We start from the raw sequence: 57,087 nt of genomic DNA, 5'->3' as shown, positions 1-57,087 counted from the left end.
CCGCTTGCGTCGTCACGACCAGACCGCCGTCCACGAGCGCGGTCAAATGCCTGCGCAATGCGCTCATCGGCACGCCGGCCTGCTTCGAGAGCTTCGCTAGCGACCACGCGCGCCACTGACGCTCAGGCTGCCCCTGCTTCTCGCACTCCGCGCGCCACAACTGTTCGAGCACGGCAACCAGCGCCGGATCGATGCCGGCCTCGTCGTCGTTATCGTCGCGCTCTTCATCTGCGTTCATCGTCTGTCTCCTCACGCCATTTTCGCGACCATTTCGCCGAGCGTCTTCAGCGCGGCCTCGGTCTGCGCGGTCCATGGGTAGCTGTAATTCAGCCGGATGTAGTGGTGATACTCGTTGCGCATCGAGAACATATAGCCTGGCCCGATGGTGATGCCTTGTGCGAGCGCCGCCTGGTAGAGCCGCATCGAATCCACGCGCGGCGGCAGTTCCACCCACAGCACGTAGCCGCCTTGCGGCTCCGAAGTGCGCGTGCCCGCCGGAAAGAAACGCTCGACCATGGCCCGCATGAGCCGCGCCTGTTGACGGTAGAAACGCCGCACGCGGCGCAGGTGCCGGTCGTAGCCGTCGTGGCGCAGGTAATCCGCCAGCGCGACCTGGGGCACCGAAGGCGTGGTGAGCGTGTTGAGGAACTTGAGCTTCTCGACCTGCGCGCGGTAGCGCCCAGGCAGCGCCCAGCCGATGCGGTACGAGGCCGAAAGACTCTTGGAAAACGAGGCGCAATGCAGCACGAGCCCGCGCGTGTCGAACTGCTTGAGCGTGGAAGGCCGCGTTTGCCCGAAATACAGCTCCTGGTAGACATCGTTTTCGATCACGGGCAGGTCGTGCGCCTCGGCCAGCGCCACGAGCCGCGCCTTGTGCGCGTCGGGCATGCGAAAGCCCAGCGGATTCTGGAAGTTCGGCATCACCATGCACGCGGCCACCTTCTGGCGCGCGAGCACGCGCTCCAGCGCGTCGAGGTCGATGCCGGTGTCAGCGTGCGTGCTCACTTCGATTGCGCGCATGCCCAGACGCTCGATGGCGTGCAGCATCGCGTAGTAGGTGGGCGACTCCACGGCCACCGTGTCGCCCGGCTTCGCCACCGCTTGCAGGCTCAGATTGATCGCTTCCGTCGCGCCCACTGTGATGACGATTTCCTCGGGATCGACGCTCACGCCGTTTTCCGCGTAGCGCCGCGCGATCTGCCGGATCAGTTCGGGATTGCCGGGCGGCAGGTCGTCGATCAGATTCCAGCTTGCATGGCGGCGCGCGATGGCATTGGCGTACTGGTTGATGCGCCGCCAGGGGAACAGCGCCGGGTCGGGGTACGGCGAGCCGAGCGGCACCGCGTCCTGCGCGCCGATGCTGCGCAAGGTGGACAGCACGAGGCGGCTCACGTCCACGTTGGCGGGCACCGGTTGCCTCGGCGCGCTCGGGCGGCGCAGCCTCGCCAGGGAGGCCGCGGGGGCGGCCGGCGGCCGTTGTCCGTTGGTCGCTGCGCTCGCCGCGTTCACGCCGCCCGCGTGGGACGCGCCCACACGCGAGCGCACGAAATAACCCGACTGCGGACGCGACTCGATCACGCTGCGGCTCTCCAGCAGCGCGTACGCATGCAGCACAGTCTTGATGCTCACGCCGTATTGCTGGCTCGCGCGCCGCACCGAAAGAATGCGCTCGCCGGGGCCAAACACGCCCCGCCGCACAGCGGCTTCGATATCGTCGGCGAGTTGCTCGTAGCGGGTCACGTTCAAAAGGGCAAAGGGGATGAGGCACAGACGCCATGCGGGCGCGGTCGTTCCCGCCCAGTCTATGACAAAACGCCGCAACTGTATCCCTTGCTTTTCGGTTTTTCTGTGATCTCCGGGAGCACAGGAACACAGTAGCCTTGGGTCATCGGGCAGACCGCCCTGGAAAACGAAAGCCAACCGCATCATGAAGAAGCCGCAAGGTCGCATCGAGCCGTACCACCACCCCGCCGCAGGCTGGGGCGCGCTCAAGCAGGTCGCCATCAACCTGATCAAGGAAAAGGTGACGGGCGGCAATTACCGCACGCTGCTCAAGCAGAACCAGCCCGACGGCTTCGACTGCCCCGGCTGCGCGTGGCCCGACCGCGAGCACGCCTCGACCTTCGAATTCTGCGAGAACGGCGTGAAGGCCGTAGCGGCGGAGGCGACCAGCAAGCGCGTGACGCCCCGGTTCTTCCAGGAGCACACCGTGAGCGAGCTGATGGCGCAAACGGACTACGAGCTGGAGCAACATGGCCGCCTGACCGATCCGCTCGTGTACGACGCGTTGCAGGACCGCTACGTGCCGATCGAATGGAGCGATGCGTTCAAGCTGATCGGCAAGCACCTCAAGGCGCTCGACAACCCCAACCGCGCCGCGTTCTACACCTCGGGCCGCGCGAGCAACGAGGCCGCGTTCCTCTACCAGCTTTTCGTGCGCATGTACGGCACGAACAACTTCCCCGACTGCTCGAACATGTGCCACGAGGCCACGAGCCGCGGCCTGCCGGGCACGGTTGGCATCGGCAAGGGCACGGTCACGCTCGACGACTTCGAGCACGCCGACACCCTCCTCATCTTCGGCCAGAACCCGGCCACGAACCATCCACGCATGCTCGGCGAACTGCGCGAATGCGCGAAGCGCGGCGCGACCATCGTGTCGATCAATCCGTTGAAGGAACGCGGACTGGAGCGCTTCGCGAGCCCGCAGCACACGCTCGACATGCTTTCGCCCAAGGGCGTGCAGATCAGCTCCGTGTTTATCCGCCCGCGCGTGGGCGGCGACTTCGCGCTCATCAAGGGCGTGGCCAAGCGCGTGATCGAACTCGACGATCAGGCGCTCGCGCAAGGCGCCGAGCGCATTCTCGACGTCGATTTTATCGCGGAACATACCGTGGGCTTCGACGCCTTCGCCGCCGATCTGCGCGCCGAATCGTGGGACACCATCGTGGCCGAAGCGGGCGTGCCGGTCGAAGAAGTGCTCAAGCTCGCCGACATCTACGTGAACGGCAAAGCCGTGATCTCGACGTGGGGCATGGGCCTCACGCAGCACAAGAATTCGGTGGCGACGATCCAGTTGCTCTCGAATCTCATGATGATGCGCGGGAACATCGGCCGCCGCGGCGCGGGTCTATGCCCCGTGCGCGGCCATTCGAACGTGCAGGGCGACCGCACGGTGGGCATCGAGGAAAAGCCCACCCAGGCGTTCCTCGACCGTCTCGGCAAGGCCTACGATTTCGAGCCGCCGCGCGAACACGGCTACGACGTGGTGGAAACCATCCACGCCATGCTTGAAGGCCAGGTGAAGGTATTCATCGGTCTGGGCGGCAACTTCTCGATCGCCACGCCCGACACGCCGCGCACGTGGGAAGCCATGCGCGCGTGCGCGCTCACGGTGCACGTGACCACGAAGCTCAACCGCAGCCACCTGGTGCACGGCCACGACGCGCTGATCCTGCCCACGCTCGGGCGCACCGAAATCGACCTGCAAAACGGCGTGCCGCAAGGCGTGAGCGTCGAAGACTCGATGAGCATGGTGCACATCTCGTACGGCATGAACCGTCCGGCTTCCACGAACCTGCTTTCGGAAATCGCGATCGTCGCGCACATGGCGCACGCCACGCTCGGCAGCGACAAGGTGGACTGGCTCGACCTCGCCGCCGATTATTCGAAGATCCGCGACGGCATCGAAAAGGTGTTCGACGGCTTCGAGAACTACAACGAGCGTCTGAAGCACCCCGGCGGCTTCCACCTGGGCGTGGCCTCGCGCGACCGCGTGTGGAAAACGCCCAGCGGCAAGGCGCAGTTCGTGGTGCACGGCATCGCGCTCGACACGCCCATTCACCGCGCGCGCGCCGAGCACGGTGCGCGCCTCATGACGCTCATGACCACGCGCTCGCACGATCAGTACAACACCACGATCTACGGTCTCGACGACCGCTATCGCGGCGTGTACGGCCTGCGCCGCGTGCTGTTCGCGAACCGCGAGGACATGACGGTGCTCGGCTTCGAGCCGGGCCAGCACGTGGACATCACGAGCGTGTGGGACGACGGCGTGGAGCGGCACGTCGAGGACTTCATGCTCGTGGAGTACGACATTCCGCGCGGTTGCCTCGGCGCGTACTATCCCGAGACGAATCCGCTCGTGCCGCTCTCCTCCGTCGCCGACGGCGCGGGCACGCCGACCTCGAAGTCGATTCCCGTGCTGTTGAGCCCGTCGAAGGTCAACGCTCAGGAAGACCCTCAGGCAAACGCTCAGGCCATCGCGGCCTGAAGTTCGAGCCCCCGGTTCGGGCACGCGGTTCGGCCACACGAAAGCCCCGGCACTTGCGCCGGGGCTTTTTTGCATGCGCTGCGCGCCGCTTAGCTCGCGAGCTTGCGGAACGTTTCCAGCACCGCTTCGCCCTTGAACGGCTTCACGATCCAGCCGCGCACGCCCGCCGCCTTGCCGCGCTCCTTCATGGCCGGGCTGCTTTCCGTGGTGAGCATCACGACGTTGACGGCCGTATTCGCCAGTTCGCCGCGGATCTTCTCGACCATCGTGAGGCCGTCCATGTTCGGCATGTTCACGTCGCTCACCACGAGCTTCACGCCCGGGTTCGAGCGCAGCTTAGCGAGGCCGTCCTTGCCGTCCACCGCCGTGTCCACATCCAGCCCGTTCTTGCGCAGAAAGCCCGCCACTTCGTCGCGCACCGTGCTCGAATCGTCCACCACCAGAATCTTTGCCATGTCGTCCTTCTCCTTCGCGCCTCTTGCGGCGCGTACTTGATCAAAATAGTTCGAGCTCGCCGCTGGCCTGCTCTTCAACGGCGGCGGCCGCGGCCTGCGCGGCGGTCTCGTCGAATCCTTCGCGCGACCAGCCGAGGCTGAACACGAAGCGCTGATCGATCACCACCTCACGGCCCGTTTTCGGGCACGTGAGGCGATACTTGATGCACAACTGCGGGTTGTCGGAGCCAAACGACAAGTAGCGCCGCCGATGATTGATGAGCAGCGGCACCTGCACCTGTGCGCGCCCCCAGCCCGCTTCGCCCGCGGCGCGCGCGTCGCCCAGATAACGGTTGCGGAACGCTCCCCACACGAGATTCGTGAGTTCGGCGAGCACGCCGTTCACGTCGCGGAAGTCGCTCGCCTCGTCGCGGCCCGCGCGCGGCGGCAGCAGTTCGATGAGCGGCATCTCCTCGGTCTGCATGAGCAGCCAGCCCCGGCACCACGCGGTCTCGATCGGAATGAGCGTGAGCACTTCACCGAAGATGATGCGGTCGCGCACGATGCCCGGCGTATCCCAGTTCACTTCGAGATCGGGAAAGAGGCCGCGCAGGCGCCCGAGCGTCATGTCGGTGATGCCGTCCACGAGCGGGTCCGGGTAGTCGTGCGAAAACACGTTTGCTTGCAGCGCCGCGACCAGCGTTTGCGCGTCGCTTTCGAACCAGTTCGCGCACGGCAAGCGGCGCAGCGGTTCGGGCAGATCGTCGTCGCTCTCCTGCGAGGCGAGGCGCAACACGACCGGCAATTCGGGCCGCTCGGCATCGAGCGCCACCGCCACCGCCGCCGCGGCTTCGCGCGAGCCGCCGAAGTCCTCGCCCAGCAACACGCCGCCCAGGTCGTAGTGCGTCTTGAGCGCCGCCGCGAGCGCCTCGCGCCGCACGCTCACGCAGGTGCAGTTGTGCGCCGCCCCGATTTGCGCGATCGCCTCAGCGCGCGCGGTGTCGCTTTCCAGCAGCAGCAACTTGCTGACTGGCTTGTTCGCGTTCATGTTTCCCTTCTCTGCTTTCGCCTGCTTCAGTTCATTGCCGCGCGCGGTGCGCGCTCAAAACAATTCAAGTTCGCCCGCACTGTCATGCGCTTCGACGGCGGCCGCGCTCACCACGAAATCGAGCGAGGTTTGCGTGCAGACGCACAACGTCGCGCCGAGCCGCACTTCGTGATCGATCGTGAGCGCATACGACTGCGTGTAATCCGGCTTCAGTTCGCGCAGATACGGCAGGCATTCGCTGCTGAGCGCATAGGGCGTCGACATGCCGAGGTCGGGGAAATGCTCGACCAGTTGCTGGTTCATCGCCCCGCAGCACAGGTTGCCGAACTCCATAAAGCACTCGGTGAGCGAGCGCGCGGCGTCGCCTACGTAGTAGCGCTGCGTGCGCTCGTCGTCCTCGAAATGCAGGAGCATCAAAAGGCGAAACTGCATCGACGAAATCGTCAGTATGACCAGGTGTGTGCCCTGGGGCGCTTCGCCCACGCGCGGCACGATCTCGCAGCCATGCTGCGGATCGGTCACGAGCCGCGAGCGCGCCGCCGCGAGAAAAATGCGCTCGATACTGTCCTTCCCATGCGGCCCGATCATGCATGCGCCCCGGCGCGCGTCGCTTCAAGCTGGGCGTGCAACTGGCTCGACGAAGCCTCGACGCTCGCAAGCGACGCGGCGATCATCTTGCCGCCCGCCTGGATGTCCTGGAACGTCGCGGCGGTAATGAGGTCATTGCGGTTCAGGCTGTCGCGGTAGCTCTTCGACAGCTCCTGCGAGCGCGTGGCGAGCGCGCGAACCTCGCCCGCCACGATCGAAAAGCCGCGCCCCGCCGGGCCCGCGCGCGCCGCCTCGATCGAGGCGTTGAGCGAAACGATCAGCACGTGGCTCACGATCGCCGACAGCTCCTGATTCTTGTTGTGCATGTCGTGGTTCTGCGCCATGAGCGAGATCATCTGCTCGTGCCAGCGCTCGAACGTCGACGACATCAACTTCAGGCGCGCGGCCTCGCTCGCAATGCGCGCCGTGTGCTGCATGGCGTCGTCGCGATGGGCACGCTCGCTCGCAAGCGCCGCTTCGAGCGCGTCCGCCACGGACTTGCGCTGCCCAAGCTCCGCGCGCAGCGAGTCGATCTGCGCGGCGAGCGTCTCGCGCTCGCGTGCGTCCTCTTCCTGCTGCGCGACGTGACGCGCCTCGGCCTGCGCAAGTGCGGCGGCGTGCGCCGCCTCCTGCGCGTGCGCCGCTGCGCGCGACGCTTTGCGCGCGCGCGCTTGCCACGTCGCGGCCGCGCCGGCCGCCAGCGCCAGCAGCGCCGCGCCTTCGATCAAATACGGTAAGACCACTGCAACCCCCGCCATGCGCTAGCTCGCCAGCGCGTCTTCTTGCTTTGCTGCCTGGTTTGCTTGCGCGGCATCGGCCGTCTGCACCGCCCACTGCAACGGCAAACGCACGATGGTCTGGAAATGCCGGTAATCGGCGCCACGGCGATCGTCGGTGAAACGCAGCTCGATGGCGCCGCCCTCGCGTTCGAGGAAGTCGCGCACCGCGTCCATGCCCACGCCGCGGCCCGACACTTCGGTCACGTTCGCCGCGGTCGAGAAGCCGGGACGGAAGATGAACGAGGCGATCGTCTCGTCGCTCACGGCTTCATACGCGTCGATCCAGCCGCGCTCCACCGCGATGCCGCGAATGCGCGCGAGCGCGAGGCCCCGGCCGTCGTCGGCGAGCGTCAATTTCAGCGCGCCGTTGTGCACGTTCACGTCGATGTCGATGTGCCCGGCCTCGTCCTTGCCCAGCGCGCGGCGTTGCGGCGGCATTTCGATGCCGTGATCGAGCGAGTTGCGCAGCAAGTGCATGAACACGTTCTTCACGGTGCCGGCCGCTTCACTGCGCAGGCGATAGCCGTTGTCCTCGACCTGCACGACCGGCGCGACCTTGCCAAGCTCCTCCGCCAGCGAAGGCAGCGAGCCAGTCACGCCCGCGAGCGCATCGGCCACGCGCTCGGTGCCAATCGCACGCAGCGTGCTGCGCAGCTCGGCGCGCATCGCGCGCAGCGCGGGCAGATCGCTTTCGTCGGTTGCGTCGATGATGCGCAAGGTCTTTTCGATCGCTTCGCGCCCGATGCTCATGTTCGCGTCGCCGTTCTGCGCAACGCGCGGGCCGCGCCCGAGGCTCACTTCGTTGATGCTCGAATAGTTCTCCAGCGCCGACTTCACGCGCTCCAGATCGGCGATCAGCGCCTGCTGGTCCCACGCGTGATCGGTGTCTTCGCGGCGCAGCGCGTCGTAGCGCTGCTCGACTTCGTGCACCACGCCCGTGAGATGCTGAAGGCTGTACGTGCGCGCATTGCCCTTGATCGTGTGCATGTTGCGGAACAGCGCGGCAATCGCGCCCATGTCCGCGCAATCGTGCTGGCGAATGATGTGCTCGTTCTCGTGGATGAAGCCCGTCGAGCTATCCACGAAGTGCTGGAACTTCTCTTCGCTCACCGCGAGAATCTCGCCGATCATCTCCAGGCGGCGCTTCTGCTCGCCCGCTTCGGCGGCCAGTTCGCGCAGCTCCGTCACGTCGCGCACGCACAGCATGAGGCGCACGACCACGTCGTTTTCGTCGGTGATCGCCGACCAGCTCAAATCGAGCACCTTCGCGCGGCCGTCCGGCAGCGTGCGCGTGATTTCGTTCACGAGCAGATGCTGGTTGAACGCGAAGTTCACGTCGTCTTCGCCAAGGCATGCATGCACGGCGGCGTCGATCTGCGCGAGCGTGTCGGCGTCGAGGTTCGTGTGCGAGAACACGAGGTCCATGAGCGGCGCGCCTGCGATCGCGTTCGTTTCGAAGATCGCTTCGAGGTAGGCCGAGTATTCGTTGTGGATCGTCGCGCCTTCGACCACCGTGAGAATGCCCTGCTGCATGTTCTGCAACATGGCCTGAATGTCGGCGGTCTTGCGCTTGAGCTGAGCGGAGCTGTGCTGGATCTTCTCGATCATGCCGTTGAAGGCGACGATCGAATGGCCGATCTCGTCCATGCGCCCCACGGGCACGCGGCGCGTGAAGTCCTGGCTCGACGCGATCTCGCTCATCATGGCTTGCATGCGCGAGAGCGGACGCGTGATCTGGCGGTAGAGCAGCGCGCCGATCAGCGTGAGCAGCAGCACCGCGCCGCCCGTCACGCCGGCAATGGCGCTCGTGGTGGTGTCGAGCGTGCCGTTGAGCGTGCGGATCGCCTCATCCTTCTGGCGGTTCTTCTCCACGCGCATCGTCGTGACGATGCCTTCGAGTTCGTCGCGGTACTGCGCGACGTTCGCGAAAAGATAGGCCTGGGCAAGCTCGTTCTTGCCGCTCTCCTTCATCTTCGCGGTGTCGTCGATCGCGGAGAAGTAGTTCGCGAGGCTTTCCTGCGCCTGCGCGACGAGGCCTTCCTGGGCGTGGCTCGCGGCGGCCTTGCGCTGCACGTCGAGCGCGGCGCGCAGCGCGGCTTCCTTTTCCTTGAGCTCGTTTTGCGCGAGCGACGCAACGGTGGCGTCGGGTGCGTAGACGAGCGTCATGGTGGCGAGCTGCACGTCCTTCACGAGCGAAACGAGGTCGGACGATGCGAGTGCGCTTGGCACGACGCCTTGTGTGACCTGGCGGACGTCGGTGGCGCTGCGGCGGGCCTGATAAGCCGCGTAGCCGCCAATGGCGGACAACGCAACGAACATCAGGACGATGAGTAGCGTGATGCGGTGACGAATGGTCATGTCGAAATCCCCCGAGCCTTCGATGCGCCGGCCTCGCTATGGCTGCGAGACTCGGGAAACGTCGGCCAATTTATTCGCGATGGATTATCGACGCTCAGGTATGACGAAATGATGAAGGGACATGATTCAGTCGCATGTGCTGTTCGTTAGCGCACATTGTTGTGCGATTCATGCGTAATTCGTGCGGAATCAGTGCGCAATTCACACGCGCTCGTGAAACGCGCTGAGGCCCGTGAGCATCGATTGCAGCAACGCCTGCGCGGCCGCGGACAACGGCCGCCCCGCGCGCACGAGCATGCGCGCCTTCGCCGACTGAAAAAGAGGATGCGCGACCGGCAACGCGACGAGTTCCCCCGCCGCGATTTCGTGCATGGCCGCGAAGGGCCCCATCAGCGTGATGCCTTCGCCCTTCTTCGCGAAGTGCTTGAGCACCGTGAGCGAGTTGGTCGTGAGCGAAGCGTTCAGATGCACGTTGTCGGCATACGCGAGCATCTGCACGATCTGCCCGAGCCCGTAGCTCGGCGGCATGACCGCGAGCGGATAGCGCGCGAGGTCCTCCACATGAACGGGCGCGCCGCGCTGCGCGAGCGCATGCGCGGGATGCGCGAGCACGACGACGGGTTGCGGCGAGCTTGCGCAATATTCGATATGCGGATGCGCGGGCGGGTTGTACGCGAGCCCGATATGCGCGCGCCCTTCCACCACGTCGCCCACCACGTCGTTCACGGGCAGCACGTCCACGCCCACGTCGAGGCGCGGATAACGCTCGCAAAACGCCGTGAGCACTTCGTCCATCAGGCCGTCCACGTAACCTTCGCTCGTCGCGATGCGCACCTGCCCCTGCTGCAAGCCCTGCAAAGCCTGGAGATGGCGCTCGAACTGCTCCTGCTGCGCCTGGCAGCCGCGCCAGTACTCCACGAGATGCTGGGCCGCGTCGGTCGGCACGACGCCGCGCGCGCGGCGCTCGAACAGCGTCGCGCCGATCTCCTCCTCCAGCAAGCGGATCTGCCGCGTGATGACGGAGGCGGCCGTGTTCAGGTTGTCCGCGGCGCCGCGAATCGAGCCCTGCGTGAGCACTTCGTGAAAGTAGCGCAAGCGGCGCTGGTTGATATCGCGCATGGCGTTGTTCCTACCCTTTGTTTTGAGTGTTGCCTGAAAGGCAACTTTACGGAACTTCAGTTGCTCTTGCTTGCGTTTTATTGACTGCCGACGATGGTCCGGCCGTCGCAAGCACAAGAGCAAGGCAGCCCACAGCCCAACACCAAGGAGTCCGTTCGTGTCCACCGTCCCCACGAAAGCGGCCGCCCCCGGCGAAGCCGCCCTCGCGTCCCTGTATGGCCGCCTGAACTGGCGCATCCTGCCGTTTCTGCTGATCTGTTACCTGTTTGCCTGTCTCGACCGCCTCAACATCGGCTTCGCGAAGCTCCAGATGCAGAGCGATCTCGGGCTTTCCGACGCCGTCTACGGCCTTGGCGCCGGGATCTTTTTTCTCGGCTATGTGCTCTTCGAAATACCGAGCAACCTGTTGTTGCCGAAGATCGGCGCGCGCCGCACGATCGCACGCATTCTCGTACTGTGGGGCCTCACCTCGGCCGCGATGATGTTCGTGCGCAACGTGCCCATGTTCTACGGCCTGCGCTTCCTGCTGGGCGTGTTCGAGGCGGGTTTCGCGCCGGGCATGATCTTCTATCTGACCTACTGGTATGGCGAGGCGCGCATGGCGCGCGCGATCGCCATCGTGATGACGGCGGGTCCGCTGTCCGGCGTGGTGGGCGGACCGCTCTCCGGCTGGGCCATGACGGCGTTCCACGGCACGCTCGGTCTCGCGGGCTGGCAGTGGATGTTCCTCATCGAAGGGCTGCCGTGCGTCGTGCTCGGCGTGCTCGCGTGGTTCGTGCTGGCCGACCGCCCGGACACCGCCCGCTGGCTCTCGCCCGACGAACGCAAGCTGCTGCAAACGCAGGTGCATACGCCGGCACACGCGGGGCACCAGTCGTTCGGCAGCGTGGCCGCCGACCCGCGCATCTACCTGATGGCCGCCGCCTACTTCTGCGTGATCTGCGGCATCTACGCGGTCAACTTCTGGCTGCCGAGCATCCTCAAGGCCGACGGCGTGACCGACACGATGCGCATCGGCCTCTATTCGACGATCCCCTATATGGCCGCCGTGATCGGCATGGTGATCGTGGGCCGCAGTTCCGACCGCCGCAGCGAGCGCCGCTGGCATAGCGCACTGCCCGCGCTGGCGGGCGGCGTGAGCCTCGCCATCGCGACGATGGCGGGCGGCCACCTCGCGACCTCGCTGCTCTTCATGACGATCGCCACGCTCATGATGTGGGCCGCCTATACGGTGTTCTGGGCAATTCCTTCCGAGTATCTGAAAGGCGACGTGGCCGCGGGCGGCATCGCGCTCATCAACACCATCGGCCTGCTGGGCGGCTTCCTGAGCCCGACGATCATCGGCTGGGCGACCTCCACGACCGGCTCGCTGCACGCGGGACTCTATGTGATGGTCGCGTTGCTCGTGATCGGCGCGGGCCTCTTGATGGCGATCCGCGTGCCGCGCCGCCAGGCCTCGCCGCAAGGCGCGGGCGGCGAAGCGTTCGCCGCGGCCAATCACTCTTGAGTCGCGCTTGAATCACGCTTGAACCACGCTTGAACCCCGCGCGGGCGGCGCGCATGCCGCCCGCGCACTCACCCTTCTCTTGAACACGCCCGGAGCGCGAGCGCCCTGGGCGCGTGAACAACGCACGCGCACGTGCGCCATCAACGGAGACGACACTTGTCCGCCAGCACTGCAACGACCCCACCCACCGAAGCCACCCAGGCGCCGCGCACCGTCCTGATCGCGGGCTTCCAGCACGAGACCAACACCTTCGCGCCCTCGAAGGCGACGTACGCGAATTTCGAGCGCGGCGAAGGCCACCCGGCCTTGCCGCGCGGCGACGCGGTGCTCGAACTGCGCGACGTGAACCTGCCGATAGGCGGTTTCATCCGCGCCGCCGAGGCCGCGAACTGGCGCCTCGTGCCCGTGGTCTGGGCGGGCGCGAGCCCTTCCGCGCATGTGAGCGCCGACGCCTATGAGCGCATTGCCGGCGAGATCGTCGCGGCCGTGCAGCGCGGCGGCTTCGACGCGGTCTACCTCGACCTGCACGGCGCCATGGTGAGCGAAGCCTTCGACGACGGCGAAGGCGAACTGCTCGCCCGCGTGCGCCGCGCCGTGGGACAGACCGTGCCGATCGTCGCCTCGCTCGACCTGCACGCGAACGTAACGGAGCAGATGCTCGCGAATGCCGACGCGCTGGTCGCCTACCGCACCTACCCGCACGTCGATATGGCCGCCACGGGCGAGCGCGCGGCCACGCTGTTGCAGGCCCTGTTCGCACGCGGCAAGCCGCTTGCGCGCGCGGTGCGCCGCCTGCCCTTTCTCATTCCGATCAACGGCATGTGCACGCTGCTCGAACCCTCGCGCTCGATGTACGCCCTCTTGGGCGAACTGGAGCGCGGCGCGGTGCGCTCGCTCTCGTTCGCGCCGGGCTTTCCCGCCGCGGACTTTCCCGAGTGCGGTCCCGTGATCTGGGGCTACGGCGATGAGGCCGGCGCGGTGGAAGCCGCCGTCACGCAGCTCTACGAGCGCATGCTGCAAGACGAGGCGCGCTGGCAGGTGCCGTTCCTCGCACCCGGCGACGCCGTGGCCGAAGCGCTGCGCCTCGCCGCCGACCCGCAGGCGCAAGGCCCCGTGGTGATCGCGGACACCCAGGACAACCCCGGCGCGGGCGCGGACTCGAACACGGCCGGCATGCTGCGCGCCCTCGTGGAAGCGAATGCTCAGGACGCGGCGCTTGGCCTGTTCTTCGCCCCCGAGGCGGCGGCGCGCGCGCACGCGGCAGGCGTGGGCGCGACGCTCGACCTCACGCTGGGCGGTGCAAGCGGCACGCCGGGCGACGAGCCGTTCGCGGGCCGCTTCGAGGTGATCGCGCTTTCGGAAGGAAGTTGCCGTTACGACGGCCCGATGATGCACGGCATGCAGGTGGAACTGGGCCCGGTGGCGTGCCTGCAAATTGGCGGCGTGCGCGTGGCCGTGAGTTCGACGAAAGCGCAGATGCTCGACCGCAATCTCTACCGCGTGGCCGGCATCGAGCCCGAGCGCATGAAGATTCTCGTCAACAAGAGTTCCGTGCATTTCCGCGCCGACTTCGAGCCGATTGCGCACGCGGTGCTGGTGGCGAAGGCCCCCGGCCCCATGATTGCCGACCCCGCCGACTTGCCGTGGCGGCGCCTGAAGCCGGGCATCCGGTTGCGGCCGCACGGGCCGGCATTCGTCGCGCCCTGAACCGGTCGCACGGCGCGCGGCTCAATCCGGCACGGCGGGGTCGTCGAGGAAGAGAACCATGAGTTCGTCGTCGGCGTACTCGCCGTCGACGCACAGGCCGCGCGGCTCCACCCCGTAGCGCACGAAGCCGAATGAGCGATAGAGCGCCTGCGCACGCGGATTCAACACGCTCACCACGAGATGGATTTGCAGGAGCCCCATGCCGCGCGCATGGTCGATCGCGCTTTCGAGCAATCGCCGACCAACGCCCCCGCGCCGATACGCGGGGTCGACGAACACGCCCCAGATGAGCCCCTTGTGCGCGACCTTGCGGCGTGGATCGCGATACAAGCCGGTAATGCCGACGAGCGTTTCGCCGTCGAACGCGCCAAACACGGTTTCATCGGCGCCAGGACGCACGCGCGCACGGCTGGCCTCCGGCGTGCGCTGGGCCTCTTCGTCGTAGGTCGTGACGATGCCGGCGGGATAGTTTTGCGTCGCCTGCAAACGCATGGCGTGGAAAGCTTCAGCGTCTTGTTCGTTCAATGCGCGGATGACGGGCTTCGTTTCGTTCATGTGCAGTGCCTGGCAACGGAACAACAGGAAGAGATGACTAGCGTTCGCCACGCAAGCCTAGCACGTCCCCTCGTTTTCTCGCCTTGCGCTAAGATGGACGCCTCGCGCCGCGTGCCGTTCGCGCGGCCTCGTTTCCGGGGTCCATCATGCCGCAAGCCACACCGTCCGACGCCCAGCCCAGCTTCTGGCGCGACCCGGCCCTGCCGTTCATCGAAGTGCGCGCGATCGCCGACGGCCGCAAGGTCCGCTACGGCCGCCACGCGCACAGCACGTTTTCGATCGGCGCGGTCACGGGCGGGCGCAGCACCTACCTGAACGGCGAAACGCTCGAGCAGGTGAGCGCGGGCGCGGTGGTGGTCATCAACCCGGAAGTCGTGCACGCCTGCAACCCGGCCGCGGACGAGCCGTGGGCCTACCGCATGTTCTATCTCGACACGGCCTGGCTCGCGAAGCGCCAGCACGACCTCGGCTTCACGGCCGACGAGGGCTTTCGCCCGTTCGCGCAGACCTTGACCTGGCAGCCCGAACTGTTCGACGGCCTCAATGCGCTCTACGCCGTGCTGGTCGATCCTGAAGCAACGGCCTTGCGCAAGGAAAGCGCGGCCGTGGCGTATTTCACGAAGCTTCAGCAGTCGCTCAACCCCGCGCCCGTCGACGCGCGCGAGCCGAACCCGCGCCTTGCGCGCGCCGCCGAGTTCATCGACGGCAACTACACGCGCGCGCTCCGGCTCGAAGAGATCTGCGCAGCCGCCGATCTTTCGCCCTCCTACCTGATACGCGCTTTTCGCGAGCAGTACGGCATGACGCCGCACGCGTATGTCGTGAACCGGCGCATCGAGTTCAGCCGCGCGCAACTGCGGCGCGGTCACGCCATCGCCGACGTCGCGGCCGAAGCCGGTTTCGCCGATCAGGCGCATTTGCAGCGCGCGTTCCGCCAGTTCGTGGCCGCCACGCCTGGGCAGTATCGCGGATAAGGCGCGCGCCGGGACTTCAGGCAAGCACCAGCCATATCGCGCTGCCCGCCAGCAGCAACGCCATCGTGCGATTCACGAAGCGCACGCGCGCCGGTTCGCGCAAGGCCTGGCGCAGCGACGCGCCCGCCCACGCCCAGCACGCAATCGAGGCGTAGCACACCACGAAGTAGATCGCGGCGAACTGCCAGACGAGCGCGTTCTCGCCCGAAGCCGCATACACGCCCATGCCCGCCACCGACGCGAGCCACGCCTTGGGATTGAGCCATTGCATCGCTGCGCCCACCATGAGCGAGGGACCGCGCGCGGCGGCTCCCGAGTCGATGCGCCCGTCGTCCGTGGCAAGCCGGTACGCGACGTACAGCAGGAAGACCACGCCCGCCCATTCGATCGCGCGCGTGAGAAACGGCCAGCGCGCGAGCAGTTCGTGCATGCCGAGGCCGATCAGCAGCAACAGCAGTGCGAAGCCGACGGTTGCGCCGGTCACATGCCGCAGGCTCGCGCGCAATCCATAACGCGCGCCCGCGCCCAGCGCGACGACGTTGACGGGTCCGGGGGTGATGGATGTGGCCAGCGCGAAGGCGGCCATCGACAAGGCAGTGCTCACGGTTTTCCTCGTTACGCCCATTGGCGATCAATGAGTGCCGAGGGTAGACGCGCGCCGCGCGAACGTATTGAAGAAAATTGCCCATGCGGGCGGGCGCGGGCCGCCGGCGAACTCGCGCTATCATTGCGCCGCACCGACGACACCCTTTCCGGAACTGCAACGTGAAAAAGATCCTCATCATCGGCATCGGCGCGGGCGACCCGAACTATCTGACCGTGCAAGCCATCGAAGCGCTCAACGCCGCCGACGTGTTCTTCGTGATGGACAAGGGCCCCGCCAAGGACAAGCTCGTTGCGCTGCGCAAGGAGATCTGCGCGCGCTTCATCAAGGACCCCGATTACCGCATCGTGGAAGCGACGAGCCCCGAGCGCCGCCGCGACGAAGGCCTCGATTACAAGGCCGCCGTGGACGAGCTCAACCGCGACAAGCAGCGCGTATTCGAGCGCCTGATCGACGATGAACTGCAAGACGGCCAATGCGGCGCGTTTCTCGTCTGGGGCGACCCGTCGCTCTACGACAGCACGATCCGCATTCTCGATGCGATTCTCGCCGAAGGGCGGCTCGCGTTCGACTTCGAGGTGATCCCCGGCATCAGCAGCGTGCAGGCGCTCGCGGCGAAGCACCGCGTACCGCTCAATTTCATCGGCAAGCCGGTGAGCATCACGACCGGAAGGCGGCTCGCCGAAGGCGGTTTTCCGCAGGACGTGGAAAGCGCCGTGGTCATGCTCGACGCGCAGAACGCGTACGCGCAGCTGGAGGGCGAAGCGCTCGATATCTACTGGGGCGCTTATGTGGGCACGCCCGACGAGATCCTCATGTCGGGGCGCCTGGAGGACGTGAAGGACGAGATCGTCCGCGTGCGGGCGCAGGCGCGCGACGCGAACGGCTGGATCATGGACACCTATTTGCTGCGCAAGCGCGGCATCGAGGAATGAACGCGGACTGAAGCGCAGCGGGCGCGCGCAGTTCGCCGCTCAATTTGCCGCCCAGTTGAGTCCCTCAGGCAAGCCCCACGCACACGGCCACGATGATCGAGCCGAACAGCAGCACGGCGCCCACCGTCCTGCGCTTGTTCAGCTCCGTCCACAGCAGCACGCCCGTGAGCGAAAGCAGGATGAGCGCGCCCGCGAAGCTGTCGATGAACAGCACCCAGCCAACGCTCATGCCCACACCCTTGTGCAGGTTCGCGATGGTCGTGACCACCGAATTGTCGGTGCGCTTGAGCGAGAGCTTGTCGTTGCCCACCCAGTACTCGACCATCACGTTCTCGCCCGGCGCGGTGAACATCATCTGCCAGTGCTCGGGCTGCACGACTTCGCGGTCGCCCCAGGCCACCTTGTGCCCGGGTTCCTTCTGCACACGGCCCACGCGCGCGGGCAGCTTGAGATCCGGTTGCGAGCGCAACCACTTGACCATGTCGTGCGGCGTTTCGGGCGCGGGGTCGGGCAGCGCGAGCTGCATGTTCGACACCTGCGGCGCGCCCGGCGAGATGCGCAGCGGCTCGGCGCGATGGTTGAGCACGAAACCCGTGGCGCCGAACAGCAGGCCGAGCGCGGCCCCCCACAGCCCCACCCAGCCATGCACCTTGCGCAGCCACTTGATGAACGTCGCGCGGCGCGAGCGCTTCGCGCGTTCCTCACGCTGCGCGGCGTCGAGATGCGCGCGCGGCGCAGCCGGCGCGTCGATCGCGGCGGTATCGGGAAAGCTCATGTTTCACTCCAGAGTCGCAGAAGATTGTGATAGCAGCCCACGAGGCTGCGCCGTGCCTGGGCGTCGGCGTCGCTCGCGTTCAGGCGCTGGATGGCGGTGTCCATGTCGAAGAGCAGCGCGCGTTTCGTGTCGTCGCGCACGAGGCTTTGTACCCAGAAAAAGCTCGCCACACGCGCACCGCGCGTGACCGGCGTGACCTGGTGCAGGCTCGTGGCCGGATAGACGATCAGGTCGCCCGCCGGCAGCTTCACCTCCTGCACACCATAGGTGTCTTCGACCACGAGTTCGCCGCCGTCGTATTCGTCGGGCGACGAGAGAAAAAGCGTGCACGACACATCGGTACGCAGCTTCACGCCGTTGGGCAGCACGCGCACTGCGCCATCCACATGGCTGCCGAACGTCATGCCGCCTTCATAGCGGTTGAAAAGCGGCGGATACACCTGGTTGGGCAGGGCCGCGCTGATAAAGAGCGGATTGCGCTCGATGGCCGCGAGCACCATGTCGCCCAGCTCGCGCGCAACCGGCGTGTGTTCGGCGATCTGCTGGTTGCGCTTCACGGGCGCGCCGGACCAGCCGGCCGTGGCGCGGCCGTCCACCCAGGCATCGCCCGCGTGGTCGAGCTTCGCGCGCAGCGCGCGCACTTGCTCGGGTGTCAGTACGTTGGGGACGTGAACCAGCATCGTCGTTTCCTTCGCTCGCCGCGTGTGCGGCCGCATTCGTTCAATTGCGCAAAAAGCCCGCATTATGCGGGCTTCGCGTGACAACGCGCAAAAAAGCGCGTCGTCTACGTCATGCGCGGGCGTCAGAACCGGTAGTCGGCCGTCGCGAGGAAGGTGCGGCCAATGCCCGGCACCGAACGTCCGCCGTCCGACGGGATAAGGGCGTCATAGTAAAACTTGTTGGTGAGATTCAGCAGATTCAGGCGCACATCCCACTTCTTCTCGTGGTACGCGGCCGTCGCGTCCCAGCGAGTGTAGCCGCCGGTTTCCACATAGTTCGTGTTCGCCGCGTAGCGCGCCGACATATAGGTCGGGCCGCCGCCGATTTCCCAATGCGGCGTGAACGCATACGTGGTCCACAGCGTAAAGGTGTTGCGCGGCGTGTTGGCCGGCGTGTTGCCCTGGGTGCCGTCCAGCGCCTTCAGCACCACGCCGTCCATGTACGTGTAGCCCGCGAACACCTGCCACTTGTCGGTGATATGCCCCGTCGCGCCCGCCTGGAAGCCGCGCACGCGAATATCGCCTTCGAGCGTGTATTCGCCGGTCGATGTCTGCGTGCGCGCGTTGTCCATCTCCTGCTGGAAAAATGCTGAGGTTACCGAAAGATTGCCGCCCAGCAGGTCCCACTTCGCGCCCACTTCATACGACTTGGTATGCTCGGGCGCGAGATTCTGCGTATTGTTCGTGACCGTGAGCGCTTCGAGCGACGGGTCGAACGAGGTGCCGTACGAGAAGTAGTACGACTGCCAGTCGGTCGGCTGATAGATCGCGCCCGCGCGCACGCTGGTGAACGTGTTGGTCTGGTCCGCGTAGAGCGGCGCGTTGATCGTGTTGGCGATATGCGCCTGGAAGCGGTCCCAACGCACGCCGCCAATGAGCTTCCAGTGCTCGCCAATCGACATCGTTTCGTTGAAGTACGCCGCGAACGTGGTCGCGCCCGACTCCGCGTGATTGCCCACGGTCTGCGTAACGTTCGAAGGCGTCGGGATATAGACCGGGTCGAGCAGCGAAAGAATCGGCAGATTGTTGCGCGTGTAGGCCTGATTCGTATAGCTGTCGTGGCCGATCTCGATGCCCGCGAGCATCTCGTGCTTGAGGAAGCCCGTGGTGAACTTGTACTGCGCCATCGTATCGTTGTAGATCGAGTGGTTCTCGATCACGCGGTCGTGGCTCGCCAGCTTGATGTAGAGATCCTCCAGCGGCAGGTTCGTGAAGTTGCCGTTCTTGAGCGCCGTGCTGGAGGAAAGCGGCCCCGTGAGCACGGCGCCCGGCGCGGTTTCGCGCGCGTCGGTGAGCGAGTGCGAGAACTGCGTCTGGTTGCTGATCTTGAACTGATCGTTGAAGGTGTGATCCACGCGCGCCGAAACAGTCTGCACGTCCTGGATCGTGCGGTCGTCGGTGAGGCCGTAGAACGTGCTCTTCGAAGGCGCGAACGGGCGGCCGTTGATCGCCTGCACGCCGTAGTCCGGCATGTCGTAGTTGTGCTGGATGAGCGCCGAGAGCGTCACCTCGGTCGGCGTGCCGATGCCAAAACGCAGCTCGGGCGCGAAACCGTAGTCCTTGTTCTTCATCTCGTCGCGCGTCGAGCCCATCGACTGGCCGAACGCATTCAGGCGAAATGCCGCGTGATCGCCGATCGGGCGGTTCACGTCGAGCGTGGCGCGGTAACGGTCGTCGGTGCCGAGGGTGGTCGAGACTTCGGTGAGCGGCTTGAGGTTGGCCTGCTTTGTGACCTGGTTGATCACGCCGCCTGTGGAGCCGCGACCGAATAGCATCGACGAAGGACCGTAGAGCACGTCGATCGATTCGAGGTCGAAGGTGTCGCGGTAATACTGGTTGCGGTCGCGAAAGCCGTCCAGATAAATGTCGTTTTGCGCCGTGAAGCCGCGCAGGTTGATGTTGTTGCCGATCTGGCCGCCTTCCGCGCCGCCGATCGTGATGCCGGGCGCGTTGCGCAGCGCGTCCTGAAAGGACGTGGCGCCCTGCGACTGCATCACCGCCTTGTTGATGACCGTGACCGACTGCGGAATGTCGCGCAGCGCCGTGGGCGTTTTCGCGCCCACGGTAGACCGCTCTGCCTGGAAGTCTTGAGCATCGCTCTGGCTCGAAACGGAGATGGCGGGCAACGTGGCGTTGTCGGCGGCGAGCGCCGCTGCCGAAGCGGCGGTGGCCGAGGTGGCCGAACTGGCAACGGGTGCGCTTTGCGCGAGCGCTGGAGAAGCGAAAGGTACGGCAAAAGCCAGCGCGAGCGCACTCGCGAGCGGCGTCCTGGTCAACATGTGGTCCCTGTGCAAGGCAAGACCCGGCCGAACGACACGCGCGAAAGGTTGGCGCGCACGACGCGGGTTGATTGGCTGGCTGGGCCGCCCCAAAAGGACCGGGGAAATCGACGCTAGGCTGGCTGGTGTTGTTGTCTGGCCCCGTATTTTTACGAGGAAATGAGAATCGATATCATTCCATATGTTTCATTCTGTTTCAATCGCTAACTGCGGCAAAACAACAGTTTTCGCGTCCACGGCGGAATTAAGGTTAATGTAATTTTCTGAATACTAAATGTAATTATTTGCCGATGGATTTTGTCTGCGTAATTGCTTTTTTGGTGTGCCAGTGAGGACTGGGTACGCGCGAGTGGATCGGGAATTGCGTTTCACATTTATTATGGAATCCAGACTGACTAACGATTATTCGGCCTTCGCGAAATGCGGCAAACAGATGAAGAGAAAGCGAAGCGAACAAGTTAGCCTTCGCAGGCGAAATCATCGATTTCCCGCATCGTCAACAACGCGTACCGGGCTTTGGGTGGGGCCCGGCGTCGCTCACCTTGCCCTCTAGATTTCCGACAAGGAAACGTCAATTATTTTCAAGGACAGTACCCATCGGCTCAGACAAACGTTAGTCTTTCGTTAATTCATTAAGTAGAAGACAAACGAAATAGGATATTTCCCATGCACCACGCCTATACATTCCGGACTCTTGAGAAAACTCTCAATAACACACGCATGCCGGTTGAGTTACGCGTAGCCGCCGTGGAGGGCCTTAGCTCAATGGGTGGACGGTTCGCCAGAGCAGCCCTTACCGGCGTCATCAACGAAGATGCGGCGCCGCTCGAAGTTCGCATAGCAGCGGCAAAGGCATTGGGGCGCACGGAAGGCGCGTAAGGATAGGCCGGTGAACGTCGTCGTCACGCCGGCTTGCCTTACGCCTCCTGCGCACATTCACGCAATTGCTGCGCGAGTGCGCCGGTTGCTTCGCTGAGCGCAACGGTGCTGCGCCGGAGAATGCCGATCGGCTCCACGCCCCGCGGTGCCGGCACGCCGATCCGCACGAGCAGTCCCGTATCGATATCGCTTTGCGCAACCCTTTGCGGCACGATCCAGACGGCGTCCGAGCGGGCGACGATCAGACGCGCCACGGAAGCCGACTGCGTTTCGATGGCGCCTTCGGGCACCGCCAAACCATGGGTTTCAAAGAACGCCTCCGTGTGATGACGCGGCGCGGTGCGTTCACCCGCGATCACGAGAGGAAAGGCGAGCACGGCGTCAAGCGAAGGCTCGGCGCTTTCGAGCGCAAGCGGATGCCCCGCCCGCACGACGACCAGCAGCGACTCGGTGTACAGATACTCGAACGACACGCCTTGCATCATGGCCGGTTCGGCCATGCGTCCCACCATCAGATCGAGATCGCCGCCTTTTAGTGCGCGCAATAATTCGGAGTTCGAATCAGTCTGAATCTTCACGCCTACATGCGGCCGCTGTGCCTTGAAGCGCAGGAGCGCCGAGGGCAGCAATGCCGTCGCGACGGTCGGCAAGGCGCCTAATCGCAATGCTGGCGCCGCGTGCGCGTCGTGGCGCGCGAGCGCTGCGGCGGAGGCCTCGACCGCGCGTGTCGCGTCGAGTGCATAGCGCAAGAAGTGCTCGCCTTGCGCCGTGAGCGCCGCGCCGTTCCTGCCACGTTCGACAAGACGCGCGCCCGCCCACGCCTCCAGTTCGACAAGCGTCTTCGAAACGGCCGGCTGGCTCAGGTGCAAACGCGCCGCCGCCCGCGCGAGCGTGCGCTCCTGGGCAATCGCCACGAAACAGTTCAAATGTCGAAGGCGCAGCCTCGACGCCAGCAGCAGCCGCGCGTCGTCGACCGCCTCGCGGGCCGCGCCCGCGTTGATGTCGGGCTTGGTGGCCGGCTTCCCGCCCGGCCGGGGTTCGCTCTTTTTCATAACCTCAAGTTATTGAATTTTCGCGAATAAGTCAATTTACTTAACCTGCCGTCAACCCTACATTGGCGTCATCGACACGACCCATCCAACACAAGGAGCACGGAGACATGGCCACGATCGTTGGCGGCATCGCCGTTTCGCACACCCCGACCATCGGTTTCGCGCACGACGCGCACAAAGAGAACGACCCCGACTGGGCGCCGATCTTCGAAAGCTTCGAGCCCGTCAAGCGCTGGCTGCACGAACAGCAGCCGGACGCCATCGTCTACGTCTACAACGACCACGTGACGTCGTTCTTCTTCGACCACTACTCGGCGTTCGCGCTGGGCATCGGCAGCGAGTACCCGGTCGCCGACGAAGGCGGCGGCGTGCGCGACCTGCCCGGCATCGGTGGACATCCGGCGCTCGCGCGGCATATCGGCACGAGCCTCATGAGCGACGAATTCGACATGTCGTTCTTCCAGGACAAACCGCTAGACCACGGCTTCTTCTCGCCGATGTCGGCGCTGCTCGACCGCACGCAAACGGGCTGGCCCACACGCGTCGTGCCGCTCCAGGTGGGCGTGTTGCAGTTCCCGATACCCACCGCGCGGCGCTGCTTCAAACTCGGCCAGGCGCTGCGCCGCGCGATCGAAAGCTACCCCGAGGATCTGCGCGTGGTGGTGATGGCGACGGGCGGCCTTTCACACCAGGTGCACGGCGAACATGCGGGCTTCAACAACGTGGATTGGGACCACCGCTTCCTCGACGCGATCACGAACGACCCGGAGGCGCTCGCGGAAATGACGCACGCCGAATACGCGCAACTGGGCGGCCTTGAAGGCGCCGAGGTCATCATGTGGCTGATCATGCGCGGCGCACTGAGCGCCAGCGTGAAGAAGGTGCACAGTGGCTATTACCTGCCTTCGATGACGGGCATCGGCACGCTCGTGCTCGAGAACACAGCAACGCCCCCGGCCGGAGAAGCGCAAGCACGGCACCGGGAGCATATGGCGCGGCAGCTTGCGGGCGCGCAGACGTTGACGGGTACGTATCCGTTCGGCCTGGAATCGAGTGTCAAGGCGTATCGGTTGAACAAGTATCTGCACGCGATGATCGATGTGCAGCACCGGCGCGCGTTCCTGGCCGATGCGGAGCGCTCGTTCGCCGAGGCCGGGCTAACCGACGAGGAGAAGGACCTTTTGCGTCGGCGCGATTGGCGTGGGTTGATTCATTATGGGGTGGTGTTCTTCGTGCTCGAAAAACTTGGCGCAGTGGTTGGGACTTCGAACCTTCATATCTACGCTGCCATGCGCGGGGAACCGCTTGAGCAGTTCCTCAAGACGAGAAATACGCAAGTGCTTTATTCGGTGGCGGGGGATGTGGACGGGGCTGAGGGGTGGGGGGAAGGGGACGTGCGGTAAGTGGCTGCGCGTTGGCGGCCCGTATCCACTGGTTGCCAACGCGCTCGCTTAGCCCGAAGATTCGACTCAATCGAGCGCCCGATCATTCGGATGCGCGAACAGCGTCCGATTTTCGGTGGAAAGCGAGTAATCCAGATTCATGCCCTTCGGCGGAATCGGCTGGGTAAACCACTTGGTGTACAGCCGCTCCGCGTCTCCGGAAGTCTGCATGCGCGCGATCACGCCGTCGGCCAGTTTCTTGAACGCGGGATCATCCTTGCGCACCATGCAGCCGTACACCTCCGAAAGCGGCGGCGTGCCGGTGATGATGTAATTCTGCGGGTCCGCCTCCTTCGCCCGCGCACCGTACAACAGCGGTTCGTCCATGACGAATGCCGCCGCGCGCCCCGTCTTCACGTTGAGAAACGACTCGGCGTGGTCCTTGGCTGCGATCAGTTGCATGCCCATCTTCTTGTTGTTGTTCATCTCGCGCAGCAACCTGTCTTCCGAGGTTCCCGCCGTGGTCACAACGGTCTTGCCCGCCAGGTCGGGGAAGTCCTTGATCCCGGCATCCTTCTTCGCAATCAGGCGCACGCCGTACTGAAAGAAGCTGTTCGTGAACGCGACCTGGTTATCGCGCTCCCTGGTGTGGGTCGTCGAACCGCATTCGATATCGATCGTGCCGTTCTGGACCAGCGTAATGCGGTTTTGCGAAGTGATCGGCGTTTCCTTGACGGTCAGCTTGTCGAGCTTGAGTTCCTTTTTGACTTCATCGACGATCTTCAGCGCGATGTCCTGCGCATAGCCGATCGTGCGCTGCTGGCTGTCGTAATAGGAGAACGGCACTGACGATTCCCGCACGCCCAGCGAAATCACACCTGTATCGTGGATCTTCTTGAGTGTGGGGCTCGTCGTGTCCTGCGCCTGCGCCGGCGCGAGATACGTACACCCGATGGCGAGCGCCGAGAACGTCGCAAGGCATTTCATATCGCTTCCTTTGAATGATTGTTCGACTCGGAAAACGCGTGCGAGACCGCGTCAATTTTCGAGTATTCATTCATCGACGTGGTGAGGCAATTGAAATGAAATGCATCGACATAACTCGCGGTTATGTCGATGTATCGGCGCGCTGCCGCTACAAGGGCTCCCCTAACCCAACGCCTTGCTCAGCGCCGCAAGCTCATCGTTCAACCGATGGCGCAGCACCTGGCTGCTAAAGCGTTCGGCGCGAAGCTGCGCGTCGAGTGCGAGCACGATGTCGCCGAGCGTGTCGATGCCGTCGAGCAGCGGATCGGCGTGGTGCTTCACGGCGTCCGCGGGAAGCGGCTGTGGTTGAGGTTCATCGTGCTGCGAGGGTTCGGGTTCGGCCCTGGGCTCGGCGTTGCGCTCGGGACCAAGAGTCGCTTCTGGAGCCGGGTTTTCCGGTTCGATATCGAACAGGGACTTGAATAGCATCGGGAGTTTCATTGCAAAGATCGGCGGCAAGGGAGCGCCTATCTTCGCACCGGCTCGAAAAGGGCCGTCCCGAAAATATGACGGCTGCGCTGGTGTGTACGCGGGCGTCGATACGCGGCCTTCGGCTGGCAGCGCTTTTCCTTGGCAGCGCGAAACGTTCGGTCTATGGAGGGTTGGGTTGTCCACAGTTTTTGTTGGCAAAGCTGGGGACAACTATTCCCCCACACCGCGCAAGTCCGCGCCACAAGGCTTTCCGGGCGATGCGTGGGGGAATTTCCATTCCCCAAGCAGCACCAGGCATCCATTCCCCCACGTTTCCCCGCGCATTGCGCTGCGAGGAAACCGCCGTTCCCCCACAGGGGAGACGGTCCACATATTAAACATCTGTCTTGTAAGAATTGCAATCAATTGAAGACTTGAGGCATTTTCTACAAGTCACTTGTCGGGAAAAAACTTCGACAACTGAATTGTTCATGCTGTGCTGCACGTGGCCTGTGTGGGGAATGAGTTTTCCCCCACGGCACCCTGATAGGGAAATCACAGGGTGTGATTTTCAGCGCCTCGATGCCTCGCACAGTGCGCGGCATGATCTGTACTGCCACTACGCTTGACAAGCTGAACCACGCTGTACGCGACGCCCAGCTCCATAACGGCGAGCACCTCATTGATGACCCTACTGATGCGGTCCCCCCAGCGGTTAGTCTTTGGTCGAAGCACTTCGTAATAGCCTTTGGGCTTGAAGTTATGGCCCTGCCGTCCAAGGTCCTCACATGACCGACCCGTTATGCTCTTGCAGGTTATCCCGTACGGGAAACTGCTAAATCCAAAAGATTCCTTGTGTTCCAGATGCAGGCCATCACTCGTTTCAAGCACGAACCACGGGTACGTTGGTCGCCCGCATGGATACAGAATCGGCACGCCATCGGCACGCGCGGGTGGCGGTGGGTCTTCGCGGGCTTCGTTCCAGGTCTTGATGACTGTTCCGGGTGAATAGAAGGCCTCCGCTACGCCCCGGTAGTAGAGCATGCCATGAAGTCTGAAATAGCCGTTCCCAAGATAACGGAACGATCCATCAACTGACTCTACCGGTTCGCCTTTCACGTACAGCACGCCTCGCCGCAAATAGAACAGGTGGTGCTCCTGAAGTGTCGGCCCGTCCTCGAATACGATAGTTTTGGCGCGCTTGATATCGTTTGCGACGGCTTGGTCCAACTCGAAATCGTGATCGCCAATATCTTCCAAGTAACCGAAATACCACGTGTAGTCCCTGATGGTGCATGCATTGACGCCGTAGGTGCATGCAAATAACGATGCCAGAAGCACGACGCGGAAGATATGTCCCATATTGTTCTTCTCATGAAAGCCCCCCGGCCAAAGCGGGGCGACATGCACCTAGCCCTTGAGCGTGATCCCGTACCAGGAGAACCCGCTTAACTCCACCAGCGAGCACAGCCACATCCATTGGCCTTCGACCATCGGACACGATGAGCGGTCCTTATACACCGGCACCGTGCGCACCATGTCGAACTTCTGGCCTTTCTCCAACTGAAGGATGTCGGTCGCGCCGCACTCCTTCGTCCAGCCTTCCCACAGGCCCGTCTCGGGACACGTCATGCCGGTACGCAGGTTCATGTAGCCGTATTTTTCGCGCTTGGCGTGGTTGCGCTTGTTGAGGTCGTCAGGCAGCAGGTAGGAACGAGAAATAACCACTTTGCGCAAATCGACGGCGTTTCGAAAATTTCCGAATACTTTTTCCCCATTTGGATTGATCCACTCTCCGAGATAAGCCGCTGCCGCCTTGATGTCGTAGGGAGAGTCCTCCGGCATAGGTAAGCGCCAGCCAAAGCTGACGTAATTTTTGGGGAGACTACCCGAAGTATCGATGACGCCGTCTGGGCTAAAGAAATCAGCGTTCTCGATCCGCACGCTGTCAAGTCTCTCTCCGCGTGCTATGCGCTTCATTCCCAAGTTGTCGAACGATTCATAAGGAATGTTCGTGTGCACGTCGTTGCCCACAGATATGCTGAACGTCCCGATAACAGGATTTCCGTTAGGATAATCTATTTTGTCAAAATGAAAAACTACTGTCATTAATTTATGTGGATAATAACGATATTCCATGCAGTCGTTTTGATTTGAAATTCGATCAGGCTTACCAATTTTTTTGATTACATCATCAATGGAAAATTGACCCTTAACCCATTTAAATCCGATATCAATATCCTGAAGTAGCTCTTCCTGCTGCCCGCTCGTCATTGTTACCTGCTGCCTAGTTTCCATATTATTTCCCTCCGCCTGACTTACCAGCGGCTTGATTTGCAGCAGCATACCCGCGCATATTGTTACCAGTCTCATAAGCCGCGCTGCACTTATCAGCGGGATAGGTCTTGAGGGCGTTGTGAACGTCCATGCTCGCCCACCAATAAGCAGCGGCCATCTCCCCGCAGCAGAACGCATCATTTTCCCAAGGCCTTTCCGAGTAACCCCAATAGCATCTGCCGGGGTCCAGTACCATTTCGTCGACGTCAATTGCCGTCCCTCCAATACCAACATTTTTCAAGAGATCAATAGCTGCGGTTCGTGCACGTTGGTATTCTGCTTCGAGTGCTCCCGAGTCCGCCAGATAAGCAGGACGATAAGTACTCGTGCGCCAGTCATATAAATCCCAAAAATATGAACCGACTGCCATGCGCTTAAGACTAATGAGCGCCGCCACATCATGGGGAAGCAATTGACTAGTCGTGAGCTGAAGAATTTTGGCTAAGTGCGGAGCCATGATGACGTTACTGGCCGCCTCGGGCCACTTTGCAATATTGGGCATCGTTTCAAAATTCTCCGGATGTTGATGCACCAATGCATACATCCAGAAAAACTGCTGACAATGGCGTGACTCGTGATAGAGCGTATCGACCATTTCCTGTAGCGGGTGTACTTGTTCGCTGCGCGACTTTTGGTGAAATATTTTTGCACCGCCTCCAGACGGAAACATAGATTTCAGCGACTCCACGTTTATCTTCATGGTCCAGTAGGTCATGTTAAACGCGCCTTTTTCTCCCTCCAGTGTGGGAACATACGATTCAATTGGCGGCACAGCGGTTTCAGGGATTCCGAACCCCCCCGCGGTGTTGGTTAGGGCGGCCGCCAGGACCGGGCGCACCAACTCAAAAAACTGGCTCGTTTGGTCCGCATCAATCGGCCATGTCAGTTTAAGTACCGGCGTTGAGCCCGCAGGTCCGTAAAAGGTGTCTCCCCACTGTATTTGCTCCAGCATGACCGCCCGCATTGCCTTGACGTAATCCCGCGCAACCGGGTAGATAAGTTGGCCGTTCTGGTCCGGATGTTCATCCGACCAGCGCATGCCCCACCTGTCAGGTGTGCACAAGGCGTAAGTCGGTTCAATTCCGGCTGACGTCCGCCCTGGCTTCACCTTCTGCAACAGGTACGGCCCGACCTTGTGAACTTCGGTATCGTTTGTATTGGTCACGCGTTTTCTGTCCCTGATGATTTGTTGGCGGTTTCCGCGTCCTTCGTCAGCATCGGGCGGAATATAGACATTACTGACCCATCGTTTCGCAGAAGCTTAATTTCCGCTATCTGCATGACCTGGCTCATCACCAGTGATGTTTCTCCGCGCTCGCTGGATACGCCTTCGATGAGTTGTCCGTCGTCCAGTCTGATTCGATAGCGCTGGCTTGACATCGCCAAGCCTGAGCCGCTATCCGGCAACACGTAGTGATCCACAACCTTCGCATCGGCAATGTCTGTGATCGGCGTTTTTACAGGCACGTCCTCCGGGTCGCTTGTCGCATGCGATGCCGCATGGACGAGGAATACACCGTTCGTTTTGCCGATTACGCCTTCCGGGCCAATCACAAATTGCGTACCGCTACCATTGAGCACAATGCGCCTGCCCGTCAGGCGTATTTCGTCCTGCTCACTCAACAGGTTGAGCACCTTCCTGGCAATGAGGTCAACGTTGTCGGCTTGCGACTGGATACGCACTGGACCCGGCGTAACGAAGGTCATTGCCTTTTTTGCGTAAAACGCAATCTTGCTCCGCACTGACGCGAAAAACGATTGCCCGGTGGCGACGGAAAGATGCTTACCTGCCGTGAACGCCGTGTGATGGCCGCTGGCGATATGGGAGCTAGCGGACGCCGCCATATGAACGTTAGCGGCGCTCGAAATGGCGATATCCGGGTTTTCAAACTCGGGGAAGTCAGAAAGTCCGGCTTTCCCGTTGCCCCGCAGTGCCGCGTTCGCGTCGCGTATCGAATCAACCACGTCGCCTTGATCGCCTGTTGCGTCCTGTGCGAAGTGTCGTTGCGCTTCGCGTGCCATGCTCTCGTGAATGTCACGCGCAGCGGTCAACCGCGAGACGGCCTCGCCGTTCTCCTTGACCTTGCCTTGCGCATTGGGACGGCCATCGGTCGTGAGAAACACCCCTTGCGCTGCCCGCACCGTCGCCTGTCCGTCCGTGCGTATCTCAGCCCCGATACCACGCTCATCCTGCCGCCCCTTGTTGCCGTCGATGCGCGTGATATAGCCGAGACTCAGGCTCGACTTTGCATGATCGCTCGCCAACTGCGCCTGCTGCTTGCCGTGTGTATCGTCCAGCGCAACATGGTTTGAGCCCTGGCCATCCTGTTCCTTGCTGCGCAGTGCAGAAACCCACTGGTTATGCGGAAGCGCCCATGCTGGCGTGTTGTAGCGGTTCGTGACGCTCCCCGATACAAAGGGCATATCCGGGTCCCCGTTGATGTGCTCCACAAGGACCTCGGAGCCGACGCGCGGCACGAAAGCCGCGCCCATCTGGGTGTACTGCCACGGCTGGGCGACACGCAACCAGACCGACGAGTTTTCATCATGAGTGCCATTGCGGTCGGCGACGAACTGGACCTTTACACGGCCCTGTGCATCGGTCCAGATTTCGCGCTCGTCGTAGCCTGTGACGATGGCAATTTCAGTGTGAGCCACAGGCCACTGCGTGACGATCGGCAAGCGATAGTGGCAGTTGTACGATGGCTGGACTTCGAACTGGCAGTCACACTTGAATACCTGCTCCGTGCCGCTGGTCTGGTCATTGCACTCGATGGTGAGTGTCGTGGCGATGACAAGCCATTCCTGATTCGCCGTTTTAATCGGGTGATCCTCAACCTCGAACGTGAAACCAGTGCGCAAGCCTCGCAGATGCCCGGAACCCTTCGCCCTGAGTCCCAGGCAATTTAGCGACTGCATGCGCACCAGTGCCACCTGTTGCGCCTGCCTGTCCAGGTCCAGCGGCTGGCCGCTCAATCCCATGCTCCCCTGGAGCGGCTGGCTGATCTTCGCCTGCTCGTAGAATTCCTGATCCGCCTGCGCCGTCCAGCGGGGACGTACGTCTGAGCCCCGTAACGGCATGACCCAGGGTCCGTTGCGAGGTGTCATGTAGTCGTGATCCACCGCTGTCGCTTTCCCCTCCGTCTGACGGCTGATCACTTCCAGGCGCTCGATGTGCTCCTCTTCGATACGGTTCTCGCCTGGCGCGTAGCGCAGTGTTTCGTATGCTTCACCGTGGGCATGAAACGCGCCCATCGTGTCCGCGATCACGAGCCTGTGAAACCCGCCGCTGTGTTCGAACCAGTAGAACAGTCCAGCACGCTCACACCAGCGTCTAAAACACGTATAGTCGGATTCCCAATACTGCCGTTGCAGGTCGAGCCTCGGGTAGTGACTACTGAAACTCGGGCCGCCTATGCGCCAGTCAATCGACGTCGGGTACGGGGCAAGCAGTTCTTCAATCGCCTCGATTACCGTCCTGTCCTGAAAATTGCGATAGTTCTGGCCGAGCGCCGCCTGCATCAGCGCCGGTTCGATATCGAACTCGTACACCATCGACCGGTTGTCGCGCCGGATGAAGCGGGCAGCGCCGATGCGCCCGGAAATCTCGCGCACGTGAAAGCCGATGTTGCCCCGGCCCGTGTCGCCCGGCATGCCGGGAATGAACGTGCCACGGCCTGGCACATCAATCGATATCGTGACTTCCGTTCCCACCACCTTGTCCAGATCGAGCGTGATGATGTCGGGAACGGACGGCACCCTGACATCGGTCCTCATACGCACGGTGTAGCGGTAGCATTCGCCAAGGGCTTCCCTGCCATGCAGATGGATGGGAACGAGAACGCACTGCGTCACGTCCTCAGATGTGGCAGACGGATGGACGCGGTAATACCAGTCTGGTCGGGGGCCTGGCGGCGTAAAGCGGGGCAGCGCAGGCCCGTCTATCGACATGGGTCTTTCCGGTGCCTCGTATTTCTGCGGGTGATTGTGCTTGTGATTCCTCACGCGCCCTCCCCGGCAGACATCAGCGTGGCCCCACACGCAGTCTTGTTCCCGAGAAACGCGACGCGCGCGCCATTGTGTGTTCGCGTGCCCTCCGCCTTGATGGGAAACCTGCCGCCGCACTTCGGGCAGTCAACCATGTGTCCGTCGAGCGCCACGCGAATGCCCTTATGCCGAAGATTCGGCGCAGCCTCGATGACGATGCCACCGTGGTCTGTTGTATCGCCCAGGCGGGCGACTTCGTGTCCGGTTGCTGCATCCTTCATCTGCTGTTGCCTCCGTACAATCCAGACATGCAATTTCCTTTGTCAAATTAGCAGTCCTGATACTGCACTTCCTGAATCTGCGCGATACTGGACAGTTCCTAAATGAAGATGCAGGCTGGGTAGAGTTCTGGCCGCGTGATCTGCGACAAGCGGCGTCGGTAACGTGAGTGGTGCCTGTACGAGCGAAACCGGATCAGCAGTCACTTGTTGCTCATCGTCTGTGCTGACGCTGCCGCTCGATCAGAAGCAGGATCGGGATCACATGGCAACGCGTGATCGACGGTCACGCGCTCGACCTGCGCCAGAAGGTGGGCGATGTAACGAGCTTGAGCGCGGCCGAAGCGGTAGCGGAAGTGCACGCTGCCTCCTTTCGTCTCGGCGTGGAGCTTTCCCGACGGACCGATGCTTCCTGCAAGGCGCGGTCGTTGTCGGCGGCGGTGAGCTTCAGGAGCGCGCCTTCGCTGATGGTTTGAGAACGGTTTTCCCCACAAAACTGCGGTGTCCAAATCGTATAGACAACCGAGGCCGGTATGCCAACAACCAAGTTTTTGAATCCACAAAGAATGGATGTTTGTAGGTCTAGTACGCCGCGCCACGACATTGTCCACAGATTTTGTTGGCAGCCCTGTGCGTAACCCTTGGAAGACCGCACCAAGTCCTTGATGCGATTCGGTTAACGCACACCGTCCCCGATCGCGGCAAAACGATCAGAAAACGACCAAATAGCAGCCCCATCGCACCGACCTTTTCCACAGTTTTTGTTGGCAGCCCTGTGCACAACTTCTGGACAGCGAACCTAAGTCCCTGATCGCAAACGTCAATCAACCGCGCGACAGAGAAGTTGCACGTTTCGAAGGCAGCAAAGTTTTCCACAGCTGAAGTGGAAAACTCTGTGCATACGCCCCCCAACATCCCGCCCAATCCATTGATAGCACAACGGATTTTCACGCTGCCCGCACTTCGCCCCCACCTGCCCAATTCCCTAAAGTCCGTAAGGAAATTGCCGTTAACGGTCACTATGTTGTTGGGTCTCAGGCGGCCCCATCGAAGGAATCTCATGCGCAACAATCAGCCCGTCACGCAGCAGGAATTCGACTATCCCGCTTCGCAGATGCTCGTCTCGGCCACCGACCTCAAGGGCCGCATTCAGTACTGCAATCCCGCGTTCATCGCGGTGTCCGGCTTTGCGAAAGAAGAACTGATCGGCAAGGCGCACAACATCATTCGCCATCCCGACATGCCGGCCGAGGCGTTCGCCGATCTGTGGGACACCGTTCGCGAAGGGCGCCCCTGGACCGCGCTCGTCAAGAACCGCCGCAAGACCGGCGACCACTACTGGGTACGCGCGAACGTCACGCCCGTGTCCGAGCAGGGCACCGTGGTCGGCTATCTGAGCGTGCGCGTGAAACCCACACGCGAGGAGATCCGCAATGCCGAAGCGCTGTACGCGCAAATGCGCGAAGGCCGTCTGCACGGCGTGCGTCTGCGTCACGGCGCGGTGGTCCGCACAGGCGTGATCGGCGCGCTTCAGTCGCTGTTGCGCGTGCCCATCGCCACGCGCATCGCCTTCGGCTACGGCGCGGTGCCCGCCGTCTTTGCCGCAACCGGCTTCGCGGCCTGGCAAGGTCTGCCGCCGCTGCCGTTCTGGGCTGCGTTCGGCGCGGCCTGCGTCTGCGCGGTCGGGGCCTGGCGTCTCACCACGCGGCACCTGGGCGAACCGCTCGCGCAAATGACCACGGCCTCGACGCGCATGGCCGCCGGCGACCTCACAGCCACGCTCGCGATCGCCACCAACGACGATCTCGGCGACGTGCTCCAGGCGCTCAACCAGCTTCAGGCCAATCTCACGGCGATCGTGTTCGACGTGCGCTCGCAGATCGACGGCATGCTCGACGCGGCGCACGAAATCTCCAGCGGCAATCTCGATCTCTCGCGCCGCACCGAGATGCAGGCGGCGTCGCTCGAGGAAACCGCCGCCACGATGGATCAGCTCACGACCACCGTGCAAGCCAACGCCGACGCCAGCGCCCGCGCGCTCGACCTCGCGCGCGACGCCCAGTCAGCCGCCGCCGAAGGCGGCTCGATCGCGGCGCAGATGGAGCGCACGATGACCGGCATCACCGACGCGTCGCGGCGCATCAGCGACATCACGGGCGTGATCGACGGCATCGCGTTCCAGACCAACATCCTTGCGCTGAACGCCGCCGTCGAGGCCGCGCGTGCCGGCGAGGCGGGCCGTTCGTTCGCCGTGGTGGCGGGCGAGGTGCGCATGCTCGCGCAGCGCTGCGCGGCTTCGGCCAAGGAGATCAAGCAGGTCGTGGACGCCAGCGTGCACGAGATCGCCGAGGGCACGCGGCTCGTGGGCAACACCACGGCGCAGATGCGCTCCATCGACGAAGCGGTGAGCCGCGTCTCGTCGATCATCACCGAGGTCGCCAATGCGAGCGGCGAGCAGGCCGAAGGCATCCGCCAGGTCAACCAGGCCGTCGCGCATCTGGACAGCGCCACGCAGCAGAACGCCGCGCTCGTCGAGCAGGCGGCCGCCACGGCGCTGCGTCTGGCCGAGCAGGCCGACGTGCTCGACGAAGCCGTGCGCCTGTTCACCGTGGCGGGCGCCCAGGCGAGCGCGCGCGCCAAGCCCGCCCGCAACCCGGCGCGGCACGCCGCCGTGTCGAAGGCGCGGGCCGAAACGGCTGAGGAAATCGCCGCCTGAGTAGCTTGAGTGGCCTGGGTGCCGCGTTGGCGCTGCGCCGGCGTGGCATTGGTCTGAGAGATCGGCGTTAGTCCCATCTCGACAGCGCCGCCCCCGGGCTGCACCATGGAAACCGTCAGCAACCCGCACCTCGGCTTGCTGATCCGAGTAACAACGGCGTTTTAACGGCTCACCCGGCCTGCCCGGGCGGGCCGTTTTTTCTTGGGGCGCGCGCCTTGCTCCCCGACCTTCGCGTGACGCCGCTTTGCGTCACAACCATGACAGTGGTGCAACGCGCAACGCATTTCGCATGGGTCGTTGCAGGGCGCGCAAAAATGGGCCGTCACGGCGGCGAGTCGCGTTACACTGGCCCAGGGTTGCGGCACGGCGATCCTGCTGTGTGCGTCTGCGCTCACTTGCAAAGACACGCCGCGCGGGCGACCCCGTACAATGGCTCGACCACCCAACGCACGAGGACAACATCAATGCGCACGACCGGGTCTTCCGGAAACATGACCCTGCTCACCGAGCATGACGACGCGACCGGACGCGAACTGCGTTCACTGCGCCTCGAATCGGCGGCCGACGGCAAAAGCCTCATGCTGATCGAAGTCGACGAGCGCAAACCGGGCATTCATCGCGAAGTGCGTTACGAGATCACGCCGGCCGAGCTGATAGCGGCGATTCGCGCTCAAGGCGCGGAACTGCCGGGGGAATCGCACACGCGCTGAGCGCAGACTGGCGGCGAAGCGAGGCACGCGCGGTTGGGTAGCCCGCGGTTTCCGCGGCTACATAACCGTCTTGCATCGCATTGATGCCGCTTTCTGCCGCCTCGTTCCATTCCGGCGCTTTTTTCACGGACTTGCCGCTTGCGGCAAGTCCGTTCTCGCGTGCTCAAGCGCAATCGGTCGTGATGTGTCCACCCCGGCGGGCGTGTATCGCGCGCGTCGTTTTCATACGCACGTACGGGCGCGCTTGCACGCCTTCGAAATGCGTCCATAATCTTTACGTTACCCTCCTATCTTTCCCGTTCTCCGCTTAAAAGCGCAACGGAAGTAAGCCGATGCTACATGACCTCATCGCGCAATACGGGCCTGCGCTGGTGTTCATCAATGTGCTTGCCGGATCGCTAGGGCTGCCCGTGCCCGCGATGCCCGCGCTCGTGTTGTTCGGCGCGATGGCGGCCATGCATCCCGGTTCGATCGGCCAGCAGGTCGCGCCGGTGCTCGTGCTCGCCATCTTCGCCATGCTGATCGGCGACAGCGTGTGGTTCCTGGCCGGACGTCTCTACGGCGGCAACACGCTCAAGACACTCTGCAAGCTCTCGCTCTCGCGCGACACCTGCGTGAAAAAGACCGAGCGCTTTTTCGGTCGCTGGGGCGTGCGCGTGCTCGCCGTCGCCAAGTTCGTGCCGGGGCTTTCGCTCGTCTCCGTGCCGATGGCCGGCGCGATGGGCGTGCCCTACCGCCAGTTCGTGGGCTTCGACGGCATCGGCGCGGCGCTGTGGTCCGGCACGGGCCTCCTCATCGGCGTGCTGTTCGCCCCGCAAATCGACATGCTGATGGGCGGCGCGAGCCGGCTTGGCCGCTTCGCCCTCGTTGTGGTGGCCGTGCTGCTGGTGCTCTACGCGACCTACCGCTGGCAGCGCCGCCGCCAGCTCATCAAGAAGCTCGCGAACGCGCGCATCACGGTAGACGACCTCTACCGCGCGATGGGCGCCAAGCCGCCGCCCGTGGTGTTCGATATCCGTTCCGAAGAAAAGCGCAAGCTCGATCCGTACATCATTCCGGGCGCGTTATTCGCCGACGAGCGCAAGCTCGAAGACATCGTCGGCAAGTATCCAAACGACCAGAAGCTCGTGATCTACTGCTCGTGCCCCAATGAAATTTCCGCGGCCTGGATGGCGAAAAAGCTCGTCGAGGCTGGCTTTACCGATGTGGTGCCGCTACTCGGCGGTCTCGACGCGTGGCGCGACGCCGGCCGCACGCTCGAATCGCTCCAGCTGATGGCGCACAGCGAAGTCCCGGTCAACATCACGCCTAAAGCTGTCTGATCCGGGCGGCCCGCTCCCGAGCCGCCCGCACGAGGAGAACCGCCAGATGGGCACGATCACCGAAGCCGAAGTTCCGGATTCCGCGGAACTTCCTTCCGCGAGCCGCCACTCCGACACGCAGCCGCAACCCGCCGAAGCGCCGTTCTCGACGCTTTCCTCGCGGCGTCACCAGATGTTCCCCGAGCTCACCGACGACGAGATCGCGCGCCTCGCGCGCTTCGGCGAGCAACGCCACTATGCGGCGGGCGAACTGCTCTTTCGCACCGGCGAAACCGGCCCCGGCATGTTCGTGCTGCTCTCCGGTTCGGTCAAGGTGTTCCAGCGCGACGGGCTGGGCCGCGAGCGGCTCATCGTCGAACATGGGCGCGGCCATTTTCTGGCCGAGGTGGGTCAGCTTTCGGGCGGCCCCGCGCTCGTGGACGGCCTGGCGCTCGAAAGCGTCGACGCCATCCTGATTCCCCCCGAGCAACTGCGCGCGGCCATCGTCGCCGAAGCCGAACTCGGCGAGCGCATCGTGCGGGCGCTGATCCTGCGCCGCGTCTCGCTGATCGAAAAAGGCGCGGGCGGCCCGATTCTCGTCGGCAAGCACGACGATCCCGCACTCGTTTCGCTGCAAGGCTTCCTCTCGCGCAACGGCCATCCGTATTCGGTGCTCGACGAGCGCGACGAAAGCATGCTCCTGCTGATCGAGCGCTTCGCCGCGCGCTGCGAAGACCTGCCGCTCGTGATCTGCCCCGACGGCTCGGTGCTGCGTCATCCCAGTGCGCCCGAACTGGCCACCTGCCTCGGCATCCTGCCCGAGCTGGACGGCCAGCGCGTCTACGACGTCGCCGTGGTGGGCGCGGGTCCCGCGGGCCTCGCAACAGCGGTGTACGCAGCGTCCGAAGGCCTTTCGGTGATCGTGCTCGATTCGCGCGCGCCGGGCGGCCAGGCGGGCGCAAGCTCGCGCATCGAGAACTACCTGGGCTTTCCCACCGGCATCTCGGGCCAGGCGCTCGCGGGCCGCGCGTTCGTGCAGGCACAGAAGTTCGGAGCGCACGTTGCGATTCCCGTATCGGTGCGCAAGCTGTACTGCGATGAGGAACCGCGCCGGCTCGAAACCTGTAGCGGCGACGTGCGCGCGCATACGGTCGTGATCGCGAGTGGCGCGGTGTACCGCAAGCCCACCATCGAAGGGATCGATCGCTATACGGGGCGCGGCATCTACTACTGGGCCTCGCCGGTCGAGGCGAAGCTCTGCAAGCACGAGAACGTGGTGCTCGTGGGCGGCGGCAATTCGGCGGGCCAGGCCATCGTCTATCTCTCCACGCACGTGCGTCAGATCGACGTGCTGATCCGCAAGGCGGGCTTCGAATCGACGATGTCGCGCTACCTGATCGACCGGATTGCCTCGCTTGCGAACGTGAGAGTGCACGGGCACAGCGAGATCGGCGGCCTGGGCGAGGATGCGAGCGGGCTGGCTTCGGTGCGTCTGAAGATGCCATGCCCGGAGGGTATTGACCATTTCGATTCGCGGCACCTGTTCCTCTTCACGGGCGCCGACCCGAACACGGGCTGGCTGCGCGAATGCGGCGTGAAGCTCGACCCGCACGGCTTCGTGCTGACCGGCGACAACGAGTCGTGCAGCCTCGCGACTTCGGTGGAAGGCGTCTATGCGATCGGGGACGCGCGTGCGGGTTCGACCAAGCGCGTGGCCGCGGCGGTGGGCGAAGGCGCGGCCGTGGTCGCGCAGATCCACCAGCGGCTCGCGACGACGCGGCCGGTGACGGTGGTTGCGGGCGTCCATGCGTGAGTGCAGCGCGGATAGTGCAGATGCAGCGTCCGGGACTGCCGACACCCGTTCCTCGCTAACCCTGCCGCTCACGGCGGCGCGCACGCTGCATCTCGCCGCGCAGGGTCTGCTCGCGCCGCCGCGCCGCAAAGCCACGAAAGACGACGTGCTCGACGCGATCCGCCGCATGGCGCAATTGCAGATCGACACGATCCACGTGGTCGCGCGCAGTCCTTATTTCGTGCTGTTCAGCCGCATCGGCGCGTTCGAACCGGCCTGGCTCGACGCGCATCTCGCCGAAGGCCGCCTTTTCGAATACTGGTCGCACGAGGCGTGCTTCGTGCCGATCGAGGACTATGGGCTGCTGCGCCATCGCATGCTCGACCCTTCGGGCATGGGCTGGAAATACGCGGCCGACTGGCACACTCAATACCGCGACGAGATCGACGCGCTGCTCCAACGCATTCGCACCGAGGGCGCCGTGCGCTCCGCCGACTTCGCGCGCGCCGAAGGCGACAAGGGCAATGGCTGGTGGGACTGGAAGCCCGAGAAGCGGCACCTGGAAGTGCTGTTCGCAACCGGCGCGCTGATGGTGGCGGAGCGCCGCAACTTCCAGCGCGTGTACGACGTGGCCGAGCGCGTGCTGCCGACCTGGAGCGACGCGCGCGACCTGCCCCCGCGCGCGCAGGCGGAACGCACGCTGCTTTTGCGCACGTGCCAGGCGCTGGGCGTGATCCGTGCGGACTGGGCCGCCGACTACTACCGCCTGCCGCGCCGCCCTTACGTGGATGCGCTGCACGCGCTCGCCGACGCGGGCGAGTTGCTGCCGGTGCGTGTGGAAGGCTGGAAGCAAGACGCGTTCGTGCACCGCGACTTCGCCGCGCTGATCGGCGATGCGGCGAACGGCACGCTCGCCTCCACGGCGACCACGCTGCTCTCGCCGTTCGACCCGGTAGTGTGGGACCGCAAGCGCGCGGTGGCGCTGTTCGATTTTGACTACGCGATCGAATGCTATCTGCCGGCTTCGAAACGCAAGTACGGTTATTTCGTACTGCCGATCTTGAACCGCGGACGATTGATCGGACGCATCGACGCAAAGGCGCACAGGGCGCAGCAGGTGTTCGAGGTGAAGTCGCTGCATCTGGAGCCCGGCGTGCGCGTGAGCGGCCGTCTGGTGGCCGATCTACGCCGGGCGCTACAGCGTTGCGCACTGTGGCACGGCACGCCGGAGTTGAGTATCGGCGCCGCGCCGGACGGCCTGGCGGCCGCCCTGCTGGCTGAGTGAAATGGCGGTGGCGCTCTCAGTGCTCGACTCAGTGCTCGAGTTTGGAGCGCAACTCGCGCGCCGCTTCGAGCAACCCTTCGTAGCCTGAACGCGCGTGCTGCGGCAGGTCGGGGTCGCCCACCAGCGCGCCCAACGTTTCCACCAGGCTGAAGACGAGGCCCTTGGCCGCGCCCGCTGCGATCTTGCCGGATTTCACGCCTTCGTCGACGTGGGTGAACGCAGCGTTCAGATGTTCCAGATCCGGTTGCGGCGCGCCTGCGCCAGGCTTTTGAGCGTCCTGCTTTTGCGTGTCGTCGCTCGTCATGATGAACCCTATCTCCCTTGCTGAGCAGTAGTCGAAAAAATCTTGCACTCGGTTTAAGTTATATACCCATCGCGTGCGTGCGTCCATTGAGGGCCGGACAGTTGCCGGCGCGCCCCGCCGCGAAAAGCCACACGAAGCGCACTCCCGAATCTTCTCACCTTTGCCGCCCGCATGCCGTCGCCACGGGCGCGGCGGCTTGTCGCTTCGTCAGGCCTGGCAATAAAAAACGCCTTGAAATCAGGGCTAAAGTTGATTTATCACCATTTCGCCAATGGCTGCATTTGCTGCTCCACGCCTTCACCGCGCGTGCGCCCAGCTCCCTCCTGAAAACGCTCACCTTTGTGCTTCGACACCCTGGTTCGTCGCGCATCGAGTGCGTCTGCCGATAAAATTCGGCTCACCTGTTCAGCCGCCACTTTAGCGTTTTACCCTTGTTTTCAAGGCATTTTCTCGCGTGAGGGTCTCGCACCCGCTCAAGCGCCGGTCGCTCAAAGGTGCGCAGCCGCACGCCGTCGCACTCACTCCCGAAAACGCTCACCTTTGCGTCGAACCGTGCCTTGACGCCGCTCTCGCGCCTCTCCAGACTGTGCGGGTCGTCACGTCCAGGGGTTCTCCAGCGCCATGAATCACGTCACGCCGTTCATTCCCGATCGCTTTCACCACGCCGCGCAGCATTACCTGAGCGGCCGCCCCGCCTACTCACCCGCCTTGATCCGCCGCGTCGCGCAACACGTCGGGCTCGACGGCTCGCAGCGCCTGCTCGACCTGGGCTGCGGTCCCGGCCAGCTTTCGCTCGCATTCGCCAGTTGGGTGGCGCACGCCGTTGCCGTCGATCCCGAGCCCGCCATGCTCGACATCGCCGCGCAACTCGGCGCGGGCATCGCGCCGAACATCGAATACCGCCAGGGCAGTTCGTACGATCTGGGCCCCGCCTTCGGCGCGTTCCATCTCGCCGTGATCGGCCGGGCGTTTCACTGGATGGATCGCAGCGACACGCTCGCGCGCCTCGCCACGCTGCTCACGCCGCGCGGCGCCGTGGCGCTCTTCAACACCTCGCATCTCGACGACCCGCTGCGCCCGTGGGCGCGCGAGTATCGCGAGCTGCTCGACAGTTACGCCGATACCGACCCGGCGCGCGCCCAGCGCAAGTCGGCGGAGTGGGAAAGCCATCTCGACGTGCTTGCGCGCTCCGCGTTCGCCGCGCTGGAGCGCGTTAGCGTGATCGAATACCGGCGCGTCAGCGCCGCGCAATTGAAGGCGCGTCCGCTTTCGATGTCGAGCCTCTCGCGCGAGCGTCTGGGCGAGCGCCTCGACGCCCTGCTGGCCGACATCGACGCGCTCGTGGCCGCCCATGCGGAGGCGGACGGCTGTCTGATCGAGCGCATCGAATCCACAGCGACGATCGCCGCGCGCGCGGATGCCTGAGCCCGCGCCTGAAGGGCGTCGCGCGATGCGGTATCGTATGGGCACGCCACTACGAGCCAGACGAGGAAGCACACGATGAGCTATGCCACGAACGCGCCCGCGCGCAAGGAAATCGACTCTCTCGGCGGGCCCGCCGTCATCGAGTTCGGCACCGACTGGTGCGGCTACTGCCAGGGCGCACAGCCCGTGATCGGCGCGGCCTTCGAGCGCAACCCGCAGGTGCGCCGCCTGAAAGTGGAAGATGGACCGGGCCGCGCGCTGGGCCGCTCGTTTCGCGTGAAGCTCTGGCCCACGCTCATCTTCCTGCGCAACGGCGTGGAAGTCGCGCGCGTGGTGCGTCCGCAGAACGCCGCCGAGCTCGACGAGGCTTTCGCCACGCTCGCGTAGTCGCTCGCGTCGCTCCAAGGCACTCGCGTCGCTCGCCCCCTCACACGCGGTCCCCGCCCTCGCGCGGACCGCCCCCGTAAATCCTCACCTCAACGCGCGCGCGGCGTTCAGTCCTCCAGGCCCGCGAGCAGATCGTCGACCGCGCGGTACACGCGCTCGACCACCTCAGGCCCCACCTGCTCTTCCAGCGCCTTGTAGCGCGCCTCCAGATCCTTCGAAATCGCCTTCACGAGCTGATGGCTCTTTTTCGTAAGCGAGACGAGCACGCGCCGCTGGTCGTCGGCGAAGCGCTCCTTCGTCACGAGACCTAGCGCCTCCATGCGGGCGAGCACGCCCGCCATGCTCGGGCTGGAAATCGTGCACAGATCGGAAATTTGCCGCGGCTCGAGCGGGCCGCTTTCGTTGAGCGCGCGTATCACGCGCCACTGCTGCTCGGTGAGCCCGTGCGAGGTGATGAGCGGGCGAAAGCGCTCCATCATTTTTTCGCGCGCGCGCAGGAGCAACATGGGCAGGTTGCGGTGCGCAACGCGGGTGGACGAACGCGAGTTTTCAGACATGGTGGTTTCGGCCAGGCGAAGAATCGGGACACTGGGGAGATCCCAGGGGAAACCCGCAAATATCTCATCGATGATTGACGACGGATGATAGCAAGCGCACTATTGCTAACATGTTAGTGTTTCCGGGAAGCCGACACAAGCCATGTTTTCAGTTGCCGATCATCTGCTGCACGTCGAAGGCGAAGCCCTGCCGCGCGACGTGGACGCAGCCACCGTCCACGCGCTGCTCGCCACGGGCGCGCACGGCCGCCCGCCCGTGAGCGGCGCCGTCTACGGCACGCTGCTCAACGACCGTCACGCGCTCGAAGCGCTGGGCGACGCCGCGAACGCGCCCCCTTACAAGGCGCCGCCGCGCGCCCCCATTCTCTACCTGAAGCCGCGCAACACGCACGCCGGCCACCGTGCGCGCGTGGCCGTGCCCGGTGGCGAGGATGCGCAGGGTGCGCAGTTGGGTGTGCAAGTGGGCGCGTCGCTCGGCGTCGTGATCGGCCGCACCGCCGCGCGGGTCGCCGTGCATGAAGCGTTCGATTACATCGCGGGCTATACGCTCGTGGCCGACCTTTGCGTGCCGCACGCCAGCGTCTATCGCCCCTCGGTGCGCTTTCGCGCCCGTGACAACTTCTGCGTGATCGGCCCGGCCGTGGTCGCGCGCCGCCATGTCGCCGACCCCGACCGACTCGACATCCGCGTGAACGTGACCGGCCAGCCCGCCTTCAGCGCCACGACGGCCACGAACCTGCGCGGCGTCGCGCAATTGCTGGCCGACGTCACCGACTTCATGACGCTCGCCCCCGGCGACGTCCTCACGCTCGGCGTGCCGCACGGCGCGCCCGTGGCGCAGGCCGGCGCGCGCGCAACGCTCGCCATTGGCGACTGGGCGCCGCTCGAAATCGAATTCGTTGCTGCGAACGCGGCGCTGGGAGCACAAGCATGATGCGCGGTCGCGTTGCCTACGCAGGCGCAATCCACGAAGCCACACCCGACTACACGCACGAGCAAAGCCGCGTGCGCCTTGCCGACGGCCGCGTGCGCGACGAGCACGAGGTCGTGTGGCTCGCGCCGTTCGAGCCCGGCACGATCTTCGCGCTCGGGCTCAACTACGCCGAGCACGCCAAGGAATTGCAGTTCTCGAAGCAGGAAGAACCGCTCGTGTTCCTCAAGGGGCCGGGCAGCGTGATCGGCCATCGCGGCACGACGCGCCGTCCCGCCGACGTCACGTTCATGCACTACGAGTGCGAGCTTGCCGTCGTGATCGGCCGCACGGCGCAGAATGTGAAGCGCGAGGACGCCATGCAGTACGTGGCGGGCTATACGATCGCGAACGACTACGCGATTCGCGACTACCTGGAAAACTACTATCGCCCGAACCTGCGCGTGAAGAATCGCGACGGCGGCACCGTGCTCGGTCCGTGGTTCGTCGACGCCGCCGATGTCGCCGACGTCAACGCACTCGGCCTGCGCACCTATGTGAACGGCGAACTCAAGCAGGACGGCAATACGCGCGATTTCGTCACGGGCATCGCCGAACTCATCGAGTATTTGAGCGGCTTCATGACGCTCGCCCCCGGCGACGTCATTCTGACCGGCACGCCCGAAGGCGTCGTCAACGTGAATGCGGGCGACGAAGTGGTGTGCGAAATCGACGGGCTCGGCCGCCTCGTCAACACCATCGCGAGCGACGCCGACTACGGGCGTTGATGCGGCAACGAATCGAACACAGGACAAGTTAGACATGCGAATCGAACATCTCATCAACGGCCGCTCGCACGCCGGGCGCGATTACTTCGAGACCGTCAACCCCGCCAACCAGGACGTGCTCGCGGAAGTCGCGCGCGGCGGCGCGGAGGAAGTCGATCTCGCGGTGCGCGGCGCGAAAGAAGCGTTCCCCGCGTGGGCCGCCAAACCCGCGGCCGAGCGCGCCAAGGCCATCCGCAAGCTCGGTGAGCTGATCGCGAAGAACGTGCCGGAAATCGCGCAGACCGAAACGAAGGACACGGGTCAGACCATTTCGCAAACGGGCAAGCAGCTCGTGCCGCGCGCCGCCGACAACTTCAGCTACTTCGCCGAAGTCTGCACGGCCGTGGACGGCCATACCTATCCCACCGCCACGCACCTCAATTACACGTTGTTCCACCCGGTTGGCGTGTGCGCGCTCATTTCGCCGTGGAACGTGCCGTTCATGACGGCCACGTGGAAGGTCGCGCCCTGCCTCGCGTTCGGCAACACGGCCGTGCTGAAGATGAGCGAGCTTTCGCCGCTCACGGCCTCCATGCTCGGCCAGCTCGCGCTCGACGCGGGCATTCCGGCGGGCGTGCTCAATGTCGTGCACGGCTATGGCCAGGAAGCGGGCGAGCCGCTCGTCTCGCATCCCGACGTGCGCGCGGTGTCGTTCACGGGTTCGACGGCCACGGGCAACCGCATCGTGCAGGCCGCGGGCCTCAAGAAGTTCTCGATGGAACTGGGCGGCAAGTCGCCGTTCGTGATTTTCGACGACGCCGATTTCGAACGCGCGCTCGACGCCGCCGTGTTCATGATCTTCTCGAACAACGGCGAGCGCTGCACGGCTGGTTCGCGCATTCTGGTGCAACGCTCGATCTACGCGAAGTTCGCGGAGCGCTTCATCGAACGCGCGAAGCGCATTACCGTGGGCGATCCGCTCGACGAGAAAACCATCGTCGGCCCGATGATCAGCCAGGGCCATCTCGCGAAGGTGCGCAGCTACATCGAGCTCGGTTCGAAGGAAGGCGCGACGCTCGCGTGCGGCGGGCTCGACGCCCCCGCCGTGCCCGACGCGCTCAAGAAGGGCAACTTCGTGCAGCCCACCGTGTTCGTCGATGTCGACAACCGCATGCGCATCGCGCAGGAGGAAATCTTCGGGCCGGTCGCCTGCCTGATTCCCTTCGAAGACGAAGCCGACGCGATCCGCCTTTCCAACGACATCGCCTATGGCCTTTCCAGCTACGTGTGGACCGAGAACACCGGCCGCGCGCTGCGCGTGGCGGCCGCCGTGGAAGCGGGCATGTGCTTCGTGAACAGCCAGAACGTGCGCGACCTGCGCCAGCCGTTTGGCGGCACGAAGGCTTCCGGCGTGGGCCGCGAAGGCGGCACGTGGAGCTACGAAGTGTTCCTCGAACCGAAGAACGTGTGCGTTTCGCTCGGTTCGCATCACATTCCGCACTGGGGCGTGTAATGGGCAAACTCGCGCTGGCAGCGAAGGTCACGCATGTGCCTTCGCTCTATCTTTCCGAATTGGACGGCCCGCACAAGGGCTGCCGCCAGGCCGCCATCGACGGCCATCACGAGATCGGCCGCCGCTGCCGCGAACTGGGCGTCGACACGATCGTGGTGTTCGACGTGCACTGGCTCGTGAACAGCGAATATCACATCAACTGCGCGCCGCGCTTCGACGGCGTCTACACCAGCAACGAGCTGCCGCATTTCATCAAGAACATGCAGTACGCCTATCCGGGCAATCCGCAGCTCGGGCATTTGATCGCCGAAGTCGCGAACGAAATGGGCATCAAAAGCCGCGCGCACAGCGACACGACACTCGACCTCGAATACGGCACGCTCGTGCCCATGCGCTACATGAACGGCGACGAGCATTTCCGCACCGTCTCCGTGGCCGCCTGGTGCATGTGGCACGACCTCGCCACGAGCGCGCGCTTCGGTCTCGCGGTGCGCCGCGCGATCGAGGAGCACTACGACGGCACGGTGGCGATCCTCGCGAGCGGCTCGCTCAGCCACCACTTCGCCAACAACGGCACGGCCGAAGCGTTCATGCACAAGGTCTGGGACCCGTTCCTCGAAGCGACCGACCGCAACGTCGTGGCAATGTGGGAGCGCGGCGACTGGAAGACCTTCTGCGGCATGCTGCCCATGTACAACGAAAAGTGCTGGGGCGAAGGCGGCATGCACGACACGGCCATGCTGCTCGGCGCGCTCGGCTGGGACCGCTACGAAGGCCGCGCGGAAATCGTCACGCCGTATTTCGGCAGCTCCGGCACCGGGCAGATCAACGCGATCCTGCCGGTCACGCCGCTGCCCGCTTGAAGAACGGGAGACCGCCATGCCCCATCTCACCCTCGAATACAGCGCGAATCTCGCGGATGCGAACAGCATCGGCCAGCTTTGCGAAACGCTCGCGCACGTGCTCGACGCGCAGCGCGACGACAGCGGCGCGCGCGTCTACCCGCGCGGCGGCATTCGCACGCGCGCGCTGCGCTGCGAGCAGTTCTTCGTGGCCGACGGCAACCCGGAAAACGCCTTCCTGCACGGCTGCCTGAAGATCGGCGCGGGCCGCTCGCAGGCCGTGCGCAAGGCGACAGGCGACGCGCTTTTCGAAGCGATCAAGCAGCACTTCGCCCAGGCCTTCGCCACGCACGGCCTCGCGCTCTCGCTCGAAATCGTCGAGTTCAGCGAGGAAGGCGCATGGAAGCACAACAACCTGCACGCCAGGCTCAAAACGTGAGCGCCGGCTCGCAATGGAATTCATGATGCTAGATCAGCAAACCATCCGCGCGCTGGCCGCGCAGCTCGACGAAGCGGAACGCACGCGCACGCAGTTGCGCCACTTTTCTCGCGCGCATCCCGAGATGACGATCGATGACGGCTATGCGATCCAGCGCGAATGGGTCAAGCTCAAGCTCGCGGCGGGCCACACGGTCAAGGGCCGCAAGATCGGCCTCACGTCGCGCGCCATGCAGCGTTCCTCGCAGATCGACGAACCCGACTACGCGCCGCTGCTCGACAGCATGTTCATTCCCGCCGGCGGCGACATACGCGCCGACCGCTTCATCGCGCCGCGCGTGGAAGTGGAGCTGGCGTTCGTGCTGAACCGGCCGCTGCAAGGACCCGACGTCACGCTGTTCGACGTGCTCGACGCCACCGCTTATGTGACGCCCGCCATCGAGATCATCGACGCGCGCATCGAGCAGTTCGACCGCGAAACCAAAGCGCCGCGCAAGGTGTTCGACACGATCTCCGACTTCGCCGCCAACGCGGGCGTGGTGCTGGGCGGCCGCCCCGTGAAGCCGCTCGACGTGGATCTGCGCTGGGTGGGCGCGCTGCTCTACAAGAACGGCGCCGTGGAGGAAAGCGGCCTTGCCGCCGCCGTGCTCAATCATCCGGCCACGGGCGTGGCCTGGCTCGCCAACAAGATCGCGCGCCACGACGAGCGCCTCGAAGCCGGCGACGTGATCCTGAGCGGCTCGTTCACGGCCCCGATTGCCGCGCGCGCAGGCGACACGTTCCACGCCGATTACGGCCCGCTGGGCGGTATCGGCTTCAATTTCATCTGATCAGGATTCCAGAACGCATGACCGCACCTGCCAACCCGTTCAAACACGCGCTCGCGCAAGGGCGCCCGCAAATCGGCCTGTGGGCCGCGCTGGCCGACTCGTATGTGAGCGAATTGCTCGCGACCACGGGCTTCGACTGGCTGCTGATCGACGGCGAACACGCGCCCAACGACTTGCGCAGCACGCTCGCGCAATTGCAGGCCGTCGCGCCCTATGCCACGCACCCGATCGTGCGGCCCGTGCGCAACGACCCCGCGATCATCAAACAGTTGCTCGACATCGGCACGCAAACGCTGCTCGTGCCGATGATCGAGAACGCCGACGAGGCGCGCGCCGCCGTGGCCGCCACGCGCTACCCGCCGCACGGCGTGCGCGGCGTTGGCAGCGCGCTTGCGCGTGCCTCGCGCTGGAACGGTTCGCCCGATTATCTGCATCACGCCGCCGAACAATTGTGCGTGCTGGTGCAGGTGGAAACCGCGAGCGCGCTCGCGCAGCTCGACGAGATCGCCGCGGTGGAAGGCGTGGACGGCGTGTTCTTCGGCCCGGCGGACTTGAGCGCTTCGATGGGCTTGCTCGGCCAGCCCGGTTCGACGCCGGTGCGCGAAGCGATCTGCAAGGGCATACGCGCCGTGCGCGCGCAAGGCAAGGGCGCGGGCGTGCTCGCGCCCGATCCGGCGATTGCGAACGACTATCTCGAAGCGGGCGCGACGTTCGTTGCCGTGGGGAGCGACGTCTCGCTGCTGGCACGCAGCGCGAGCGAGCTTGCCGCGAAGTTCCGCCAGCCTGCGGCGCAAGGCTGACACCCTGCTTGCCAACGCCGCACGCGCGGCGTTCGGCTTATTCGCTCTCTTTGCCGCTTGCCACGAGCCTGGCCAGCACGCTCGTCAGCACCTCGCGCTCGTGCTCGCTGAGCGTGGCGAGAATCGCCTCGTTCGTAGCCTTCGAAATCGTCGAGGCGCGCCGGTACGTGCTGCGCCCTTGCGTCGTGAGCGCCACGAGCACGCCGCGCGCGTCTGCTTCGTTCGAGGTTTTGGCGAGCAGGCCCTTGCGCTCCAGCACGTCGGTGGCGCGGCTCGCCTGGCTGCGGTCGAGGTTCGACACGCGCCCGAGATCGGACACCGACAACGGCCCGAACGCGCCCACGCTCAGCAGCAGGCGCGCCTCCGTGAGCGACAGCGAAAGCGCCGCCTCGAACGCGTCGTTCATCGTGCGGTCGGTCTGCTTCTTGAGCACATGCAGCCGGTACGTGAACAGCTCTTCGATGTTGTACTTCCCCGTCATTCGTCTTCCCGCCTGGTTTTCCGCGGCCGCAAAAGCGCGTCCGTGCCGTTAGCATAGCATCGCCGCGAACCCTTTTCCGCAAGCGTTTCATGGAAAATTTGATGCTTGCACACGCATTTATTTGCGCGTAGGATCGGCGTGATCAGAGCCTGAAAAAGGAGGAGACTTTCATGAATGAAAACATCCAGCGCGCCCGGCCCGAGTGGTGCGACGCCACGGAATGGGAAGCGCGCGTGCAACTCGCGGGTGTGTATCGCGTGTTTCATCTGATGGGCTGGACCGAACTCATCTTCAATCACATTACGCTGCGCGTGCCCGGTCCGCACAAGCATTTCCTCATCAATCCGTTCGGGCTCACCTATGACGAAATCAAGGCGTCGAATCTCGTCAAGATCGATCTCGAAGGCAATGTGCTGAGCCCGAGCGAGTACCCGATCAATCCCGCCGGCTTCGTGATTCACAGCGCGATCCATGAGAACGTGGAAGACGCCCACTGCGTGATGCACACGCACACCACGGCGGGCCTCGCGGTGGCGTGCATGGAGGGCGGTCTCGCGTACACGAACTTCTATTCGGCGCAGTTGCACGACATGGTGGCGTATCACGACTTCGAGGGCATCACCGTGCACTCGGAAGAAAAATCGCGCATCCTGAAGTCGATGGGCGACAAGCGCCTGCTCATCCTGCGCAATCACGGGCTCCTCTCGCAGGGCGTGAGCCTCGCGCACGCATTCGCGCTGCTGTGGACGCTCAATCGCGCCTGCGAAGTGCAGGTCGTGACCGACTCGATGCGCGGCCAGACGCTGCCCATCGCGCCCGCCATTACCGAGCGCGCCACGCGCGACGCGCTACAGTTCTCTCCCGAGCACGGCGCGGGCCAGAACGTGCTCGACGCGCTGATCCGGCGCGTGACGCGCATCGACCCTTCTTATCAGGAGTAAAGGTTTGACTACCCCGAATCAAAAGATCGCCGTCGTCGGCGGCGGCGCGATCGGCGGCCTCATCGCCGCGCGCCTGGCGCGCGCGGGCATTGCGGTAAGTCTGCTCGCGCGCGGCGCGCATCTGGAAGCGATCCGCCGCGACGGCCTCACGATCGTCGAAGGCGACACGCGCTACACGCAAGCCGTGCACGCCACCCACGACGCCGCGTCGCTCGGCGCGCAGGACATCGTGTTCGTCTGCCTGAAGGGCCAGGCGCTCGTGCAGGCCGCCGCCTCGCTCGCGCCGCTCATCGGGCCGCACACGCATATCGTCTCGGCCATGAACGGCGTGCCCTGGTGGTTTCTTCACGGCTTTGGCGGCGCCAACGCGAACGGGCGGCTCGAAGCGGTCGATCCCGGCGGCGTCGTGTCGGCGGCGTTGCCGCCCGCGCAGGCTTCCGGTTGCGTGGTGCATCTTTCGTCGTCCATTGCGGGGCCTGGCGTGATCCGCAAGGGCAACGGAAATCATCTGATCGTCGGCGAGGGCTCGGCGCCCATGGCCGCACGCGCGCAAGAGGCGCGCGAGCTGCTTACGCGCGCGGGCTTCGAAGTCGCGGCCGCCGCGCCCATTCAGGCCGACATCTGGGCGAAGCTCTGGGGCAACATGACGATGAACCCCATCAGCGCGCTCACGCGTTCGACCGCCGACGTGATTCTCGACGACCCGCTCACGGCGCAGCTCGTGAGCACGATCATGGTCGAAGCGCGCGCGATTGGCGCGGCGCTCGGCATTCCCATCGCCATGACCATCGAGGAGCGCAGCGCCATCACGCGCAAGCTCGGCGCGTTCAAGACCTCGATGCTCCAGGACGTGGAAGCGGGACGCACGCTCGAAGTCGAGGCGCTGCTCGGCGCGCCGTACGAACTGGCGCAGCGAGTGGGCGTCGATGCGCCGTCGCTCGGCATGCTCTATGGCCTCGCCCGCCAGCTCGACGCGAATCTCGAAGCCGCGCGCAACGCGCGCGCGTGGTCAGTCTTCGAGCGGCTTGCCCGTGAGGTCGCGAATGAACGGCAGCGCTAGGCACGAGAGCGCCACGCACGCCATCACGTACCACGCGGGCGAGAGCAGATTGCCGGTGCTCTTGACGAGCCACGTGGCGATGGTCTGCGCGAAGCCGCCGAAAATCGCCACGCCGATGCTATAGACGATCGCCATGCCCGTCGCGCGCACGGCGCGCGGGAACATCTCCGGCAGCATCGTGATGGACGGCGCGGCCTGAAGCCCGAGCAGCACGCTCAGGCCGCCCACGGTAATCAGCAGACGCGCGGCGTCCGGCCCGCTCGCGAGCCAGAGAAACGCCGGATAAATCAGCAGCAGCACGCCCACGCGCGGCCAGAAGATCAGCGTGCGGCGGCTGAAACGGTCGCATAGCAGCCCCGAGATCGGCGCGACCACGAACGTCACGACGCCGGAAACGAGCCCCGCCAGCAGGGCCGTGGGCGCGGGCACCTTCAGCTCGTGAATCGCATAGGTCGGCATATAAAACGTCACGACGTAGGCCGTGACCGTGGAGCCGATCGTGAGCAGAATGCCGAGCGCGGCGCGACGCCAGTAGTCGCGCAGCACGGCGAACACGGGCATGCGCACGGCGCTCGCGTGCTCGGGCGCCTGTTCGTCCAGACGCCGGCGAATCCACATGCCGAGCGGCGCGATCGCCACGCCCATGAGGAACGGCACGCGCCAGCCCCAGGCGAGCAGCGTGTCGGCCGCGAGGAAAGTGGTGAGGAGTCCGGCCATTAGCGCGCCCAGCGAAACGCCCAGCCCCTGGCTTGCGAACTGCCAGCTACCGAGCAATCCGCGATTGGCGGGCGTTCCCGCTTCGATCAGCAGCGTGGTGGAAGCGCCCACTTCACCGCCCGCCGAAAAGCCTTGCAGCAGCCGCGCACACACGATCAGCACAGGTGCGGCCACACCGATCTGCGCGTAGGTGGGCGCGAGGCCGATCAGCAAGCAGCCCAGCGCCATCATGAAGATGGTGAGCGTCATGGCGGGCTTGCGTCCGGCGCGGTCGGCGTAGGCGCCGATCACGACGCCGCCCAGTGGCCGCATCACGAAGCCCACGCCAAAGGTCGCCACCGAGGCCAGCAACTGCCCGTAGCTCGACATGGTGGGAAAGAACAGCTTGCCGATGGTCAGCGCGAAGAAGCTGTAGACGGTGAAATCGAAGAATTCGAGCGCATTGCCGATGGTCGCCGCGACGATCAACTGCGTGCGGCTCAGTTTGCCCTTCCGCACTCCGGTCATGCTGACGCTGTTCATGGGCTCTCCTCGTCGGCCTCTGGCGGGCCTGGATGGTGGATCGTGCAACGGTAGCATTCGCGGGCGCGCGCGCGCCACTGATCAAAACCCGCGTAGGCGGCGCGGCATGCATCGACGTCCCGACGCGCGACAGACGGTTGCTGCCGCCCATAACATGTCCCCGTTTATCGGCGCGCGCCGTGCGCGGCCAACCGCGCCCACGCGCCAAAAGAGGCATACTTCCCGGCATAGCCAGCTCTCACGTTTCGCGCACCGCATCGTTTGCGGTACCGCAAACGCCATGTGGCCCCGCCGGGGCACAAAAATTGCGGCAGCGCGTCGAACGTTCCGACGAATCGGGCGGCGGCAGCGTTTGCGCCACGCCAGCGCGTTCCCAACCGCGCGTTTCGTCCTGCTGTCTTTTCACTCCGCTGCCACAGAAGGGTCGTCGCTGCCGCGACCCGTAAGCCCATGACAAGGATGTCGCTTTCTTTCGCCTTTCGGTCCGCGCGCATTTCGCGCAAATTTGCTCCGTCCGGCGCGATCGCCGTGATCGCCGCTCTCTCCATCACGCTCGCGCTCGCCTTCGGCGCGACGGGCGCTCAGGCGGCCACACCGGCCGCCACGCCCGCGCCTGACACGCCCGCGAGCAGCCCCGCCGCACCCGTGGCGCTCACGCCCACCCAGGCGCAAGCGGCCCTCCAGGTTCTCGACGACCCGGTTCAGCGCGGCCATATGGAAGACACGCTGCGCGCCATCGCCGCCGCCGGCGCGCTTGCCACACCCGCCTCGGCCGTCGCGCCGGCCAGCGCGCCCGCCGCATCGGGCGCGGCGGCCGCCACGCCGGCTTCCGCGCCGCTCGCGGGCGCGCTGCGCTCCAACGGCCTTGTCGTGCAGATCGCCGACCACGCCGCGCACGGCGCGCGCATGGTCGGCCAGCATCTGAACCATACGGTCTCCACGCTGCTCGGCCTCTGGTCCACGGGCGCGTGGTGGCACGACCATCTGAACACGCCGCAGGGCCATGCGATGCTGCTGAGCCTCCTGCGCGTGCTGGTGCTCACGCTCGTGCCCGCGCTCGCCATCGCAACGCTGTTGCGCCGCGCCATCGCCGCGCCGGAGCGCGCCATTGCCGCGCATCAGGCCGCGAAGCAACGCGAAGAGGACGAAAGCCCGCCACGCGCCAGCGAGCCCGTGCCGCAGCCGCAAACGCCCGAAGCCACCGGCACGAGCGCAGCCCTGGCAGCCGACGCCAAAGCCGATGCCGAGCAGGACGCCCTGCGCGAAGCCGCCGGCATGGAGCCCGCCGACGGCAAAGCCAAGGCGGACGGCGCCCCCAATGCCGGTCCCAACGCGAATGCGCAAGCCAACGCCACGGCGCGCGCCACGCTCACCGCCGCCCAGGCGCGCGACGACGCCGACGCCTCGCCCAAAAGCCCCGCCGAGCGCGCGAAAGAGGCCTATCACGCGCTGCGCGGCGCGCATCACTGGCGCCTGCTACAGCGCCTGCCGGGCGCCCTGCTGGTGATGCTGCTCGAAGTCGTGCCCGTGATCGCGTTCGGCCTGTGCGCGGCGGGCGTGCTCTCGCTCTTCGGCCCCGACGACGCGGCACCCGCCGACGCCGTAGGCCATATCGTCGACACCTATGTGATCTGCCGTGTCCTCGTGATGTTCGGCAAGCTGCTGTTCGCGCCCGACGCCGCGGCCCTGCGACTCGTGCCGCTCGCCGACGACTGGGCCGCCTACGCGCAGCGCTGGCTCGTGCGCATCGTCGTGATCGGCGGCGTGGGCGGTGCGATTGGCTGCGCGGTGCCGCTCGGCATGACCGAGGACGCGCATCTCGCGCTCGTGAAGGTCGTCACGCTGATCGGCCATCTCGCGCTCGTCGTGATGATCCTGCAACTGCGCCGCCCCGTGGCCGACGCCATGCGCAAGGCGGCCGCGCGGCACGGCACCTACGCGTGGTTCATGCAATGGTTCGCCGACATCTGGGTTGGCGTGGCGCTCTTCGTCGTGATCGCGCTGTGGTTCGTCTGGGCGCTCGACCTGCGCGGCGGCTATGGCGAACTCGTGCGCGCGGGCGGCCTCTCGCTCGTCGTGCTGCTCGCCGCGCGCGTGAGCGCGATCGTGCTGCTCGGCGCGCTCAGCCGCGTCTTCGGTTTGCGCGAAGACCAGCAGAACATGAGCTTCGGCCAGCGCCGCGCGTACCGCTATTACCCCGCGCTGCGGCGCATCGTGGTCGCGGCGCTGTGGATCGTGACGCTGGATCTGCTGCTGCACATCTGGGGCCTGCGGCCCGCGCGCATTCTCGCGCTCGCGCCCATCGGACACCTGCTCGGCTCGGCGCTGCTCACCATCGCCATTGCCATCGTCACGGCCGTTGCGATCTGGGAGTTCGCGAACGGCGCGGCCGAGCGGCGGCTGCACGCCTGGACCGACGCGGGCGACTTCGTGCGCGCCGCGCGCCTGCGCACGCTCTTGCCGATGTTCCGCACCACGCTGCTCGTTGCGATTCTCGTGGTGGTCGGGCTCACCGCGCTCTCGCAGCTCGGCGTGAACACCGCGCCGCTCATCGCGGGCGCGAGTATCTTCGGCGTGGCGCTCGGCTTCGGCTCGCAAAAGCTCGTACAGGACTTCATCACGGGCATCTTCCTGCTCACCGAAAACGCCATGCAGGTGGGCGACTGGGTGACGGTGGCGGGCGTGTCGGGCACGGTCGAATTTCTCTCGATCCGCACCGTGCGGCTGCGCGGCGGCGACGGCTCGCTCTACACCGTGCCGTTCAGTTCGGTGACGACCGTGAACAACACGAATCGCGGCATCGGCAACGCGGCGGTCAAGGTGCAGATCGCGCACGGCTCCGATCTGCAACGCGCCATCGACACGCTCAAGGAAATCGGCGCGGAGATTCGCGGCGAGGACGCGTACAAGAACGGCATTCTCAGCGACTTCGCCTACTGGGGCGTCGATCAGGTGGATGGCGCGAGCGTGACGCTCGTCGGTCAGATCCAGTGCAAGGACTCGGCGCGCTGGGGCGTGCAACGCGAGTTCAACCGGCGCGTGCTGCTGCGCTTCACGGAGCGCGGCATCGAGCTCGCGAACCCGCAGCGCAATTTCCTCGTGGGCATGGCGCGCGGCGACGATGTCGAAGGCCGGACATACGGCGACGACTTCGATGACCGCAACGATCAGGACAATCGCGACGAAGGCGCAAGCGGCGATGATCGCGCGCGGGCGCAATCGCGAGGCGCCAAGCCGCGCAACGGGCGCAGCGGCGCCTCAGGCGACGGGCACGGTTCGTCCGGCGGCAAGCCGAATTGATGAGTTGACCCAACGACCGGTGCGCGGCGCTTGCGCACCGGCCTCACCCTTCGCCGCACGCGGCGCATCTCCCGAAAAAGCTCACCCATGCGCGGCCGGCGGCGTTGCGGCGCGCCGCAGGCGGAGTAAAGTTCCCTGTCGAATCAATGGCCTGCGTGAGGCATGCAGGGTGCGCCGCAGATGCTGCATGCGCCCCCCGGAGAAGCTCACCTTTGGCACGCTCCGGCGTCACAGCGGCTACACGGCCAGAAGCCCAGCAAGAAGTTTGTCGACACCGTTCGCATTGCTTTCGGAGAACTGGAGAGTCCCCCATGCCCAAGATCGACGTTGCCAACGTGCCCGAGCGCAAAGGCACCGGCTATCCCGCGCCCTTCGCCGCCCCGTGCGCCGAACGCATACGTCAGCGCCTTGGCGATGCGAGCGGCCTGCGCGACTTCGGCGTCAATCTCATGCGCTTGCCGCCGGGAAACTGGTCGAGCCAACGTCACTGGCATTCGGACGAAGACGAGTTCGTCTACGTCCTCGAGGGCGAGTTGACCCTCATCGAAGACGATGGCGAAACCGTGCTGCGTGCGGGGGACTGTGCCGCATTTGCGAAGCACTCCGGCAACGGGCATCACATGATCAACCAGTCCGGTCGAGTCGCCGTTTATCTCGAAGTCGGCTCGCGCTCTCCGGCCGACGTCATCACCTGCTCCGACGTCGATATGATGAGCCCGAGCCGCGACGGCCGGTTTCTGCACAAGGACGGCACACCGTACGCCGCTTCATGAGCGCGTATCGGCCTTCGCGAAAGAACGGCACAAAAAAAAACCGGACGACCTGTCGTCCGGTTTGCGCACTGCTCTATTCGACTCGCGGCCTTATGCCTCGACGTCTTCCAGACTGAAAATCTCGGTCTGGTCGTTATACGAAAACACCTCGCCATAACGGGCCCACTCGACCACGGTGTCGAGCGTTTCTTCCGCGGCGACATCGGAGAGCACGTCTTCGAGTTCCTGCTCGAAACGCACGCGCGGCGCGCGGTGGCCCGGCCGCTCGTCGAGCACCTTCTTGATGCGCGCCGCGAGCGGCACGTTGCGCAGCAGGTGATCGGCGAACATGAGCTTGCGCGCCTGCGTGCCCATCTCGGCAAACACGCGCGCGGGCGGCGTGAGCAGCACGTCGCCTTCGCGCACGTCGGCGAAACCGAGCTGCTGGAGCATCTCCACGATCGGGAACAGGTCGTCCACTTCCAGATGCAGCGAGCGCGCGATTTCCGGCATGTCCGCGCGGCCGTGATACGGCGCGGCCGCCAGCGTCTCGATCAGGCCGGCCATGATGTTGGTCGACACATCGGGCAAGCGGCTGCCCACTTCGAGGCGGCGATGCGTGGCCTCGGCGGCTTCGCGCGCGGTCATCTTCGCGTAGATGTCGTCCACGAGCTTGCGGAAGACCGGGTCGAGACGGTTGCGCGGATGCTTGAACGGCACCTTGATCTCGG

The 57,087-nt window shown here is 64.7% G+C and carries 51 protein-coding genes (1 of these 51 only partly in view); 24 read left to right on the top strand and 27 right to left on the bottom strand.

Annotated elements, in window-relative coordinates; genetic code table 11:
* A protein-coding gene (locus tag C7402_RS40075; protein WP_112177984.1) for a helix-turn-helix domain-containing protein crosses the window boundary here: on the bottom strand, positions 1–238 show its 5' portion. It extends 77 nt beyond the left edge of the window; only the first 238 of its 315 coding nucleotides appear in the window; the start codon lies at positions 236–238; its stop codon lies beyond the left edge, outside the window.
* 11 nt (positions 239–249) lie between these two features.
* Positions 250–1,740, bottom strand: a complete 1,491-nt coding sequence (locus C7402_RS40070; protein ID WP_116614505.1) for an aminotransferase-like domain-containing protein — start codon at positions 1,738–1,740, stop codon at positions 250–252.
* A 187-nt stretch (positions 1,741–1,927) separates the two neighbouring features.
* On the opposite strand from C7402_RS40070, the gene C7402_RS40065 reads away from it, so the two are divergent.
* Positions 1,928–4,273, top strand: a complete 2,346-nt coding sequence (locus C7402_RS40065) for an FdhF/YdeP family oxidoreductase (protein ID WP_116614481.1) — start codon at positions 1,928–1,930, stop codon at positions 4,271–4,273.
* Positions 4,274–4,362: 89 nt separating this feature from the next.
* Here C7402_RS40065 and C7402_RS40060 read toward each other — a convergent pair whose 3' ends face one another.
* The 6 genes from C7402_RS40060 to C7402_RS40035 form a co-directional block, all read right to left on the bottom strand.
* Positions 4,363–4,728: a response regulator gene (locus C7402_RS40060; protein ID WP_112177986.1), complete on the bottom strand. Its 366-nt coding sequence runs from the start codon at positions 4,726–4,728 to the stop codon at positions 4,363–4,365.
* Between the two features lie 40 nt (positions 4,729–4,768).
* On the bottom strand, positions 4,769–5,755 hold the full coding sequence (locus tag C7402_RS40055; RefSeq protein WP_116614480.1) for a chemotaxis protein CheX: 987 nt from the start codon (positions 5,753–5,755) through the stop codon (positions 4,769–4,771).
* 54 nt (positions 5,756–5,809) lie between these two features.
* Positions 5,810–6,343, bottom strand: coding sequence for a hypothetical protein (locus C7402_RS40050; protein WP_116614479.1), 534 nt, complete (start codon positions 6,341–6,343; stop codon positions 5,810–5,812).
* Positions 6,340–7,101, bottom strand: a complete 762-nt coding sequence (locus tag C7402_RS40045; protein ID WP_244315047.1) for a methyl-accepting chemotaxis protein — start codon at positions 7,099–7,101, stop codon at positions 6,340–6,342. Before C7402_RS40045 ends, C7402_RS40050 begins: the two co-directional genes overlap by 4 nt.
* Positions 7,102–7,104: 3 nt before the next feature.
* A complete protein-coding gene (locus C7402_RS40040) occupies positions 7,105–9,480 on the bottom strand; it encodes a HAMP domain-containing protein (protein ID WP_116614478.1) in 2,376 nt (791 codons plus the stop codon).
* 201 nt (positions 9,481–9,681) lie between these two features.
* The gene (locus C7402_RS40035) at positions 9,682–10,599 is read right to left on the bottom strand and encodes a LysR family transcriptional regulator (RefSeq protein ID WP_112177990.1); all 918 of its coding nucleotides are present in this window, start codon (positions 10,597–10,599) and stop codon (positions 9,682–9,684) included.
* Between the two features lie 157 nt (positions 10,600–10,756).
* On the opposite strand from C7402_RS40035, the gene C7402_RS40030 reads away from it, so the two are divergent.
* The gene (locus tag C7402_RS40030) at positions 10,757–12,106 is read left to right on the top strand and encodes an MFS transporter (protein ID WP_112177991.1); all 1,350 of its coding nucleotides are present in this window, start codon (positions 10,757–10,759) and stop codon (positions 12,104–12,106) included.
* 156 nt (positions 12,107–12,262) lie between these two features.
* Positions 12,263–13,813: a M81 family metallopeptidase gene (locus C7402_RS40025; RefSeq protein WP_244315046.1), complete on the top strand. Its 1,551-nt coding sequence runs from the start codon at positions 12,263–12,265 to the stop codon at positions 13,811–13,813.
* Positions 13,814–13,834: 21 nt separating this feature from the next.
* Here C7402_RS40025 and C7402_RS40020 read toward each other — a convergent pair whose 3' ends face one another.
* The gene (locus C7402_RS40020) at positions 13,835–14,368 is read right to left on the bottom strand and encodes a GNAT family N-acetyltransferase (RefSeq protein ID WP_116614477.1); all 534 of its coding nucleotides are present in this window, start codon (positions 14,366–14,368) and stop codon (positions 13,835–13,837) included.
* A 146-nt stretch (positions 14,369–14,514) separates the two neighbouring features.
* Between C7402_RS40020 and C7402_RS40015 the strand changes: the two genes are divergently transcribed.
* On the top strand, positions 14,515–15,342 hold the full coding sequence (locus C7402_RS40015; RefSeq protein WP_116614476.1) for an AraC family transcriptional regulator: 828 nt from the start codon (positions 14,515–14,517) through the stop codon (positions 15,340–15,342).
* 16 nt (positions 15,343–15,358) lie between these two features.
* On the opposite strand, the gene C7402_RS40010 is transcribed toward C7402_RS40015, so the two are convergent.
* Complete coding sequence (locus C7402_RS40010; RefSeq protein ID WP_116614475.1) at positions 15,359–15,946, bottom strand: LysE family translocator; 588 nt, start codon at positions 15,944–15,946, stop codon at positions 15,359–15,361.
* Between the two features lie 161 nt (positions 15,947–16,107).
* On the opposite strand from C7402_RS40010, the gene cobF reads away from it, so the two are divergent.
* Positions 16,108–16,881, top strand: a complete 774-nt coding sequence (gene cobF, locus C7402_RS40005; RefSeq protein WP_116614474.1) for a precorrin-6A synthase (deacetylating) — start codon at positions 16,108–16,110, stop codon at positions 16,879–16,881.
* A gap of 64 nt (positions 16,882–16,945) precedes the next feature.
* Here cobF and C7402_RS40000 read toward each other — a convergent pair whose 3' ends face one another.
* From C7402_RS40000 to C7402_RS39985, 4 genes are all read right to left on the bottom strand, one after another.
* Positions 16,946–17,656, bottom strand: coding sequence for a PepSY-associated TM helix domain-containing protein (locus tag C7402_RS40000; protein ID WP_112177996.1), 711 nt, complete (start codon positions 17,654–17,656; stop codon positions 16,946–16,948).
* Entirely contained in the window at positions 17,653–18,336 is a 684-nt protein-coding gene (locus tag C7402_RS39995) for a Fe2+-dependent dioxygenase (protein ID WP_116614473.1), read from the bottom strand. The genes C7402_RS40000 and C7402_RS39995 overlap by 4 nt, the downstream gene beginning before the upstream one ends.
* Before the next feature lie 122 nt (positions 18,337–18,458).
* Complete coding sequence (locus C7402_RS39990; RefSeq protein ID WP_116614472.1) at positions 18,459–20,654, bottom strand: TonB-dependent receptor; 2,196 nt, start codon at positions 20,652–20,654, stop codon at positions 18,459–18,461.
* A 917-nt stretch (positions 20,655–21,571) separates the two neighbouring features.
* Positions 21,572–22,585, bottom strand: a complete 1,014-nt coding sequence (locus C7402_RS39985) for a LysR substrate-binding domain-containing protein (RefSeq protein WP_116614471.1) — start codon at positions 22,583–22,585, stop codon at positions 21,572–21,574.
* Positions 22,586–22,692: 107 nt separating this feature from the next.
* Between C7402_RS39985 and C7402_RS39980 the strand changes: the two genes are divergently transcribed.
* A complete protein-coding gene (locus tag C7402_RS39980; protein WP_116614470.1) occupies positions 22,693–23,988 on the top strand; it encodes a gallate dioxygenase in 1,296 nt (431 codons plus the stop codon).
* 66 nt (positions 23,989–24,054) lie between these two features.
* Here the strand turns inward: C7402_RS39980 and C7402_RS39975 are convergent, their stop codons facing one another.
* The 8 genes from C7402_RS39975 to C7402_RS47225 form a co-directional block, all read right to left on the bottom strand.
* Positions 24,055–24,954, bottom strand: coding sequence for a transporter substrate-binding domain-containing protein (locus C7402_RS39975; RefSeq protein WP_116614469.1), 900 nt, complete (start codon positions 24,952–24,954; stop codon positions 24,055–24,057).
* A 162-nt stretch (positions 24,955–25,116) separates the two neighbouring features.
* On the bottom strand, positions 25,117–25,422 hold the full coding sequence (locus C7402_RS39970; protein ID WP_116614468.1) for a hypothetical protein: 306 nt from the start codon (positions 25,420–25,422) through the stop codon (positions 25,117–25,119).
* Between the two features lie 537 nt (positions 25,423–25,959).
* Positions 25,960–26,766 carry a hypothetical protein gene (locus tag C7402_RS39965; RefSeq protein WP_116614467.1) on the bottom strand — a complete coding sequence of 269 codons (807 nt, stop codon included), beginning with the start codon at positions 26,764–26,766 and terminating at the stop codon, positions 25,960–25,962.
* 48 nt (positions 26,767–26,814) lie between these two features.
* A complete protein-coding gene (locus C7402_RS39960; RefSeq protein WP_133254635.1) occupies positions 26,815–27,750 on the bottom strand; it encodes a hypothetical protein in 936 nt (311 codons plus the stop codon).
* Positions 27,704–28,906 (bottom strand): hypothetical protein, encoded by a 1,203-nt coding sequence (locus C7402_RS39955; protein WP_116614465.1) that lies wholly within the window; start codon positions 28,904–28,906, stop codon positions 27,704–27,706. The genes C7402_RS39960 and C7402_RS39955 overlap by 47 nt, the downstream gene beginning before the upstream one ends.
* On the bottom strand, positions 28,903–31,692 hold the full coding sequence (locus tag C7402_RS39950) for a type VI secretion system Vgr family protein (RefSeq protein ID WP_116614464.1): 2,790 nt from the start codon (positions 31,690–31,692) through the stop codon (positions 28,903–28,905). The genes C7402_RS39955 and C7402_RS39950 overlap by 4 nt, the downstream gene beginning before the upstream one ends.
* A gap of 50 nt (positions 31,693–31,742) precedes the next feature.
* A complete protein-coding gene (locus C7402_RS39945) occupies positions 31,743–32,009 on the bottom strand; it encodes a PAAR domain-containing protein (protein ID WP_116614463.1) in 267 nt (88 codons plus the stop codon).
* A 200-nt stretch (positions 32,010–32,209) separates the two neighbouring features.
* A complete protein-coding gene (locus C7402_RS47225; RefSeq protein ID WP_165842103.1) occupies positions 32,210–32,368 on the bottom strand; it encodes a hypothetical protein in 159 nt (52 codons plus the stop codon).
* Positions 32,369–33,066: 698 nt separating this feature from the next.
* Between C7402_RS47225 and C7402_RS39935 the strand changes: the two genes are divergently transcribed.
* The 5 genes from C7402_RS39935 (at position 33,067) to C7402_RS39915 (ending at position 39,810) form a co-directional block, all read left to right on the top strand.
* Positions 33,067–34,722 (top strand): methyl-accepting chemotaxis protein, encoded by a 1,656-nt coding sequence (locus C7402_RS39935; protein WP_116614461.1) that lies wholly within the window; start codon positions 33,067–33,069, stop codon positions 34,720–34,722.
* A gap of 464 nt (positions 34,723–35,186) precedes the next feature.
* A complete protein-coding gene (locus C7402_RS39930) occupies positions 35,187–35,432 on the top strand; it encodes a hypothetical protein (protein ID WP_112170736.1) in 246 nt (81 codons plus the stop codon).
* A 332-nt stretch (positions 35,433–35,764) separates the two neighbouring features.
* Positions 35,765–36,754, top strand: coding sequence for a DedA family protein/thiosulfate sulfurtransferase GlpE (locus C7402_RS39925; RefSeq protein WP_116614460.1), 990 nt, complete (start codon positions 35,765–35,767; stop codon positions 36,752–36,754).
* Between the two features lie 46 nt (positions 36,755–36,800).
* A complete protein-coding gene (locus tag C7402_RS39920; protein ID WP_116614459.1) occupies positions 36,801–38,546 on the top strand; it encodes an FAD-dependent oxidoreductase in 1,746 nt (581 codons plus the stop codon).
* Positions 38,539–39,810 carry a winged helix-turn-helix domain-containing protein gene (locus tag C7402_RS39915; protein ID WP_116614458.1) on the top strand — a complete coding sequence of 424 codons (1,272 nt, stop codon included), beginning with the start codon at positions 38,539–38,541 and terminating at the stop codon, positions 39,808–39,810. Before C7402_RS39920 ends, C7402_RS39915 begins: the two co-directional genes overlap by 8 nt.
* 28 nt (positions 39,811–39,838) lie before the next feature.
* Here the strand turns inward: C7402_RS39915 and C7402_RS39910 are convergent, their stop codons facing one another.
* Entirely contained in the window at positions 39,839–40,114 is a 276-nt protein-coding gene (locus C7402_RS39910; RefSeq protein WP_116614457.1) for a hypothetical protein, read from the bottom strand.
* Between the two features lie 621 nt (positions 40,115–40,735).
* Here C7402_RS39910 and C7402_RS39905 point away from each other — a divergent pair.
* A complete protein-coding gene (locus C7402_RS39905) occupies positions 40,736–41,539 on the top strand; it encodes a class I SAM-dependent methyltransferase (RefSeq protein WP_116614456.1) in 804 nt (267 codons plus the stop codon).
* A 75-nt stretch (positions 41,540–41,614) separates the two neighbouring features.
* Entirely contained in the window at positions 41,615–41,926 is a 312-nt protein-coding gene (locus C7402_RS39900; protein ID WP_112170742.1) for a thioredoxin family protein, read from the top strand.
* Between the two features lie 107 nt (positions 41,927–42,033).
* On the opposite strand, the gene hpaR is transcribed toward C7402_RS39900, so the two are convergent.
* A complete protein-coding gene (gene hpaR / locus C7402_RS39895) occupies positions 42,034–42,432 on the bottom strand; it encodes a homoprotocatechuate degradation operon regulator HpaR (protein WP_112171098.1) in 399 nt (132 codons plus the stop codon).
* Positions 42,433–42,625: 193 nt separating this feature from the next.
* Here hpaR and C7402_RS39890 point away from each other — a divergent pair, with 193 nt between their 5' ends.
* From C7402_RS39890 to hpaI, 7 genes are read left to right on the top strand one after another with little or no spacing between them, the layout of a single operon-like run.
* Positions 42,626–43,417, top strand: a complete 792-nt coding sequence (locus C7402_RS39890; RefSeq protein ID WP_116614455.1) for a fumarylacetoacetate hydrolase family protein — start codon at positions 42,626–42,628, stop codon at positions 43,415–43,417.
* Positions 43,414–44,181 (top strand): fumarylacetoacetate hydrolase family protein, encoded by a 768-nt coding sequence (locus C7402_RS39885; RefSeq protein ID WP_116614454.1) that lies wholly within the window; start codon positions 43,414–43,416, stop codon positions 44,179–44,181. Before C7402_RS39890 ends, C7402_RS39885 begins: the two co-directional genes overlap by 4 nt.
* Before the next feature lie 34 nt (positions 44,182–44,215).
* Entirely contained in the window at positions 44,216–45,673 is a 1,458-nt protein-coding gene (gene hpaE / locus C7402_RS39880; protein ID WP_116614453.1) for a 5-carboxymethyl-2-hydroxymuconate semialdehyde dehydrogenase, read from the top strand.
* Positions 45,673–46,536 carry a 3,4-dihydroxyphenylacetate 2,3-dioxygenase gene (gene hpaD / locus C7402_RS39875; RefSeq protein WP_112170746.1) on the top strand — a complete coding sequence of 288 codons (864 nt, stop codon included), beginning with the start codon at positions 45,673–45,675 and terminating at the stop codon, positions 46,534–46,536. Before hpaE ends, hpaD begins: the two co-directional genes overlap by 1 nt.
* Before the next feature lie 16 nt (positions 46,537–46,552).
* Positions 46,553–46,954, top strand: coding sequence for a 5-carboxymethyl-2-hydroxymuconate Delta-isomerase (locus C7402_RS39870; RefSeq protein WP_116614452.1), 402 nt, complete (start codon positions 46,553–46,555; stop codon positions 46,952–46,954).
* Positions 46,955–46,979: 25 nt separating this feature from the next.
* Positions 46,980–47,783: a 2-oxo-hept-4-ene-1,7-dioate hydratase gene (gene hpaH, locus C7402_RS39865; RefSeq protein WP_116614503.1), complete on the top strand. Its 804-nt coding sequence runs from the start codon at positions 46,980–46,982 to the stop codon at positions 47,781–47,783.
* 17 nt (positions 47,784–47,800) lie between these two features.
* A complete protein-coding gene (gene hpaI / locus C7402_RS39860; RefSeq protein ID WP_116614451.1) occupies positions 47,801–48,583 on the top strand; it encodes a 4-hydroxy-2-oxoheptanedioate aldolase in 783 nt (260 codons plus the stop codon).
* A gap of 37 nt (positions 48,584–48,620) precedes the next feature.
* Here hpaI and C7402_RS39855 read toward each other — a convergent pair whose 3' ends face one another.
* A complete protein-coding gene (locus C7402_RS39855; RefSeq protein ID WP_112170749.1) occupies positions 48,621–49,064 on the bottom strand; it encodes a MarR family winged helix-turn-helix transcriptional regulator in 444 nt (147 codons plus the stop codon).
* A 170-nt stretch (positions 49,065–49,234) separates the two neighbouring features.
* On the opposite strand from C7402_RS39855, the gene C7402_RS39850 reads away from it, so the two are divergent.
* On the top strand, positions 49,235–50,005 hold the full coding sequence (locus C7402_RS39850; protein WP_116614450.1) for a class II aldolase/adducin family protein: 771 nt from the start codon (positions 49,235–49,237) through the stop codon (positions 50,003–50,005).
* Positions 50,006–50,009: 4 nt separating this feature from the next.
* Positions 50,010–51,065 (top strand): ketopantoate reductase family protein, encoded by a 1,056-nt coding sequence (locus tag C7402_RS39845; protein ID WP_116614449.1) that lies wholly within the window; start codon positions 50,010–50,012, stop codon positions 51,063–51,065.
* On the opposite strand, the gene C7402_RS39840 is transcribed toward C7402_RS39845, so the two are convergent.
* Positions 51,015–52,304: an MFS transporter gene (locus C7402_RS39840; RefSeq protein WP_112170752.1), complete on the bottom strand. Its 1,290-nt coding sequence runs from the start codon at positions 52,302–52,304 to the stop codon at positions 51,015–51,017. The genes C7402_RS39845 and C7402_RS39840 overlap by 51 nt on opposite strands.
* Positions 52,305–52,832: 528 nt before the next feature.
* Between C7402_RS39840 and C7402_RS39835 the strand changes: the two genes are divergently transcribed.
* Positions 52,833–55,604: a mechanosensitive ion channel family protein gene (locus C7402_RS39835; protein WP_244315045.1), complete on the top strand. Its 2,772-nt coding sequence runs from the start codon at positions 52,833–52,835 to the stop codon at positions 55,602–55,604.
* Positions 55,605–55,915: 311 nt separating this feature from the next.
* On the top strand, positions 55,916–56,377 hold the full coding sequence (locus tag C7402_RS39830; RefSeq protein WP_116614448.1) for a cupin domain-containing protein: 462 nt from the start codon (positions 55,916–55,918) through the stop codon (positions 56,375–56,377).
* A gap of 90 nt (positions 56,378–56,467) precedes the next feature.
* On the opposite strand, the gene C7402_RS39825 is transcribed toward C7402_RS39830, so the two are convergent.
* Positions 56,468–57,087, bottom strand: a 620-nt coding sequence (locus tag C7402_RS39825) for an AAA-associated domain-containing protein (protein ID WP_208949076.1), incomplete at its 5' end; no start/stop codon positions are given.

Source organism: Paraburkholderia unamae (genome assembly GCF_003096875.1).
Lineage (GTDB): Bacteria > Pseudomonadota > Gammaproteobacteria > Burkholderiales > Burkholderiaceae > Paraburkholderia > Paraburkholderia unamae.
Note: the sequence above shows the minus strand (reverse complement) of the source record. Positions and strands in the feature narration are given on the sequence as shown.

What these genes read in the sequence shown, in the direction of transcription:
- C7402_RS39925 (WP_116614460.1), top strand. Translation starts at nt 35,765, where the DNA reads ATGCTACATGACCTCATCGCGCAATACGGGCCTGCGCTGGTGTTCATC.
- C7402_RS39840 (WP_112170752.1), bottom strand. Translation starts at nt 52,304, where the DNA reads ATGAACAGCGTCAGCATGACCGGAGTGCGGAAGGGCAAACTGAGCCGC.
- C7402_RS40020 (WP_116614477.1), bottom strand. Translation starts at nt 14,368, where the DNA reads ATGAACGAAACGAAGCCCGTCATCCGCGCATTGAACGAACAAGACGCT.
- C7402_RS39990 (WP_116614472.1), bottom strand. Translation starts at nt 20,654, where the DNA reads ATGTTGACCAGGACGCCGCTCGCGAGTGCGCTCGCGCTGGCTTTTGCC.
- C7402_RS39870 (WP_116614452.1), top strand. Translation starts at nt 46,553, where the DNA reads ATGCCCCATCTCACCCTCGAATACAGCGCGAATCTCGCGGATGCGAAC.
- hpaE (WP_116614453.1), top strand. Translation starts at nt 44,216, where the DNA reads ATGCGAATCGAACATCTCATCAACGGCCGCTCGCACGCCGGGCGCGAT.
- C7402_RS39905 (WP_116614456.1), top strand. Translation starts at nt 40,736, where the DNA reads ATGAATCACGTCACGCCGTTCATTCCCGATCGCTTTCACCACGCCGCG.
- C7402_RS39970 (WP_116614468.1), bottom strand. Translation starts at nt 25,422, where the DNA reads ATGCTATTCAAGTCCCTGTTCGATATCGAACCGGAAAACCCGGCTCCA.
- hpaR (WP_112171098.1), bottom strand. Translation starts at nt 42,432, where the DNA reads ATGTTGCTCCTGCGCGCGCGCGAAAAAATGATGGAGCGCTTTCGCCCG.
- C7402_RS40015 (WP_116614476.1), top strand. Translation starts at nt 14,515, where the DNA reads ATGCCGCAAGCCACACCGTCCGACGCCCAGCCCAGCTTCTGGCGCGAC.
- C7402_RS40035 (WP_112177990.1), bottom strand. Translation starts at nt 10,599, where the DNA reads ATGCGCGATATCAACCAGCGCCGCTTGCGCTACTTTCACGAAGTGCTC.
- C7402_RS39855 (WP_112170749.1), bottom strand. Translation starts at nt 49,064, where the DNA reads ATGACGGGGAAGTACAACATCGAAGAGCTGTTCACGTACCGGCTGCAT.
- C7402_RS40040 (WP_116614478.1), bottom strand. Translation starts at nt 9,480, where the DNA reads ATGACCATTCGTCACCGCATCACGCTACTCATCGTCCTGATGTTCGTT.
- C7402_RS39935 (WP_116614461.1), top strand. Translation starts at nt 33,067, where the DNA reads ATGCGCAACAATCAGCCCGTCACGCAGCAGGAATTCGACTATCCCGCT.
- C7402_RS39830 (WP_116614448.1), top strand. Translation starts at nt 55,916, where the DNA reads ATGCCCAAGATCGACGTTGCCAACGTGCCCGAGCGCAAAGGCACCGGC.
- C7402_RS40050 (WP_116614479.1), bottom strand. Translation starts at nt 6,343, where the DNA reads ATGATCGGGCCGCATGGGAAGGACAGTATCGAGCGCATTTTTCTCGCG.
- C7402_RS39885 (WP_116614454.1), top strand. Translation starts at nt 43,414, where the DNA reads ATGATGCGCGGTCGCGTTGCCTACGCAGGCGCAATCCACGAAGCCACA.
- C7402_RS39985 (WP_116614471.1), bottom strand. Translation starts at nt 22,585, where the DNA reads ATGAAAAAGAGCGAACCCCGGCCGGGCGGGAAGCCGGCCACCAAGCCC.
- hpaI (WP_116614451.1), top strand. Translation starts at nt 47,801, where the DNA reads ATGACCGCACCTGCCAACCCGTTCAAACACGCGCTCGCGCAAGGGCGC.
- hpaD (WP_112170746.1), top strand. Translation starts at nt 45,673, where the DNA reads ATGGGCAAACTCGCGCTGGCAGCGAAGGTCACGCATGTGCCTTCGCTC.
- C7402_RS39920 (WP_116614459.1), top strand. Translation starts at nt 36,801, where the DNA reads ATGGGCACGATCACCGAAGCCGAAGTTCCGGATTCCGCGGAACTTCCT.
- C7402_RS40045 (WP_244315047.1), bottom strand. Translation starts at nt 7,101, where the DNA reads ATGGCGGGGGTTGCAGTGGTCTTACCGTATTTGATCGAAGGCGCGGCG.
- C7402_RS39965 (WP_116614467.1), bottom strand. Translation starts at nt 26,766, where the DNA reads ATGGGACATATCTTCCGCGTCGTGCTTCTGGCATCGTTATTTGCATGC.
- C7402_RS39890 (WP_116614455.1), top strand. Translation starts at nt 42,626, where the DNA reads ATGTTTTCAGTTGCCGATCATCTGCTGCACGTCGAAGGCGAAGCCCTG.
- C7402_RS39915 (WP_116614458.1), top strand. Translation starts at nt 38,539, where the DNA reads ATGCGTGAGTGCAGCGCGGATAGTGCAGATGCAGCGTCCGGGACTGCC.
- C7402_RS40055 (WP_116614480.1), bottom strand. Translation starts at nt 5,755, where the DNA reads ATGAACGCGAACAAGCCAGTCAGCAAGTTGCTGCTGCTGGAAAGCGAC.
- C7402_RS39995 (WP_116614473.1), bottom strand. Translation starts at nt 18,336, where the DNA reads ATGCTGGTTCACGTCCCCAACGTACTGACACCCGAGCAAGTGCGCGCG.
- C7402_RS39975 (WP_116614469.1), bottom strand. Translation starts at nt 24,954, where the DNA reads ATGAAATGCCTTGCGACGTTCTCGGCGCTCGCCATCGGGTGTACGTAT.
- hpaH (WP_116614503.1), top strand. Translation starts at nt 46,980, where the DNA reads ATGCTAGATCAGCAAACCATCCGCGCGCTGGCCGCGCAGCTCGACGAA.
- C7402_RS39960 (WP_133254635.1), bottom strand. Translation starts at nt 27,750, where the DNA reads ATGCTGCTGCAAATCAAGCCGCTGGTAAGTCAGGCGGAGGGAAATAAT.
- C7402_RS39945 (WP_116614463.1), bottom strand. Translation starts at nt 32,009, where the DNA reads ATGAAGGATGCAGCAACCGGACACGAAGTCGCCCGCCTGGGCGATACA.
- C7402_RS40000 (WP_112177996.1), bottom strand. Translation starts at nt 17,656, where the DNA reads ATGAGCTTTCCCGATACCGCCGCGATCGACGCGCCGGCTGCGCCGCGC.
- C7402_RS40065 (WP_116614481.1), top strand. Translation starts at nt 1,928, where the DNA reads ATGAAGAAGCCGCAAGGTCGCATCGAGCCGTACCACCACCCCGCCGCA.
- C7402_RS39850 (WP_116614450.1), top strand. Translation starts at nt 49,235, where the DNA reads ATGAATGAAAACATCCAGCGCGCCCGGCCCGAGTGGTGCGACGCCACG.
- C7402_RS40060 (WP_112177986.1), bottom strand. Translation starts at nt 4,728, where the DNA reads ATGGCAAAGATTCTGGTGGTGGACGATTCGAGCACGGTGCGCGACGAA.
- C7402_RS39910 (WP_116614457.1), bottom strand. Translation starts at nt 40,114, where the DNA reads ATGACGAGCGACGACACGCAAAAGCAGGACGCTCAAAAGCCTGGCGCA.
- C7402_RS39950 (WP_116614464.1), bottom strand. Translation starts at nt 31,692, where the DNA reads ATGTCGATAGACGGGCCTGCGCTGCCCCGCTTTACGCCGCCAGGCCCC.
- C7402_RS39930 (WP_112170736.1), top strand. Translation starts at nt 35,187, where the DNA reads ATGCGCACGACCGGGTCTTCCGGAAACATGACCCTGCTCACCGAGCAT.
- C7402_RS39900 (WP_112170742.1), top strand. Translation starts at nt 41,615, where the DNA reads ATGAGCTATGCCACGAACGCGCCCGCGCGCAAGGAAATCGACTCTCTC.
- C7402_RS39980 (WP_116614470.1), top strand. Translation starts at nt 22,693, where the DNA reads ATGGCCACGATCGTTGGCGGCATCGCCGTTTCGCACACCCCGACCATC.